Here is a 57,671-nt window from a genome sequence, read left to right as displayed (position 1 = left end):
TTTCTATTAAAATAAAGGTCAATGCCGACACAATGGTGTCGGCACGATTATTTTGCTTTTTAGCTTTTGATTAGATCAACTTCAACACCTAACCCTTTTGCTACACCTGAACCATAATCGGGATGGACTTTATAGAAGTGTTTAAGCTGTCTAATTTGAATATCACGATCGACGTTTTTCATCGAAGTGACAATATTATCAATAAGCAGTTGTTTTTGATCTGGACGCATTAAATTAAATAATGCACGTGGGTGCGAATAGTAATCACCATCAACACGATGATCGTGTTTATCCATTGTGCCGGCAGGGACATGCATCGGTGGCTCAGCATACTGCGGTTGTTGTTTAGGTGCACTATCAACACTATTTGGCTCATAGTTTGGTGCATTATCCGGCGTATAAAAGCGCATAGCTCCGTCACGTTGATAATTGTGTACCGGGCATTTAGGTGCATTGATTGGTAATTGTTGGTAGTTTGTACCGATACGATAACGGTGCGCATCAGCATACGCAAAAATTCGCCCTTGTAACATTTTATCCGGTGATAAGCCAATACCAGGTACAATATTACTTGGTTCAAATGCGGATTGTTCTACTTCAGCAAAATAGTTTTCCGGATTACGGTTAAGCTCCATAACACCGACTTCAATAAGCGGAAACTGTTTTTGCGACCAAACTTTAGTGACATCAAATGGGTTTTCTGGATGGTTATTGGCTTGTTCTTCACTCATCACTTGTATATAAAGTCGCCATTTAGGGTAGTTACCTTGTTCAATGGCATTAAAGAGATCTTCTTGCGCTGAATCAGGGTTGCTACCGTCGAGTTCTGCGGCTTTTTTAGGATGAATATTTTTAATGCCTTGTTCCGTTCTAAAATGCCATTTTACCCAAGTTCGTACATTATCTTTGTTGATTAAACTATAAGTATGGCTACCAAAACCATGCATATGTCGAAATCCGTCTGGAATGCCTCGGTCAGAAAATAGAATTGTTACTTGATGAAGTGATTCTGGCGATAAAGAGAAAAAGTCCCACATCATTTGCGGATCTTTTAAGTTGGTCTTAGGATCGCGTTTTTGGGTGTGGATAAAGTCCGGGAATTTGATTGCATCACGAATAAAAAATACTGGCGTGTTATTACCGACGATATCCCAGTTACCTTGATCTGTGTAAAATTTTACTGAAAATCCACGTGGATCACGTGCCGTGTCTGATGAACCACGTTCACCGCCAACAGTTGAAAATCGAGCAAAAACGGGAGTTTGTTTGCCAACTTCGGCAAAAATGCTGGCATAGCTATATTGAGTAATATCATTGGTGACGGTAAATGTTCCGTGTGCGCCAGAGCCTTTGGCATGGACTCGTCTTTCCGGGATATTTTCACGGTTAAACTGAGCGAGTTTTTCGATTAATTGATAGTCGTCAATCAATACCGGTCCACGAGGGCCAGCAGTGCGAGAGTTTTGATTGTCGGCAATAGGGGCACCATTATTGGTGGTGAGTTCTTTTTTTTCTGACATTGCAATACTCCTTATTAGATTGTAACTTTATAGTTAAAGAGTTGTGATTGATTTTATTGAAAAACTAATTTACTAAGGAATAAGATAAAGACGGTGATGCGTGTAAAAAAAGATATTGCTCGATTTATTATATAACTAAATTGGCTATTAATTGTAGAAAAACAAATTTATTATTTTTTAATCTAGTAATGAGCGATAGTGAATATAAAAATGGGTCCTTAACCAGATTAAGCATAAATGATTTCCGGTAATTTAACATCCCAATGCTGATTATCAACATGATCAACTTTTTGGCAGGCAAATGCTAGCCCAATAGGATAAATTTGCTGTTGTTGGTAGTTTTCAAGAAAGCGATCATAATAGCCACCGCCCATACCAATACGAAATCCTCGGTCATCAAAAGCCACAAGTGGCGTAAAGATGATATCAAGTTGTTCAATATCTATGATTTTAGTTTTATCGATCACTGGTTCTAAGATACCAAAGCTATTTTTTACTAGTGGTGTATTTGGGGTGTAATTTAAGAAGATTAGTTTATGTTCAGCAATTGGGACAGGTAAATAGACCGATTTATTTTGTTGCCATAGATATTCAATAATCGGTTTAGTATCGACTTCTCCATCAAATGATAAGAATATTGCAATATGTTGTGCTTGGCTGACGGCTGGATGGTCTTTTATTTTTTGGTAGATTATGGCTTGTGCGCTATCGCGTTGTGCCTGAGATAATTCACGTCTTTTTTGACGTATAGTTTGCCGAATGTCCATAAGTTTTTATTTGAAAGAGAGAAGGAATAAAGACTCCAAGATGCCGTTAGGGGCGTAACCCTTGAACCCGAGGTTCAAGGTGAATAGCATGTTTTAATTTTTAGGTTTCCTAAGTTAATTAGGCATACACACCAATTAAAAATCACACCATTCTAAATTAAAGATTATCGGCTCAGGGGACTAACCCATATCGCGAACATCTCAGAGATGTTTACTATGATACAAAATTTAGAAAATCATACAATAGTCTTTGTGGTTTATTTACATTTCATCTAACTAATTGCTAGTATTTAATGCGGAATCAAGTAATTGCTGTAGCATTTTTAGTCGATTTGCAAATTCATCGCTTTTTTCTTTTTCTTTCGTTAGTTCGTAAGAGATATTTAATGCAGCAGTCATGATAAGTTGATCGCTTCCAACTTGGGGGGATTTTTCTCGTAAATTTGTTAATCGCGCATCTAAATCTTTAGCGGCATTTGTAAGTGCGTCAACTTCATCGACTGGACAATTAAATTTTAACGTTCGCCCAAAAATCTGAACGGTGACAGCTTGATTTTCCATATTTAACCTATAGTTTGATAAATTTATTAATTTTGTCGATTATATGTTTAGCGTTTAATCCGACTTCATCGCGCATTTCTTGCTGTGAGCCTTGCGGGATAAAAATATCAGGCAATCCGATATTTAAAATATCACATTTTATTTTTTTCGATAACAAAAATTCATTAACAGCGCTTCCTGCTCCACCTTTGATGCTGTTTTCTTCGATGGTGACCAGTATATTATGGCTTTGGCTAATGTGCAAAAGGACTTTTTCATCAAGTGGTTTTACAAAACGCATATCTATCACTGTAGCATTTATTTGTTCGGCTACTTGTAAAACTTCAGGTAATAGTGTGCCAAAATTGAGTAAAGCGATCTCTTCGCCCTGCCGGCAGCATTTTGATTGCCCTAGTGGTATTGTTTTTAGTGGCTCTAAATGTGCGCCAGTGCCTTCGCCTCGAGGGTAGCGTACTAATGCTGGTCCATCATGTAAATAGCCTGTATAGAGCATTTGTCGGCATTCGTTTTCGTCACTTGGGGTCATGATGACTAAGTTTGGAATACAGCGTAAAAAGCTTAGATCAAACGCACCTTGGTGGGTTTCACCATCAGCCCCCACAATGCCCGCGCGGTCTATCGCAAATAAAACCGGTAAGTTTTGGATGGCAATATCATGAATGACTTGATCGTAAGCTCGTTGCAAGAAGGTTGAGTAGATAGCAACCACTGGTTTTAATTCGCTAATAGCAAAGCCGGCAGCTAATGTGACTGCATGTTGTTCAGCAATGGCGACATCAAAGAATTGATCTGGAAATCGTTTAGCAAATTCAGTCATGCCAGAACCTTCGCTCATGGCTGGCGTGATTGCCATTAGGCGTTTGTCTTGCTCTGCTATTTCACATAGCCAGTCACCAAAGATTTTGGAATAAGTTGGGGTAATTTTATTTGTGCTAGGTAATATTCCTTCATTTGGATTAAATTTAGGAACGCCGTGCCATAAGGTTGGGTTTTGCTCGGCTGGAGCATAACCTTTTCCTTTCTGGGTGATAATATGCAGTAATTGTGGGCCTTTTAGTTGTCTGACTTTTTGTAAGGTGGCAACTAATGTTTCAATATCATGTCCATCAACAGGACCAATATAGTTAAAACCTAATTCCTCAAATAAAATAGCCGGAGTGACTAAGCCTTTTAGGTGCTCTTCCGTTTTTTTGAATAGTTCTTTTAATGGTGGAATATTGGAAAGCACTTTTTTGCCACTTTCACGAAGTGAGGTGTAGGCTTTGCTTGATAATATTTGTGCCAAGTGTTGATTAAGTGCACCTGTGTTTTCTGAAATGGACATATCGTTGTCATTAACGATAACTAGCATATCTGGTTTTATGTGCCCAGCATGGTTCATCGCTTCAAATGCCATACCAGCAGTTAAGGCCCCATCACCAATAATAGCGGCGACTTTTTTACCTGACTGTTTTTTTTGCTCTGCGATGGCAATACCCAGCGCTGCACTTATTGAGGTTGATGAATGTCCTGTTGTTAATACATCATATTCACTTTCATTTCGGTGAGGAAACGGGTGTAATCCCCCTTTTTGGCGAATAGTTAGCATCTGATCGCGTCGACCCGTTAGAATTTTATGTGGATAAGCTTGATGACCTACGTCCCATATAATTTTGTCAAATGGTGTCTGATAGACGTAATGCAACGCGACTGTTAATTCGACCACACCAAGACCTGAAGCTAAATGACCACTAGATTGGCTGACACTGTCTAATAAAAATTGTCGCAGTTCCTGACTAATTGCTGGCAATTGTGCGAGCGGATATCGCCTAAGATCCGCAGGTGAATTGATTTGCTTTAATAGAGGATATTTGTCTAAATTCATTTTTATCATCTAGTTATTTAGTTAACTATTTCGATTAATAATAAAACCAGCAAGGTCTTGTAATGGTTGGCTATTATAAGGTATTTGCGTCAGACTATCGATAGCTTGTTGATATAACTTGTGTGTCATTTCGATTGCATTTTGTAAACCCATCAATGCTGGATAAGTGCTTTTTTCCAACTTAAGATCAGAGCCTTGTGGTTTACCCATCAGCTCTTGTTCACCAATGACGTCTAATATGTCATCTTGTATCTGGAATGCTAGTCCAATTGCTTTAGCATAGTTGTCTAACATTGGGTAATAGGGTTGAGCTACCTCATCGCATGAATAAGCACCGAGCCTTACTGCCGCTTGAATTAAGGCGCCAGTTTTATAGTTATGGATAGTTTGTAAATGTTCCAACGTGACTGTTTGGTGTTCTGCTTGTAAATCCAGTGATTGACCTAAACACATTCCAGCAAGGCCACTTGCACTTGCTAGTTCAGCAATCATTTTTATTTTACTTTGGTTGCTGATTTGTTGGTTTTCGGATAATAGGCTGAATGCTAGTGATTGTAGTGCATCACCAGCGAGGATGGCTTGTGCTTGGCCAAATTTTATGTGGCAGGTTGGTTTTCCTCGCCTTAGATTATCATCATCCATTGCGGGTAAGTCATCATGAATTAATGAGTAGGTATGCATCGATTCAATGGCAGCAGCAACTGAATCGAGTTTGGTTAGCGGACAATTAAACATTTGTCCGGTTAAATAGACCAGAATAGGGCGTATTCGCTTGCCACCAGCAAGCAGGCTGTAACTCATCGCTTGTTGCAAATTAGATGGTGCAAACTGCGAAATATATGTTGTTAGATAGTTATCAATACGTTCTTGTAATGGTTTTAGGCTATTCATTATTATCAATGGAAAATTCAGATAATTGTGCATCACTATTTTCAGATAATAAAATTTGGATGCGTTGCTCAGCTTCATTAAGTTGTTTTTGACCAGAACGAGCTAGTTTGATGCCTTTTTCGAATTCATTTAGTGCTTCATCTAATGGTAAATCGCCATTTTCAAGTTGAGTGACAATTGCTTCAAGTTGCTTGATGGTTTCTTCGAAACTGACTTCATTATTGTTTGACATATCGTACTCCTTCTTATACCAAATGAGTATACACGTATTTTTTATGATGGTGAATTAAGATGTTTTAGTTAACAATTTAACTAAGCTGTTCTTTTTCATTTTCAAGTTCATCAACTGATAGTTGAGCTATATCTGGATTAATTGGTTTTTTTACTTCAATCCCTAATTCCCTAAATCGTTCTATTTGACCAATCACGTTACCACGCCCTTTCGAGAGTTTGTTCATTGAGTTTTGATAGGTTTGTTGGGCTTTATCCAAACAGTTGCCTAGATTTTCCATATCTTCGATAAATCCACGTACTTTGTCATATAGTTTGCTGGCTCTATCAGCAATAAGCTCGGCATTACGATTTTGGTATTCAAAACGCCATAAATTATGAATAGTTCGCAAGGCAACCAATAGGGTAGTTGGGCTAACAATCATGATGTTACTTTTTAATGCATCATTGATTAATGATGGATCTTGATCGATGGCGGATAAAAATGCCGGTTCGACAGGAATGAACATTAGAATGTAGTCTAATGATTGAATGCCATTTAGTTTATGGTAATCTTTTTGACTAAGTTGTTTTAAGTGATTACGCACAGCAATTAAATGATCAGCAATGGCTCTAGTTTTTGTCTCTTCGTCATCACTATTAAAATAACGTTCATAGGCAACTAAGGTGACTTTGGAATCGATGACTACATCACCGCCTTGGGGTAAGTGAACAATTACATCTGGTTGTAGACGTCGGTTATCTTCATTAGTTAAATTAACTTGAGTGTGATACTCGTAACCTTGACGCAATCCGGAATTATCCAATATTTGACTAAGAATAAATTCACCCCAATTACCTTGGGTTTTGTTATTGCCTTTTAACGCATTGGTTAAATTGGTGGCTTCTTTCGTCATGAGTTCGTTAAGCTGTTGTAAGTTGCGAATTTCGTGAGTTAAGGTATGGCGCTCTTTGGCTTCATGACCAAAGCTATCTTGAACTTGCTTTTTAAAGCCTTCTAATTGTTGTTTAAGTGGTGAGAGTAAAAACTCTAAGCTTTGTTTATTTTGTTGCTCAATTTTTTTGCCACTGTGCTCAAAAATTCGATTGGCTAAGTTTTCAAATTGCGTGGTTAATCGTTGCTCGCTTTGTTCTAAAACGGTCTGTTTTTCATGTGCTGCATTGATAATCTCTTCTAAGCGCGTTTTTAATTCACTAATTTTGATATTTTGAGCAACATTTTGTTGTTGGTATTGGCTCAACTCTTGTTCTAATTGAGTGATATTTGCCATTAATGACTGATTTTCTTTATTTCTTTGATTAAGTTGTAAATCATATATGGCATGTAGGTTATTCGCTTTAAATTGCGCTTTTAGCATGGCAATTAGTAAGGCGATAATGGCAATAATTACAATAATGACTACTGCCCATTCACTTAAGCCTAAACTTCCTAACATGATTAAGCCCTTTCAAACGTGAATGAAATCACATCATCTAAATTCATTGCATCAAGTGCCAACATAATCAAGCGGTCAAGCCCAACGGCAACACCAGCACAATCGGGTAAACCTGCTTCCATAGCCGCGATTAATTCAATATCGATGTTTTGTGGTGGTAAGTTTTGATTTGCTCGATCAATATTATTTTGTTCAAAACGCATCTTTTGTTCTTGCGGATTGGTGAGTTCTTTAAATCCATTAGCTAGTTCAACCCCTTTGTAATAAAATTCAAAACGGCTTGCTACACGATGATCTTCTGAACTGATCGCTGCTAAAGCTGCCTGTGAGGCAGGGAAGTTATAAACAGCGATAGGTTTTTCTTGTCCAATATGCGGTTCAACGCCAAAACTAAATAAACATTGTAATAAGGTGTCGCGATCATAATCATCAGTATTGAGTTCAATATTTAGTTGTTTGATAGCTTCAACTAAAGTTGCGTGATCAGCTTCTAGTGGGTCAATATTAAGATGACGTTGGAATGCCTTTTGGTAAGAGATTCGTTCCGCAGGTTCACAATCTAGGATGCTTTGCAGTAGATCATCGACTTCGTTGATCATTTGCATCATATCAAATTGAATACGATACCATTCGAGCATTGTAAATTCAGGGTTATGATAACGGCTTACTTCTTCATGATTGCGAAAACATTTACAGATTTGATAAATCGGTCCACTGCCAGCAGCTAATAACCGTTTCATATGATATTCAGGGCTGGTGATTAATGACATTTTTCGCCCTTGTTGTTCATCGTTTTCACCAGGTTTTAAAAATAAGGTATGAAATGAACTAAGATGTACATCGGTTACCGCATATTGACTTAGGGTCGGGGTTTCCACTTCCAAAATACAGCGGTCAGCAAAAAACTGTCTTACTTTAGATACAATTTTAGCGCGCTTAAGTAAATTATTAATAGATGCAGTAGGTTGCCAAGTCATAAAAAATATCCATGCATATTGATTAATTTCTAAAAGACGAAATAGGGCATTAAGCCCTATTTCTTATTGCTGGCATTCATTTTGCCACAATGTGAACAAATTGTCGTATTTTTCTTGTTGATGCCAGATATGGCGATGAAGTGCAGAAAGAATAATTGGATCTTCTAAGATCGCTAATTGTTGTTCTTTACTAATTTTTTCTAAATCCACTTGTTGATAATACTCAATAAGTTGTTTTCGCAACTGCTGATTTTTTGAGTTAGGTAAATGACGAGAAGTCGATAATGCACAGGCTAACGCATTATAAATTGGATCGACAAGCGCCATAATAAAGCCATGTTCAATAAAAGCAGCTTCGGTTTGGACTAAATAGTCACCAGTTAGTTTTACTGCTCGGGACGGATGGGTTTCTTCCGGTGTTAAGAATAACCCTGCTTTTTTGGCTTTCATACCAATACTTGATAAGCCAGAAATACGAACAACTAATGGTGAAATGGTTAATGGAATTAATATCGCTATATACCAATAAGTAAATTGAGGATTTAACCAAATAATCACACATAACCAAACTATGCCTAGTAGCGATAATGGCCAACAGAAGTAGAATGATTCGCCCCAAGTTAAGGCATCATCGTTTCTTGCTGGTGATTTCCATTGAATTTTGCTACCCAGCCATGCTTTAACCACAAACTTGCTGTGGAAGATCATGCGGATTGGTGCAAGGATCATCGACCATACCATTTCAATTAAAATCGATAATGATAATTTGAATATTCCACCCACATCTTTTGCACCTGTTCGAGCAATAATAATGCCATAACTAAACAGTTTAGGTGCAAATAGCAATACCATTGTGGTTGAAAGTAATTGAATAGCTAATTGTTCATCCCACTTTGGCCACGTTGGATAAAATTGGTTAGGTTGGAAGAAGTATTGTGGTTCAGATATATTGAACACTAATAATAAGAGAGTAGAGAAGATCAAGAAGATTAACCACAATAGTGACGAGATGTAAGCCATACCACTGGTTAAAAACATTACACGGTGAGTTAAAGTAATTCCACTTTTGAAGATTAATCGCAAATTAATCAAATTACCCATGCACCAGCGATTATCGCGTTTGAGATCTTCTATCATGTTTCCTGGTAGCTCTTCATAACTACCATTCATATCATACGCAATCCATACGCCATAACCTGCACGACGCATTAACGTCGCTTCAACTAAATCGTGCGATAAGATATGAATAGGGCCTTTACGTTTTTGTAATGGCGATAAAATACAGTGCTCAATAAATGGTTTTAGGCGAATCATAGCATTGTGACCCCAATATTGGGCTTCACTTAATTGCCAGAAGTGAGTACCTGAGCAAAAAATATCACTGTATATTTGATTGGCAAATTGTTGAATACGACCATATAAGGTTGTCATTCTGACCGATTTAGGCGGAGACTGTAAAATACCTGCTTTTGGATTCATTTCCATCATTGCGATCATTTTTAAGATACAATCACCGGTCATAATACTATCGGCATCAAGAATCATCATGTATTCATATTGGTGCCCCCAACGACGGCAGAAGTCATCGATGTTACCACTTTTACGTTTTACGCGACGCTTACGGTGGCGATAAAAGATATTACAACCATTGTCAGCTTTTTTAGCGTTAAATTCAGCCCATGCTTTTAATTCATTGACATAGAGATCGGGATCATTGGTGTCGCTTAGAATATAAAAATCACAACATTGCGCATGTCCTGTCTCAACTAGCGATTCATAAGTTGCTTCTAGCCCTGCAAATACCCGTGAAACATCTTCATTACAAATTGGCATGACTAATGCAGTACGATGTTTGGCGTCAATGTGGTTAGCGGGATCATTGGGGATGGCAATAGTGTAGCGATCTTTTTTGATCACCGCCAAAATAAGCCCCATGATGCTAGTCCAAAATCCTATTGAAATCCAACAAAATAGGATAGCAAATAAGGCAATGATAAAACCTTGTATGATATAAGGAATGATGCTGTAAATGGCAAGTTCTGGGTTGATATCCCAATTTGCCATAAAATTGATTTGTTGCCAGCTTTGGTAAGGTAATAAGGTTGATAAGTAAGTTGTGCCGTAATAAGTTTGTATGGCAATAAGCACAAACATAATTAAACGACGAATAAGTGCGATGATATTCAGACCAGGTTTGGATTGAGGACTATAACGTTCATTCCAAATTTGTGGTTGAACGGAAACACGCTCAACTTTTGGATAAGTTGGTTGTTGTTTTCTTTCATCATTAAAATGATCAGTTTTGCCAACTTGATTGAGTCGATATTTTAGAAATTCGAGTTTATCGTTTGGCAAGTCTTCCGATTTCTGACGCCAATATTCGGCGTCAGATAGGTTTTCGAAATAATCTTTTTTCATGTTATGTGCTTATTATTAAGATCATTGAGCCGGAAATTGTCCGCTCCAAGTTTCGGACACGATCGTATGTGATTTTTTCGACGATAATTGAAGGCGAATGTCAGTTGGTTTTTTGTTATCTTCAACGTTGAATCGCACTAGTACTCGCCAACCTTTTGTTACAGAGTTGTATTGTGTATCACAGCTAACTATTGAACCATTATTAATACTTGAAATAACGTCAACTGGGTCTTGCTCTGATAAGTTTGGACCAACAAAATCCACAACATAAGCATTAGAACCATCAAGTTTACGTATTAAGTTTGCTTGTTTTATATCACCTAATGATAAGCGCGTACTTTCTGCTCTAGCTTCATTTTTTGGATAACGTTGTTGTTCGTTGAGTGAATAATGTAATCGATATTTAACATCTAACACATCACCAGCTTTATATTGTTTTTCGGGTACCCAGTAGGTAACGATGTTGTCGTTGGTTTCATCTGCGGTAGGGATTTCAACCAATTCAACTCGACCTTTATGCCAATCATTCAATATTTCAACCCATACACTTGGACGAAGTTCGTAATGGTCGTCGAGATCTTGATAGTCATCAAAACCTTTGTCACGTTGAATTAAACCAAATGCTTTAGGGCTTTCTAAACTATATGATGAAAAAGATAAGCGTTTAGGATTATTTAATGGACGCCAAATCCACTCATTTTTGGCCTGAATTGAAAGTCCATTAGAATCGTGCATTGCTGGACGATAGTTTAATAGTGGTGATGGTTGGTTAGGGCCAAATAAGAACATACTAGTCAGTGGTGCCACACCAAGTTTTTTAACTGAATCACGGAAGAATACTTTGGCTTCTACAGTAATAGTAGTATCAACACTTGGGATTAAGGTAATTTTGTAAGCCCCTGTTACACTTTTAGAATCAAGTAGGGCATAAATGACTAAGTGTTTTTGATTTGGTTCTGGGCGTTCAATCCAATACTCTTTAAAACGTGGAAACTCTTCGCCAGACATTTCGCCTGTATCAATCGCAAGTCCACGAGCTGAAAGACCATAATGCTGATTTTTACCAACAGCACGAAAATAGCTACCACCTAGTGCGGTAAATATTTCATCGTCGGTTTTTGCTGGGTTATTGATTGGATAGTGCACTTTAAATCCAGCAAAGCCTAGTTTTTTAGTATCTAACTTATCTAAATTAATAGGACTTAAATCGAAGTAATCTGGGCTAAATTTAATTTCATTAACTTGATTGTTTACAATCTCATTAATTTTGACAGGTACATCAAAATACATGCCTTCATGATAAAATTCGAGTTTGAAACGACTTTTGCGATCGCTCCAATATGCTTTATCATGCTTAAAATAAATCTTTTGATAATCGGCAAATTGTAGTGACGATAATTCACTAGGAATATTTTTAGATGGTTGGACATAAGCTTTTTTTGATAGTTTTTCTGCTTGTGTCACAACATCGTTAAATGTAAAAGCCCATGAAGAAAAACTTAAACAAGATAAAGATGCGATACAAACTATCTTGCAAGTTAATGTTTTACTAAATCGACTAATAGGTAATAAATTGTACATAAAAAGACTCACTTGAGTATTATCTAAAAATATTGTTGTAATTGATAATATTGTCTTTAGGGCTACTTAAGCATTTTTCCATAAAGTCGCTTCTCATCTCTTGAAGAATACTTGGGTTTTCATCAATCAAAAAGTGAGAGTAGTTATCTTTGAGAATTTTAGCTTTTAAAGCGGCCAAATCTTGCACTGACATCTTAAATAAAGTTTGATAACTTTGGATTATATTATTGGTATCATTAGTATAAACTGCTTCAATAAAATCTGCTGACCATTGACAGTAATTTTTAACATTACTATCAGTTGGTGTGATTTTTTTCAACTCAAGATTATGTTCAGCTTGGTTTTCCTCGACGACTCTTTTAAGTTGAATGTCATATTTTAGCTTGTAGAATTCTTTGAGATAAAAATTTAGCACACAGGCAGATTGGTTGCTGTCACCTTTACAGTTTAAAATACCGTGTTTGGTTATATAGCTGTCAAAGTGTTTGTCTCCAACGAGTTGAAGTAATTGTTTTTTTGCGTCCACAACAAACGAATTATTTTGTTCAGATTGTTGCTTTAAAATCGCTAACTGATCAACTTTAGTTTTACCATCAGTTGAAGACGTATTGTTTTTTACACAGCCTGCGGCAAGAATAGAGACAATGGCGCATGTAAGGATATTACTTATTTTCATATATCAAATTCCACGAATATATTCTTGAGTTGTAATTTCAGGATGAGCAACTTACACTTTTTAGTGGAGCCGTAGCGCGAAATTATATACTCTTATTCTTTTAAAAACACTAGATGATTACATTAAATTTATAAAAACGCATTTATTATTCTTTTGTAAGTTTTTATTAATGTCGACATATTTTTCGAACATCGACGGTAAATTGTGAATCATCAATTGAAGCCGGCTTAAATTTTCCTTTTGCTTTTAAAAAGGCAATAAGTTGCTCGGCATTCATATCGGAGTTGGAACAGGTATGAAATTTAGCCTCGGTACCGAATTTTTTGTGTATGGCTTCAAGTAAAGATGATTCAGTATAATCATTCCCATCCATCATTTGTAACACTTCGTGGCCGTGAATTGACATCTTTTTTCCTCTCCATATAGCAGTTTAAACTAGCTTTATTTTTTATTTTTTTGAGCGGTGAAAGATAGCAGATATTATTATTAAAAAAAAGAGGATAAATGTTAAAAATATTATTAATATTTTTTAGCTTAACCCTGATAATTATCAGGGTTATTAATCATAGTTTGTAACTGATTAAATTGACTAGGAAATTTAAGAGTTAGATTCATTGAGTTTTACAATAACCGATAGATTTTCCATTTTAATTTCATGAATTTTAACAGTGATCAAATCAGCAATTTTGTATGCAGTTTCGCCTTTAATTTTAATTAGCCCTTCATCCGGACTAGTTGATATTTCATCGCGTACGGCATGAATCATTGACAGTGGTAAAAATGCTAATGCGCCAATATCATTTAAACGAACTCTTGCACCGCCACGGTTGATATCTAATATTTCCGCTGCGAACTCTTGTCCTATTTTGTTAGATAAATATTGGCAATAAAGGTTTTCGGCAATATCACGCTCAGCTAAACGTAATTTTTTACGTCTATCAGCCATGCTCTCTAATTGTTCGTTTGATGGAGCTGTTAAGGCTTCTGCTTTAAGCGAGGCTTTAAGTATACGATGGTTTATCATATCACCATATTTTCGAATTGGTGAAGTCCATGTTGCATAAGCATCAAATCCTAAACCAAAGTGAGGTTCTGGTTTTATAGAGAAATCAGCAGGTGTTTGGAACTTTCTTAATCGTGTTGATAAGAAGTCATTATCATCACTTAATCGGCGGAATTTAACATAGCCTTCAAATGAAGTAAGTGATTCTTTATCAAAATCTGTAATGCCATTGTCTGCTAATATTTTTAATATTTGTTCAATGTATTTGGTATCAAAGCCTGAATGAGTGTTAAATACGCCAGTACCTACGTTTTCTTTCAAATACATGGTGAGCGCTAAATTAGCGATAATCATCACTTCTTCAACAATATTATTGCCGATGCCACGTGATTCTTTAATGATTGTTTTTACTTGACGATTATTATCAAGGATAAATCGATAATCATTGTTCACTTTGAAAACTAACGCATTTTGTTGGCGCCAATTTATCCGTGTTTTTGCCAATTCTGATAATAATTTTAGTTGGTTTTTTATTGCCGCGTCATCGATATTTAAATCACCACGATTTTCTAAAAATTCAGACACATTGTGGTAAGAAAGCTTAGCTTTCGATTCAATCCATGCGGGTAAAAAACTGATATCATCATTCGTAAATTCGCCATTTTTATCAATTTTAATTTTACAAACCATAGCTGGACGTTTTTGATTAGCTTTTAATGAACAAAGATCGTCCGCTAACTGTTTTGGTAACATTGGAATATTAAAGTCGGGCAGATAGGTGGTAAAGTTTCGGTTTTTTGCGATATTGTCGATTTCACTATCTAGCTCAATATATGCGGTTGGATCAGCGATGGCGATCATTAGGTTATAATTACCCATATCATCTTGTGAAATGGTAATCGCATCGTCCATATCTTCGGTATTTTCACTGTCAATTGTAAAAAATTGAATATCCGTTAAATCTTGACGATTTTCTTTTTCAGTCTCTGAAATTGTTAAAGATTCAGCTTGTGGAGCTTTGTCTTCTAAATTATAACGAGCTAAAGTTTTAAGCCATAGTTGATAAATTGAATCAGCACTGGCAATAAATTTTGTTATTTCAGCAAGAAAATGATTTTTATTTTTTTCTAATGGATGAGATTGTAAGGTGGCAACAACCCAATCACCTTCTTTTAATTTTTGCTTTACTTCAGGATTAACTTTACAGCGAATGGCAAAATTGACAGGTATATTTTCGGGATAAATGACCATCGCATTATCTAAAAAACCAATTTTGCCAATAAATTTTTGTAAACTACTTTCAATTAATACTTCAGCTTCAAATGATGTTTTATCGTTAATGGTGGAAATAGTGCCAGAAACTTTATCACCATGACAAACCATTTTCATTTTCGAAACAGCAATAAAGTAGTCAGTTTTGTTGTCAACATTTAGAAAGCCAAAACCTTTTTCATGCGCTCGGACGATACCTTCAACACGAGGTTTTTGTTCATATAATTCTTTTTTTAGTTGGGCTAGTAAAGGGTTATTTTGAAACATAGTTTTTAATATTAATTGAAAAATTTGAACTAAATTCTATCATAGTTATGCTTTTGGGGTTATTGAATTGTTTATTAGTGATGACGAAACAGTCTTAATTACAATAAATTGTAGAGTGGCATAATGAAATTAAACTATAAAATACAGGGTGATAATCAACCAATTTTATTGATGCATGGTTTATTTGGAAGCCTAGATAATTTAAATATGTTAGCTAAAGATCTGTCTAGTCATTACCAAACTATTCAGGTTGATTTGCGCAATCATGGTCAATCTCCATGGTCAAATGTCATGAATTATGAAGTGATGGCTGAAGATGTTGCTGAGTTATGTCATGATTTGCAGTTACAAAATATTATATTAATCGGCCATTCAATGGGAGGAAAAGTTGCCATGCAATTAAGCCAACTTATTCCTGTTTCTAAAATCTGTGTCATTGATATTGCGCCAGTTAAATATACTCAAACGGCAAATGCACCTGTTCTTAACGCTTTAGAAAAATGTATTAATCAACAATTAACTGATAAAAAGCAGATTATTGAACTTATGCATGATTTAAGTGCCCCGACCATTTCATTTTTACTTAAATCTTTTAAACATCAGCATTGGTTGTTTAATGCTCAAGTCATTATTGATCAATATGACAATATATGCGATTGGCACACAATTTCACCTTGTAACGTACCGACATTATTCATCCGAGGTGGAAATTCAAACTATATTACTGATAAGGATTATCCAGCAATATTTAGCCAATTTCCAAATGCTCAAATTGAAATAGTAGAAGGTGCGGGTCATAATGTTCATGCAGAAAAAACTCAGCAAGTTTTACAACTTTTACATACAAAAAGCTTCATCTAATCGATTGTGGTTGATGCATTGTTTAAAATGAGCTTATGGTCGTCATCCAACACAATAATGCTATCATTTATCACGTTAACTTTTGAAAAGTCTGGGATCGCAGTTTGTGCTCCGTGTTTGATAAGCTCAGCATCGCCTATTCCAACACAATAGGCGCCAGCTTCAACTGCTGAAGTCACGCCACTTATTGAGTCTTCAAATACTAACGTTTCAGCGGGTGGTAGCATAAGGCGTTTAGCGCCAAGAAGATAAGGATCGGGGTAGGGTTTTCCACGAGCCACATCGTTTCGTTCCACTATCACAGAAATACATTCCTGAATATTCAGCATTGCCATTATTCGATCTATTTTTTCGCGCCAACCACTGGTTACAATCCCCACCCTAATTTTGGCTTTCGCTAAGGCATGTATTAATTGTGCAACACCTGGTATTGGATCATAATCAGCAGTATTTTCAGCGTGCATGATATAGTCTTGAACACTTTTTTGCGCTTCAGTTGATAGATGCCCAAACAGTGCTTTAATCGTATGTGGCCCGGGTTGGCCATGAATATGTTTAATAATATCGTCATCCTTGACGGTTATTCCATATAACTTGCCAGCCTCAATCCACGCTTTTTCAATAACGGTATTTGAATCAATTAGAACCCCATCCATATCAAATAAAACCGCAGAAATTTTTTTTATTGCCTTACTCATAAGTTTTTTACCCCGTACGTTAACCTTAGCCGAGAATTTAACTATTTACATTGAATCTTTGGACTTATAGAAGAGCGTCCATTTAACAATAAACATCTTAATTTTATTCATAACTAATTGTACTTATTGAAATTAATATAAATAGTAAAAGTAATTATGTATAATGAAAAAAATGACTGATTTGATAACAATTAGGAATGGATATGGACATTGAAATGAAGTTGCTACGAGCTTTCGTCGCACTTGTTGAGGTAGGGAATTACCGTGTCGCTTCTGAGCAATTATTTATAACACAACCCGCGTTAACTAAACAAATTCAAGCATTTGAACGAGCAATTGATCGAAGACTGTTTATTCGTGGTCGGAATGGCGCAAAGTTAACTGAAGTTGGGAAGGCGCTATATCCTGAAGTTAAAAAGCTATTACAACAGAATAAGAAATTTTTACTCTTTGCTAATAATATTAAAAAAAACATGAATGGAGTTCTTTCAATCGGTTTTGGCATATCTTGTTTTCAACATGTTCCTAAATGGATTCGAACTTTTTCTGAAAGAAATCCGCAATGCCATGTTTCAGCAAAACAACTTCCCTCAAACGAGCAAATTACTCTGCTAATGCAGGGGGAATTAGATATTGGTTTTGTCCGTATGCCTGTGCCAGAGTCATTGAGTTCAATTATGTTATTTAAAGAGTATATCGTGCTAGCAGTTCCAAATAATCTAAAAGTCAGTAGGAACAATCTTAAAGATGTACTAGAAACGCATCCCTTATTACATATAAATCCCTGCTTGGCGCCTTGTTTGACCGAGCAAACAAAATTATTACTTGAGGCTATAAACGCTATACCAAAACAGGGTGGGGCGACGAATGATCTTCCCTCTCTTTTGGCTTTAATTGCTGCCAAAAATGGCATTGCTTTTGTGCCCGCTAGTGTTTGTCATTTTCTACCTAAAGGTGTAAAACTTGTTACGCTTGAATTAGCTCAAACAGGATGGGATATTGCGGTTGCATGGAATGAAAAAATTGAAAATAAACAGCGTAATTTATTTTTAGAAATGAACATCAATCACATAACAAACGTTGTTGTTTAATCGTTTTATGATTCGGTGGGGTAATATCAATAAAAACCATTTTACAAGGTGCACTATAAGGTTGGCTGTAAACTTGATATTGCCACTCTTTTGGTATGATTTTATCTACCGTATGAGGGTAACTATCAAGTAAAGCAAACGCCATTTGCTGTGCTTTGAAATGTTGATGAAAATAGTGGTGTTGATGAATAATTGAGGTTAAATAACGAATAAAACCCAGCATGATGATGGCAAACATTAAACATGACAACATAACTTCAATTAAACTAAAGCCAGCTGTTTTTTTATTACTTATATTTTTACTATTCACAATCAATCATCTTCTTTTCAGGGCAATAATCTAACCAATGACCTTTTTCAACAATAAGTTGGTTATCTTCAAAATGCGTTAAGATATAAAGGTAATAATCATCATTAGCCTGTCCACGTACTAGGGTGTAGTTATCCACTTTTAATCGCGATTTTTTTATACATGCTTTTAATTGATATTGAGTATCAGATAAGCATTGCCACTCTTCAGTTGGCGGTTGCCAAATTTGTTTGGTTGCCCAATTTAAACTGGAACTAGCTTGATTAAACTGACGATAATATTGGATTTCAATCAAATAGCTCCTTTTTATCGAATCAATGGTAATTTGAAACCCCGTTAGTAAAAGAAGTCCAACAATGGTCAATATGATCACCATCAAAAGCGTGCTAAAGCCATCATATTGAGTTACTGAACGATTAAAAGGGATTTTCATTTTTAATAATGGTTGTTGTTTGATATTTAATTTTTTTGTTTTTCTTCAATTGAGCACTAATATCTATCTCAAAATGATTATTTTGTTTTTTGATTGAAAATTGAGTGATTTTAATGTCGTGAGGATCGAAAATTTTCTCCCAATTGACACCTTCGCAATTGATTGTTCCAACCTTATATTCCAAATTATTATTATAAAGCCGATACGCAAAGATATCTGATTTGGTTGGAATAGTCGTATTATGAACCCAATCATTGCGGATCTCGCTATCGTAACGGAAGATATAGCAATTTTTTGCTAGATTGATTTCAATTGGTTGCTGACTCATCTTTTCTGGTTTATTGGCGATAAACCCAGCACGTTTCAAATCTTTGGAAATACTAACAATACCTTGATGAATATTCCTTTGTAGATGAGTATTAAGATTTTGCTGAAGTATAATCGATTGTAATTTACTATAAAAAGCTGTAATGCCAATAAAAATTAAGCTAGAAAAGGTGATGCTTAACATCATTTCAAATAACGAAAATCCATCTTGCTTTAACATCGCGGCAGCCCTGGTAAATAACTATTTTTCTTACAAAACCGAATCCGCCCTCGATATGAAATAATAATTTGTGTGGTGCCAATGGCATTATGCAATTCGAATGTACCGGTTTGAGCCATATTTTTTCGCCCCCAAAAAGAGATGGTTTTTTTATCGGCTAAATCATTTAATTCAACAGAATTGTTAGGTTTAATAAAATAGCTAGAGCCTTCTTGGCAAGTCGCTGGTTTTTCGCCTTTGCTGATGCTTAAGCACCAAGGCGTCAAAAAATAATAGATGTGGACATTTTCGTTAGCGTTATAAGCTTTGGCTTGGACTTCCTCCAGAAAATAGGCTAGCTGTTTTGTGGTAGTAGTAAGTTCGTTACGGAGCTGTAATTCCTTCCAATGTTGCACGCCTATTGAAGCCAAAATAGCACCAATACAGATAACAAATAAAAGTTCTACTAAAGAAAATCCATCGTTTTGCATTATTTTTTGTTACAAGATTTAATGAGGATTCAACTTTATATTCAAAGAAAACAACTGTATTAAATATTGTTCAGATTTTGTGAAAGGTATTCCAAATAATTTATCCTTTTTGAGAAATCTCAATGATACGATAAACCACTTAAAAATAACTGCATATTATATTATACTGTTTGCCCAATTAAATTTGCTAACGGACTTAAAGTTAAAGGAAACGAGAAATGCAACAATTACAAACTATTATTGAGGCAGCATTTGAACGTCGTGCTGAAATTACACCTTCAAATGTTGATACTGTAACACGTGATGCAATTAATCAATGTATCGCTCTATTAGACAGCGGTAAAATGCGTGTCGCGGAAAAGATTAATGGCGATTGGGTGACTCATCAATGGTTAAAAAAAGCGGTATTGCTCTCTTTCCGTATTAATGAAAATCAACTTATTGATGGTGGCGCAACAAATTATTATGACAAAGTGCCATTAAAATTTGCTGATTATGATGAAGCTCGCTTCCAACAAGAAGGCTTCCGTGTAGTTCCATCAGCAATTGCGCGTAAAGGTGCTTATGTTGCTCGTAATACCGTATTAATGCCATCTTACGTAAATATCGGTGCTTATGTTGATGAAGGCACGATGGTTGATACTTGGGTAACAGTTGGTTCATGTGCACAAATTGGTAAAAATGTTCACTTATCTGGTGGTGTTGGTATTGGTGGTGTGTTAGAACCATTACAAGCAAACCCAACTATTATCGAAGATAACTGTTTCATTGGTGCTCGTAGTGAAATCGTTGAAGGTGTGATTGTTGAAGAAGGCAGTGTGATCTCAATGGGCGTATTTATTGGTCAAAGTACTAAAATTTATGATCGAGCAACTGGTGAAGTTCATTACGGACGTGTTCCAGCTGGTTCGGTTGTGGTATCAGGTAACTTACCAACTAAAGATGGCAAATATAGCCTTTATTGTGCAGTTATTGTGAAAAAAGTCGATGCTAAAACTTTAGGTAAAGTTGGTATCAACGAATTACTTCGTACTATCGATTAATCTTAATAATAATGCCGCCGTAAATATTGTGGCGGCAATTAAAAGAGTTGTTTAAAATAAGTAATATTTATAACGATTAGAAGAGGAAAATTTATGCCTTCTTTTGATATTGTGTCAGAAATTCAAATACCAGAAGTTAAAAACGGTGTCGACAATGCGACTCGTGAACTGACCACTCGTTGGGACTTCAAAAATGTCGAAGCATCTTTCGAGCTCAATGAAAAAAATGAAACCATCAAAGCAACTAGCCAATCCGATTTCCAAGTTCAACAGCTATTGGATATTTTACGTGATAAGTTGGCTAAACGTGGTATTGATGGCGGAGCGCTAGAAATTCCGGAAGAGCTGGAACATAGCGGAAAATTTTATAGTATTACTGTCAAACTAAAACAAGGTATCGATAAAGAGTTAGCTAAAAAAATAGTTAAGCTGATTAAAGACAGTAAACTTAAAGTGCAAGCTCAAGTACAAGGTGAGCAGGTTCGCGTTACAGGTAAGTCTCGTGATGATTTACAAGCAACCATGGCACTAGTCAAAAATGGTGAATTAGGGCAACCTTTCCAATTTACTAATTTCCGCGATTAATAGATCTTCATTCATTATTATTGCCGACTTGATGATTCACTTTTAAAGCATTTTTCGGCAATATTTTTTTATCTATTTCCTTAATAAATCTTAAAAAAAGTTGAGGAACGCACTTTTTGAAGCTTAAATTTTTAAGAATAAATGCTTTTATCTTTATTTTTAGGGATGCTATTTCTAAATAACGAGATTTTTTTAGTTAAATACGTTATGCTATCCGCTTGTCTATCCTCTTAAATTTAAAAATACTTATTATTATGAAAAAATTCGTATTATTTCTCGTTTTTTTTATTTTTTCATCTCCTTTATTTGCTCAAAATCCCAATAGTGAAGAAAAGAAAGCGTTTATTGATGATTTGATGTCAAAGATGACGATTAAAGAGAAAGTAGGGCAACTGCGATTAATCAGTGTGGGTGGCGATCTTACACTAGACAAAGTCCTTGACCAAATTGAAGCGGGTGAAATTGGTGGTATTTTTAATACTGTAGTTGAGCCCGATCTATCACAAATGCAAGAAAGAGCATTAAAATCGCCGAATAAAATCCCTGTTTATTTTGGTTTTGACATTATTCATGGTCATCGTACGGTATTTCCTATTAATTTAGGGATTGCTGCAACTTGGGATCGTGATGCGATAGGTAAAGTTGCTGAAGTATCGTCTGATGAAGCAACTTCTGATGGGCTTAATGTAACTTGGGCGCCAATGGTCGATATTACGCGAGATCCAAGGTGGGGCCGAGTGTCAGAAGGATTTGGTGAAGATCCTTATTTAGCGTCGGAAGCAGGACGTATTTTTGTCGAAAAAATGCAAAAACAGTCTCTTGAGGATAAAAAATCATTAGTGACAACCGTTAAGCATTTTGCGCTATATGGTGCGGTTGAAGCTGGTCGTGAATATAATAGTACGGATATGAGTGAACGAAAAATGTTCCAAGAATATCTTGTACCATATAAAGCGGCTGTAGATGCAGGCAGCCGAGCGGTTATGGTTGCACTTGTTAGTGTAAACGGTATTCCTGCTACCTCTAATCATTGGTTATTAACCGAGGTGCTGCGTGATCAATGGCATTTTGATGGTGTAGTGGTTAGTGATCATGGTGCTATTCGTGAATTAATTAATCACGGTGTGGCAAAAGACGCTAAAGATGCAGTTAGAATTGCGATCCTAGCTGGTATTGATATCAGTATGAATGATGAGTATTTTTTACAGTTTATACCAGAACTAGTTAATGAAGGTGCAATCTCTCAAGAGCAGATTAACCAAGCGTGTCGTCATGTATTAGAACTGAAATATGATATGGGATTATTTAAAAATCCTCATCGAAATTTAGATCCTAATTTTGATATTGAAACCATGTTCGCCAACGATCGTTTACATCGTGCAGAAGCAAGGGATGTTGCGCGTCGTAGTATTGTATTGTTAAAAAATGAAAACAATGTTTTACCGTTGAGCAAAAATAAAAAAATTGCGGTGATTGGACCGTTAGCAGATTCAAAACGCGATATTTTGGGTAGTTGGTCTGGTGCTGGGCGAGCTAATTTAGCCGTAACCCCTTTGGAAGGGATTAAGAATGCTGTGGTTAATCCAAAATTAGTGAGTTATGCATGGGGTGCCAATATTTCGGATGATCCAAATCTTTATAAATTCTTAAATTTATATGAAGAGATCACTAAATTTGATAAAAGACCTGCTGATAAAATGATTGCCGAAGCGGTTGCTCAAGCTAAAAGATCAGATGCTGTTGTTTTATTTGTTGGCGAAGCCGAAGGGATGGCGCATGAATCATCAAGCCGAACTGACCTCAATTTACAAGCAAGCCAAAAACGTTTAATTACAGCATTAAAAGCAACAGGTAAACCACTAATTATTGCATTGATGAATGGGCGCCCACTTACCGTGAAAGAAGAATATGAACAAGCCGATGCGATGCTTGAAACTTGGTTTTTAGGTACTGAAGGTGGTAATGCTGTAGCTGATGTTCTCTTTGGTGATTATAACCCATCAGGTAAATTACCGATGTCTTTCCCAGATAATGTTGGTCAAATTCCTGTTTATTATGGTCAATTAAATACTGGTCGACCTCATGGTACGGTCAATATGGGTAAATACACCACTTCTTATTTTGATAGTCCAAACGAACCGTTATTTCCATTTGGTTATGGTTTGAGTTATACCAATTTTACGATTGATTTTTCACTATCAAAAACTGAAATGTCGCCAAATGGTGAAATCGAAGTGATAGCCAATGTAGAAAATACTGGTGATAGAGAGGGGACGCAAGTTGTCCAATTATACTTACAAGATGTGACTGCTTCAGTTAGCCGTCCTGTCAAAGAGTTAGTTGGATTTGAGAAAATAGCACTTAAACCTCACGAAAAAGGCCAAGTAAAATTTGTTATCAAATATGACATGTTAAAATTCTGGAATGACAAAATGCAATATGTTGCAGAACCAGGTAAATTTAATGTGTTTGTAGGCTCAGATTCGACAACCAAACAAAAGCAAACATTCACTTTACTTGATAAATAAACACAAAAACCGTCGGTTTTAATCGACGGTTTAGTTCTTTTATTCAATCTTTCAATCTTTCAACCTTTAAGACTAATATATAAGATTATTTACTGGTATCGTTTACGTTTTTAAGGTAAAAAAATACGAGTCAATGACTCGTATTTAATCCATTTATTATTACAATTATCTATTGAGTGCTTTTACTTTCAGAACTAATCCATCAACAGCAATCACTTCAACAGGTTGTCCAACTTCTAGATCTTGGTTACATTTTGCTGACCATGTGCCATCTTTTATTTTTACCCGACCCGAACCATTAATTATAGCCTCGGTAACGATGGTTTTGATTCCGATTAATTCTTGTTGGGGTTGATTGATTTCACTTTTACCAGATTTATCTTTACCATGTTTTTTTAACCACACCCACCAAAGATAAGCCGATACCAAAGTAAAAATAGCAAATAAAATCCATAGAATCGGCCAAGATAAAGGGACAACCCAAGCTATTAAACCAACAACAATGGCTGCAATCCCACTCCAAAGCCCATATCCGGAAGTTCCCAATAGCTCAAGGATCAGTAAAATACCACCTAAAGCAATAAATACCCAGTGAGGATAATCATAAATAACCGTTAAAAAATCAGTCATTGATTGTTACCTAATTTATTGAAATATAATATCTTCCTAATTAGATTAGGAAGAATTGTTTCACTAAAGCAAATTATTTAGAGTTTTTAATTAATTCTGCAATACCGCCAATGCTACCCATTAAGCTAGAAGCATCGAGTGGCATCATCACTACTTTACTGTTATCTGAAGCACCGATTTGTTGTAAAGCTTCAGTATATTTTTGAGCAACGAAGTAGTTGATCGCATTAATGTTACCAGCAGCAATCGCTTCTGAAACCATTTGTGTAGCTTTTGCTTCGGCTTCGGCAGCACGTTCACGCGCTTCTGCTTGTAAAAATGCAGCTTGTTTTTCACCTTCTGCTTTTAATATTTCTGACTGTTTTTCACCTTCAGAGCGTAAAATAGCCGCTTGGCGGATACCTTCTGCTTCAAGGATCTCAGCACGTTTGTTACGTTCAGCTTTCATTTGCGCGTTCATGGCTGCAATAAGTTCTGCTGGTGGGCGAACGTCACGAATTTCGATACGGGTAATTTTAATTCCCCAAGGGCTAGTTGCATCATCAACAATGCTAAGAAGTTTTGAGTTGATGTGATCACGTTGTGATAACATTTCATCAAGTTCCATACTACCAAGTACAGTACGAATGTTTGTCATCATCAGATTAATAACCGCACGCTCAAGTTGATTAACTTGGTAAGCAGCTCTTGCAGCTTCTTGTACTTGAATAAAGCAAACCGCATCAATTTGTACATTCGCATTATCTTTAGAAATAACTTCTTGAGATGGGATATCAAGAACTTGTTCCATCATATTAATTTTGCGACCCACACCATCCATAAATGGGATAATGATGTTTAAGCCAGGCTCAAGCGTATGAGTGTATTTACCAAAACGCTCGATGGTATATTGGTATCCTTGTGGAACAATGGTAATAGCTTTAAAAACGGTTACGATAGCTAATAAAACTATTATCGCAATAAGAATATAAAATATAGGCATATATCAAAATCTCTAAATTTTATTAATGTATTGATTATTCTAATTGGTATTAGAATATTTGACAAACTATTAGTTTTTAACCATTTGAAATCAAAACAACCTAATAGATCATTTGTTAAATACGGCAACGTAGAAAATTATCTTGAAAAGATCAACCTAGCTCCTCGATTTTAATTTCATCATTAAGTTATTGAGCACTGCTTTATTCGCTGGTCTGAAATCATATAGGTTAAAATCGTTCAATCATCAATGTCATTAATTTAAAAAATGAGTCTAAATAAACCTATTTTTTATAAAGGCTAATTTTATTTATTGAATATAAAATATTCGCTTGACAACACACTAATGAACTAGTTTAATAGTACAACATCTTTTTTAAGCAGATATAATAATGATAAATCATCAAAATCCTATAACTCACTATAAAAAAACTACTGTTTTGAGTTGGTGGCGCATCACTTTCTGCGGGTGATGTGATGATGTCCTTTTTTCACAAGACCCGCTAAATGCGGGTTTTTTAGTTTAAAAAAAAGATAAAAAATAATTTTATATAAAGAGAGTCAACAATGAATAAGCCTACATTAACACAAATAATCAAAACCATTGGTTATTATCAGGATCCGACTCAGGTATTTTATCAACTTTGTGATAATAAACCGGCAACATTGTTGCTTGAATCTGCCGAAATTGATAATAAACAGGGGATTAAAAGTGTAATGATCATTGATAGCGCTTTAACTATTTCGGCCCTAAACAACGAAGTGACTTTTCAAGCTTTAACCAGCAACGGGCAAAAATTATTACCTTTGTTAGAGCAAGCATTTCCTGATAACGTCACTAAAACAAAAATAGATGAACATAATCTTAAGTTAGTGTTTCCACCTATTGATGGTTTGCAAGATGAAGATTCTCGCTTGAAGTCATTATCGATTTTTGATGCATTAAGAACATTATTAAATATCGTTAATATTCCCGAAAAAGCGAGTTCAGATGCCGTTTTTGTCGGTGGATTATTTGCGTATGATTTAGTGACAAATTTTGAACATTTACCAATATTACCAACTGAACAACGTTGCCAAGATTTTCGTTTTTATTTAGCTGAAACTTTATTGGAAATTAATCACAAAGATCGCGTTTCATTATTAAAAGCAACGGCCTTTACTTCTTGTCCTGATGAAGTTACACGCTTAAATCAACGATTAGATGAATTACAAAATAAACTCAATCAACCAATGAGCACAATTAAAAGGCAATCGTTGGCTGAAATGGATGTCACTTGTAATAAGAGTGATGATGATTTCAATACCATTGTTAAGAAAATGCAAGATGCGATTCAACAAGGTGAAATCTTCCAAGCTGTTCCATCTAGACGTTTTTCATTACCTTGTCCTCAACCATTATCTGCATATCAAGTCTTAAAAAATAATAATCCAAGCCCTTATATGTTTTATATGCAAGACGAGGATTTTGTTTTATTTGGTGCCTCACCTGAAAGTGCACTCAAATATAATAAAGCCAATAATCAAGTTGAAATTTATCCAATTGCTGGTACTCGCCCACGTGGTTTAAACACTAATGGCGAGATTGATTACGATTTGGATAGTCGATTAGAGTTGGAAATGCGCACCGATAAAAAAGAGTTAGCTGAACATTTAATGTTGGTCGATTTAGCACGAAATGATTTAGCTCGAATTTGCCAGCCAGGGACGCGATATACCAAAGAGTTATTAAAAGTTGATCGTTATTCTTATGTTATGCATTTAGTTTCAAGAATTGTTGGTCAACTACGTCAAGATCTTGATGCACTACATGCTTATCAAGCTACCATGAACATGGGAACATTAACTGGAGCGCCAAAAGTTAGGGCAATGCAGTTAATTGCCGAATCGGAAAAAATAAAACGGGATAGTTATGGTGGGGCAGTTGGATATTTTACTGCCAATGGTGATCTTGATACTTGTATCGTTATTCGCAGTGCTTATGTGGAAGATGGTGTTGCAACCGTACAAGCTGGATGTGGCGTGGTTTTAGATTCAGAACCACAAGCAGAATCGGATGAATCACGTAACAAAGCACGTGCTGTTGTTCGCGCGATTATGGCAGCACATAATGTAGAAGGTGTATTCTAATGGCTAATATCTTATTTCTTGATAACGTTGATTCGTTTACTTATAACTTAGTCGATCAGTTACGTCACAATCAACATAACGTGACAATTTATCGCAACACAATTCCAGCTGATGTGATCATCGAAAAATTATCACAAATGCAAAATCCTATCCTAATGTTATCACCAGGACCTGGAGCACCGAGTGAAGCAGGTTCAATGCCTGAATTACTTAAACGTTTAAAAGGTAAATTACCGATCATTGGTATCTGTCTTGGACATCAAGCGATTGTTGAATCTTATGGTGGTATGATTGTCCCTGCGGGCGATATTTTACATGGAAAAGCTTCATTAATTGAACATGATGGGCAAGCGATGTTTAAAGACTTACCCAATCCATTACCGGTTGCGCGCTATCACTCATTAAAAGGTGAAAACATACCGAAAACATTAACCGTCAATGCCATGTGTAATAACATCGTTATGGCAGTACGTAATGACCAAGATCGGGTTTGCGGTTTTCAATTTCATCCTGAATCAATTTTAACGATTCAAGGGGTAAAATTATTAGAACAAACCATTGAATGGGCACTGAATCCACCACAAAAACAGCCAGAAGCAAAACAAGAAGCGATTGTTGATAAGCAAGAATACAATATTCAACCGATTTTAAATAAATTGTACTTAGGGCAAGTATTGTCTCAAGAAGAGAGTAAAATACTGTTTAATTTAATTATTCAAGGTAAAATAGAACCAACGGTACTAGCAACCGCTATCATTAGTATGAAAGTTCGGGGTGAAAAACCTGATGAAATTGCCGGAGCAGCTCAGGCCTTACTTGAAAATGCTGATCCATTTGAAGTGCCTGATTATGATTTTACCGACATCGTTGGGACTGGTGGAGATGGAACTAACAGCATCAATATCTCTACAGCCAGTGCTTTTGTTACTGCGGCATTAGGGTATAAAGTTGCTAAGCATGGTAACCGTGGTGTGTCGAGCAAATCAGGATCATCAGATGTTTTATCCGCTTTAGGTATTAAACTAAACATGTCAGCGGAAGCATCTCGAAAAGCGCTTGATGAATTAGGTGTGTGTTTCTTGTTTGCTCAGCAATATCACTCAGGATTTCGCCATGCTGCACCAGTACGTCAGCAACTTAAAACACGAACGATTTTTAATGTTCTTGGGCCGTTGATTAATCCATCACGACCAAAACGTATTTTACTTGGTGTTTATCATCCTGATTTGATAAAACCGATTGCAGAAACATTAAAAATGTTAAACTATACCCATGCTTATGTGGTACATGGCTCAGGGATGGATGAAGTCGCTATTCATGGCGAAACTCAAGTTGCCGAAGTAAAAAATGGCGAAATTCGCTATTTTACTTTGACACCAGAAGATTTTGGTCTACAGCAATATACTTTGAAAGATATTGAAGGTGGAACACCAGAAATGAATCGTGATTTATTGTTAGCGATTTTACAAGGACATGGTAAACCAGCGCATGAAGCAGCTATTGCTGCAAATGTGGCGATGTTAATTAGCCTATTTGGTGAACCAGACTTAAAACAAAATGCTAAGCGTGCAATAGAATTAATGCGTAGCGGTAAAGCTTATGAGCTATTACAAAAGTTAGCAGCAAGATAATGAGTGGAGAATAAGATGGCAATTGCAGCATTAACTGAAAATGTTGAAATGGCAACGGTCTTAAAAAAGATCATTGAAGATAAACAGCTATGGCTTGCCGAGCAACAAATTAAAAATCCACTGGCTAATTTTAAAAATAAAGTCGTACCTAGTGATCGTGATTTTTACCAAGCGTTAAATCAACCGAAAACGGTATTTATTTTAGAATGTAAAAAAGCATCGCCATCCAAGGGATTAATTCGAGATGATTTTGACCCAGCAAGTATAGCCAAAGTTTACAAAGATTATGCTTCGGCAATCTCAGTTTTAACTGACGAAAAATACTTTCAAGGTCGTTTTGAGTTTTTACCAATAGTACGTAATGAAGTCACCCAACCCGTACTTTGCAAAGACTTTATTATCGATGAATATCAAATTTACTTAGCACGTTATTATCAGGCTGATGCCATCTTGTTAATGTTATCGGTAGTCAATGATGATGAATATCGCTACTTAAGCCAAGTTGCTCACCAACTTAATATGGGGGTACTGACGGAAGCGAGTACCGAACAAGAAGTTGAACGAGCTATCAAACTTGGCGCTAAAGTGATTGGTATTAATAACCGTAATTTACGCGATCTGTCGGTTGATCTCAATCGGGTAAAAACTTTATCAAAAACAATCCCTGATGATCGAATCATTATTAGTGAATCAGGTATTTATACGCACAATCAAGTTAAAGATCTTAGCCATTATGCTAACGGTTTTTTAATTGGTAGTGCACTTATGTCTGAGCCAAACTTAACCTTAGCTATCCGTAAAGTAATGCTAGGTGAAAATAAAGTTTGCGGCTTAACCCAACCACAGGATGCAATAACCGTCTACCAAGCTGGTGCGGTTTATGGTGGATTAATTTTTGTGCCTAAATCACCAAGATATATAACACCGACTAAAGCGCGTAGTGTTATCGCATCGGCACCCTTGAATTGGGTTGGTGTTTTTAAAGATAGTGATATAGATGAAGTATACGAAATAGCTAAACAACTATCACTTTATGCAGTGCAATTGCATGGTCATGAGGATGATAACTATATCAAAACACTTCGCCAAAAATTACCCTCAACCTGTCAGATCTGGAAAGCGTTAAGTATTAGCGATAACATCCCAAATCATGATAACCCACTAGTATCACGTTACATATTTGATAATGGTGCCGGTGGAACAGGTAAAAGTTTTGATTGGTCACTTTTACGTGACAAAGATTTAAGTAATGTCATTTTGGCTGGTGGTATTAACCCACAAAATGTGAGTGAGGCGCTCACTACCGATGTTATTGGTGTTGACCTTAATTCGGGCGTTGAAGTTTCACCAGGAATTAAAGATAAACAAAAAATCAAATTAGTATTTGAACAAATTTAACTGATTACATTAAAGGAATGGTTATGTCTAAATTAAATCCTTATTTTGGCAAATTTGGTGGTCAATATGTGCCACAAATATTGATGCCTGTGCTTGAACAACTTGAGGATGCTTTTATATCGGCGATACACGATCCAAGTTTTCAAAAAGAATTTAACGATCTTTTGGTTAACTACGCTGGTCGCCCGACAGCATTAACACTGTGTAAAAATCTTACCGCAGGGACCAAAACAAAACTATATCTAAAACGTGAAGATTTAGTTCACGGTGGTGCGCATAAAACTAATCAAGTATTAGGCCAAGCATTACTCGCTAAAAGAATGGGTAAAACTGAAATTATTGCCGAAACTGGCGCAGGTCAGCATGGCGTTGCTTCAGCATTGGCGTGTGCATTATTGGGTTTAAAATGCCGAATATATATGGGGGCTAAAGATGTTAAACGCCAAGCTCCGAACGTATTTAGAATGCGACTCATGGGGGCAACAGTTATTCCGGTTGAAACCGGCTCTGCAACCTTAAAAGATGCTTGTAATGAAGCATTGCGAGATTGGTCTGGTAGTTATGAAACCGCTCACTATATGTTAGGTACAGCTGCTGGACCGCACCCATTCCCAACCATAGTGCGTGAATTCCAACAAATAATTAGCCGTGAAGCGAAACAACAAATTTTGGAAAAAGAGGGTCGATTACCTGATGCTGTCATCGCTTGTGTTGGTGGCGGTTCAAACGCAATTGGGATGTTTGCTAATTTTATTGATGATAAGTCAGTAAAATTAATTGGGGTTGAACCAGGAGGCCATGGCATCGAAAGTGGCGAACATGGTGCATCACTTAAACATGGTAAACTCGGTATTTACTTCGGTATGAAAGCCCCAATGATGCAAACCGAAGAAGGCCAAATTGAAGAGTCTTATTCGATTTCTGCCGGCCTTGATTTTCCAGCTGTTGGACCTCAACACGCTTATTTAGATAGTATTGGTCGGGCAGATTATGTCTCTATCACTGATGATGAAGCGCTTGAAGCGTTTCAGGCCTTATCACGCAATGAAGGAATTATTCCGGCTTTAGAGTCATCTCATGCCTTAGCCTATGCACTTAAGATGATTAAAGAAAATCCAAACAAAGAGCAACTATTAATTGTTAATTTATCAGGTCGTGGCGATAAAGATATTTTTACGGTTTACGATGTATTAAAAGCAAAAGGAGAAATAGAATGAGCCGTTATCAAAAACTGTTTGACCGCTTAACAGTCGAAAAACGAGGTGCATTTGTTCCTTTTGTTCCAGTTGGTGACCCTAATCCACAGCTTTCCTATCAAATTATTCAAACAATGATTGATGCAGGGGCTGATGCGTTAGAACTAGGCATTCCTTTTTCTGACCCAATGGCAGATGGTCCAACTATACAAAATGCTAATATTCGTGCTTTTAATGGTGGCATAACCGTTGCAAAATGCTTCGAAATCTTAACCAAAATCAGGGAAAACAATCCTGATATTCCAGTTGGATTATTAATTTATGCCAATTTAGTATTTAAAAATGGTATTGATAACTTCTATGCGAAGTGTGCTAAAGCAGGGGTGGATTCAGTATTAATTGCTGATTTACCTGTAGAGTATGCCGAAGAGTTTACGGGTGCTGCTGAAAAACATAGCATCGCACCAATATTTATCTGTCCACCTAATGCGGACGATGAAGTGATTGAAAATATTGCTAAACGAGGCAAAGGTTATACTTACTTAGTATCACGAGCAGGAGTAACCGGTACAGAAAACCGTGCTAATAAACCACTCACACATTTACTTGAAAAACTAACTGAATTTAAAGCACCACCAGCAATTCAAGGTTTTGGTATTTCAGAACCCGCTCAAGTTAGTGAAGCAATTAAATCGGGTGCAGCGGGAGCTATTGCTGGATCGGCAACGGTTAAAATCATTGAAAACAATCTTAATAATCCAGACAAAATGCTGAGTGAATTATCAACTTTCGTTAAAACCATGAAAGCAGCAACGCAAAAGTAACATTAACCAATGATTAATCCGCTGAATATTAGGCGGATTAATTCACTTGAAAAACGAATAATTATACATATATAAAACCTAACTATAGATTAATCATAATTGTTCACCAGTTAAAAATCATAGCCCCTTAGTTTCAATAACTTTAAGCTTTTTGTGAATTCTGATATGATTTTGGGTTGCAATTTTTACAAAATACAGTATAATCTTCAGCCATCTATCGCGGGGTGGAGCAGCTTGGTAGCTCGTCGGGCTCATAACCCGAAGGTCGTTGGTTCAAATCCAGCCCCCGCAACCACTTAAATTTTCATTCATATTAATCTATCCTATTTTTATTGTCTGAAAGTTCGAATCAAGTGGCTTCATTATATTATGTTTTATATGTAGCCTCGCTTGTCGGGGTTTTTTTATATGATTTAAACGTTAGTTTAAAAGGAATGTTGGGCTTTATGCCCTTTTTTATTTTCTGCAGTGGAGGTTTGTTTGGCTAATTTAGAACAGCAATTGACCGAAATCATCCAAGAGCCTGTTAATGCACTTGGCTTTGAGCTAGTTGGGGTTGAATACATTCGTGGTCGTTACCCAGTTTTGCGCGTATATATTGATAGTGAAAATGGTATTACCGTTGATGATTGTGCTGATGTTAGTCGACAAATTAGTGCGGTACTTGATGTAGAAGACCCTATTAAAGATGCTTACAATCTCGAGGTCTCCTCACCAGGTATGGATCGACCTTTGTTTACGCTTGAACATTACCAACGTTTTATTGGTGAAGAAGTCACAATAAGTTTGCGTATTCCTGTTGCCAATCGCCGCAAGTGGAAAGGAAAGATTAAATCCATTGATAATGAAATGATTACATTAATCGTGGATGAAAATGATGAAGTGTTTGCTTTTAGTAATATACAAAAGGCGAATATTGTACCTAATTTTAACCTTAAATAGAGTACGGGTGTAAAGGATGAATAAAGAAATTTTAGCTGTTGTTGAAGCGGTATCTAATGAAAAGGCACTTACACGTGACAAAATTTTCGAAGCGCTAGAAACCGCGTTAGCAACGGCCACTAAAAAGAAACATACTGTTGATATAGATGTTGTCGTAAAAATTGACCACAAAACGGGTGATTATGATACGTTCCGCCGTTGGTTAGTGGTTAATGAAGTGACTCAACCTACTAAAGAAATCACATTGGAAGCAGCTCAATTTGAAGATCCTAATGTAAAAGTAGGTGACTATGTTGAAGAACAAATTGAATCAGTCGCATTCGACCGCATTACAACACAAACAGCTAAACAAGTCATCGTTCAAAAAGTACGCGAAGCTGAGCGTGCTATGGTTATTGACATGTTTAGAAACCGAATTGGTGATATCGTAACGGGTATTGTTAAAAAGACCAACCGTGATAGTGTTATCCTTGATTTAGGTAATAACGCTGATGCAATGATGTCTCGCCATGATATGTTACCACGTGAAAACTTCCGAATTGGTGACCGTGTTCGAGGTATTTTATATCTTGTAGAACAAGATAATAAACCAGCACAACTCTGTGTTAGTCGTTCAAATCCTGAAATGATGGAAGAACTATTCCGTATAGAAGTACCTGAAATTGGCGAAGAGATGATCGACATCAAAGGTGTTGCTCGTGATCCAGGTTCTCGCGCTAAAATTGCTGTTAGCAGTAATGACCGCCGTATTGACCCTGTTGGTGCATGTGTTGGTATGCGAGGTGCTCGCGTTCAAGCTGTTTCGAATGAATTTGGTGGTGAACGTATTGATATTGTTTTATGGGATGATAACCCAGCTCAATATGTTATTAATGCTATGGCACCAGCCGATGTAGTATCTATCGTAGTTGATGAAGACAAACACACTATGGATGTTGCTGTTAATGCCGATACCTTACCGCAAGCTATCGGCCGTAATGGACAAAATATCCGTTTAGCATCACAACTTACTGGTTGGACGTTAAACGTCATGAGTACTGAAGATCTTCAAGAAAAACACCAAGCAGAATCTTTCGCAGCAATCAATAACCTAATGAAACATTTAGATATTGAAGAAGATCTTGCACAACTTTTAGTTGAAGAAGGATTTACTTCACTTGAAGAGCTTGCTTATGTACCAGTAGATGAGTTACTTGAAATTGAAGAACTTGATGAAGAACTGGTTGATGCATTAAGAAATCGAGCAAAAGATGCCTTAACGACTATCGCACTTGCTCACAGTGGTGATAAACGACCTGCACAAGATCTATTAGATCTACCAGGTATGACACAAGAATTAGCCTATCAATTAGCACAACAAGATATTGTGACTCTAGAAGATTTAGCTGAACAAGGTACAGATGATCTTACAGACATTGAAGGTTTAACAAGCAAACAAGCTGGCGATTTTATTATGGCTGCCCGTAATATTTGTTGGTTTGCAAATGAATAATTGAGGGAAAGTTATACATGACCAAAGTATCAATCGAAACACTGGCTCAAGAAATAAATACACCAGTGCAAACACTTTTGCAACAGTTTGCTGATGCCGGAATGAAAAAGACTGCATCAGATACTGTTACTCAAAAGGAAAAAGAAGCTTTGCTTGCGCATTTAAAACCTCAGCAAGGCCCAACAAAATTAACTTTACAACGTAAAACACATTCAACACTAAATGTGTCAAGCGGTGGTGGCAAAAGTAAAGAAATCAAAGTTGAAGTTCGTAAAAAACGCACTATCGTGAAACAAGATCCTGCTGAATTAGAGAAAGCGCGTCTTGAGGCGGAACAAAAAGCGAAACAAGAAGCTGAATTGAAAGCACGTAAAGAGGCTGAAGAAAAAGCTAAACAAGAGGCTCAAGAGCAGAAGAAACGCGAAGAAGCCGAAGCTAAAAAACGCAATCAAGAAGAAAAAGCGAAAGTTGCTCAAGAACAAGCAGCTGATCCAAAAGTGAAAAAAGCGCAAGAAGAAAAAGCTCGCTTAGAAGCCGAAGCAAACGAAATCAAGCGTAAAGCGGAAGAAGAAAACCGTCGTAAACTTGAAGAAGAAGCCAAACGCATGGCGGAAGAAGCGCGCAAACTTGCTGAACAATATAGCGATAGTGATGAAACAGATAACAGTGATGATGATGACTATCATGTCACTACATCTAAATATGCTCGTGCAGCTGAAGATGATACCGACCGTGAAGTTGAAGGTGGTCGTGGTCGTGGACGCGGTAGCAAACAGACTAAACAGAAAAAATCGAGCAAATTATCAGAAGGTAAAGCAGAACGTGAAGAAGCCCGTGCTGTAACGCGTAGTAGCCACAAGAAGAAAGGCAAAAGTACTTTACAACAAAGCTTTACTAAACCAGTACAAGCAATTAACCGCGATGTGGTTATTGGTGAGACCATCACTGTTGCCGAACTTGCTAACAAAATGGCAGTAAAAGGTTCAGAAGTAATCAAAACTATGATGAAAATGGGTGCAATGGCAACCATCAATCAGGTTATTGACCAAGAAACCGCTCAACTTGTTGCTGAAGAAATGGGACACAAAGTGGTACTTCGTCGTGAAAACGAACTTGAAGAATCACTAATGAGCGACCGTGATACTGGTGCAGAAAAAGTTTCTCGCGCACCTGTTGTGACTATCATGGGCCATGTTGACCATGGTAAAACCTCACTACTTGACTATATTCGTAAAGCAAAAGTTGCTTCAGGCGAAGCTGGTGGTATTACTCAGCACATCGGTGCTTACCATGTTAAAACCTCAAGCGGAGAAATCACATTCTTAGATACTCCAGGCCATGCTGCATTTACATCAATGCGTGCTCGTGGTGCTAAAGCAACCGACATCGTGGTATTAGTTGTTGCAGCTGATGATGGTGTGATGCCACAAACAATTGAGGCGATTCAACATGCGAAAGCGGCAAATGTACCAATTGTTGTTGCAGTAAACAAAATTGATAAGCCAGAAGCCGATCCGGAACGTGTCAAAGGTGAACTTGCTCAATATGGCGTGATGTCAGAAGATTGGGGCGGTGATACTCAGTTCGTTCATGTTTCAGCAAAAGCTGGTACGGGAATTGACCAACTACTTGAAGCGATTTTATTACAAGCAGAAGTACTTGAACTTACTGCTTATGAATCAGGTATGGCTAGCGGTGTCGTTATCGAATCATTCCTTGATAAAGGTCGTGGTTCTGTTGCTACAGTACTTGTTCAATCAGGTACCTTACGTAAAGGTGATATCGTATTATGTGGATTTGAATATGGTCGTATTCGTGCAATGCGCAACGAATTAGGTAAAGAAGTTACCGAAGCGGGCCCATCAATTCCGGTTGAGATTTTAGGTCTTTCAGGTGTACCGTCAGCAGGTGATGAAGCAACAGTTGTACGTGATGAAAAGAAAGCTCGTGAAGTTGCCTTATATCGCCAAGGTAAATTCCGTGATGTTAAACTTGCACGTCAACAAAAAGCGAAACTTGAAAACATGTTTACTAACATGACTGAAGGTGACGTATCTGAACTTAATATCGTCCTTAAAGCTGACGTACAAGGTTCGGTTGAAGCAATTTCTGATTCATTACTTAAACTATCAACAGATGAAGTTAAAGTTAAAATCATTGGTTCAGGCGTAGGTGGTATTACCGAAACTGATGCATCACTTGCAGCAGCATCTAATGCTATTATCCTTGGTTTTAATGTTCGTGCCGATGCTTCAGCGCGTAAAGTTGTTGAAGCTGAAAACTTAGATTTACGTTACTATTCAGTTATTTATGACTTAATTGATGAAGTTAAACAAGCCATGAGCGGTATGCTTGCTCCAGAATACAAGCAAGAGATTATTGGTCTTGCTGAAGTGCGTGATGTATTTAAATCACCTAAATTTGGTGCAATCGCTGGTTGTATGGTAACTGAAGGCGTAGTTAAACGTCATAACCCAATTCGTGTATTACGTGATAACGTGGTTATCTATGAAGGCGAACTTGAATCATTACGTCGCTTCAAAGATGACGTTAACGAAGTTCGTAACGGCATGGAGTGTGGTATTGGTGTTCGTAACTACAATGATGTTCGCGTTGGCGATACTATCGAGGTCTTTGAAACTGTCGAAATCCAGCGTACTATTTAGTTAATACGCTAAATAAGCAAGGTTTTTATAAACCTTGCTTATTCACATTTTAAGGAAAATAGATATGGCAAAAGCATTTAATCGATCGTCTCGGGTCGGACACGAATTACAAAAAGAGATTGCGATTATTTTACAGCGTGAAATCAAAGATCCACGTTTAGGCATGGTAACGGTTTCGGGTGTAGATATTTCACGTGATCTCTCTTATGCAAAAGTGTTTGTAACGTTTTTAAACGATGATGATCCACAAGTTATCGAGCAAGGATTGACTGTCTTAAATGATGCTAAAGGGTATATTCGAACACTCATTGGTAAAGCAATGCGTTTACGAATTATTCCTGAAATTAAATTCTTTTATGATGAATCACTTGTTAAAGGTATGCAGATGTCTAGTCTAGTATCTGATGTTATTAAACAAGATAACGAACGTCATAAAGATTAATAATAAAATTGCTCAATATTGTAAAAAATATTGAGGAGTGTGATCCGTTTCAAATAAAATATCGATGATGAATATAAAAAAAACTCGCCGTGATGTTCACGGCGTTTTGTTATTAGACAAACCACAAGGCATGACATCAAATGATGCCTTACAAAAAGTGAAAAGATTATTCAACGCAAAAAAAGCAGGGCATACTGGCGCGCTAGATCCATTAGCCACTGGGATGTTACCTATCTGTTTTGGTGAAGCGACGAAATTTTCACAATACTTATTAGATTCTGACAAACGCTATCGCGTGATCGCCAAATTGGGTGAGCGTACTGACACGTCTGATGCGGATGGTCAAATAATTTCAACTAGATCGGTTAATATTACTCAATCACAAATCGAAGAAGCATTAACTCATTTTCGCGGTGATATTTTACAAGTTCCAACCATGTTTTCGGCTTTAAAATATCAAGGCAAACCACTTTATGAATATGCTCGCCAAGGTATTGTTATAGAGCGAGAAGCTAGGCCCATTACAATTTATGAAAACCAGTTTATCCAATACGATTCAACTAAGCACGAATTAACCTTAGAAATCCATTGTTCAAAAGGGACTTATATTCGTACCATTATTGATGATTTAGGTGAATTACTTGGCTGTGGTGCACATGTAATTTATTTAAGACGTCTACAAGTATCAAATTATCCTATCGATAACATGATCACCCTAGATGAATTGCAAAATGAACCAATGCTTATGCCAGTCGATAGCCCACTACAAGACCGCCCTAAAGTGGTATTAAGTGAAAGCCAAGGTAAAGACATTTTATTAGGTAGAACCGTAATTGTTGAAAACAGTGTAAGTGTTGAAACATTAGTCAGAATTTATCAAGGCCAACAATTTATTGGTGCAGGAACTCAAATCCTTAATAAATTGTCACCTAAAAGATTAATTTCAACATCCTAATTAAAACGTTAATCCATTTAAAATATTAGCAATTAGTAAAAAACATTTCGGTATCAATAGTATGGCATTGTGATAATGATGTCATATTATGTTCAAGAAGATCACATAACAATTGTGCTGATTTACATCCCATTTTGTATAAAGGCTTATTGACTCTACTCAATTGATCTAATTCATTATATTGAAGATCATTGGTATGGCTAATATAAGTAATTGCAAGCGGATGTAGTAATTGTGATTGGCTCTTTTTGACTTGGTGTAATGCGCCAAAAAGTGAACGATAATTCGATATATAATTTTGCGTATGATAACAATCATAACAAGAGAGACTACTCAAGTCCTCAAAAATAACGGCTGTCGGCGGCTTATTGCTTTGAAGTAGTGTCTTAATGGCATCTCGCCCATGTTCATACGTAAGGCAACCTTGAATGACATAATCACTATCGATCGGCATATTGATTCGTTGAAAAGCCTGTTGATAGCCTTGCAAGAAAAATGAGGAGTTAGTATTTTTATCGCTATTAATAAAAATTGCGATCTTATTATGCCCCTGCTCAATTAAATGCTGAGTGGTTTGATATCCAATTGTCAGATGATCGAAATGAACACAGGTAAAATTCTTCTTAAAATGATTAACAAATACAATGGGTGGTAATGAATTTTTATAACTATATAGCTGGGTAAGGTAGGGAGCTTGATTTATAATGATAATGCCAATAAAACAATTTTGCTTAATATATTGAATTAAATAATAGAGATCATTTTTAACCTTATAAGGAAATTGTAAATAAAACAGTTGAAACCCAGCTTCATGTAAAACTTGCTCAATACCAAAATTGATTAAGCTTTTAGAGATAAGCTGATTATCAACAACTAAAATTTTATTGCTTTCATGAACGGGTTGATAATCTTTTAAATTTTTTGATAGATCAACATTTAAAGCCTTCATCGCCTGATAAACAAGAAATTGAGTTTGTGGAGATGTTAGGTTGGGTGTTCTTAATACTCTTGATACAGATGCGATTGAAACCTTTGCCTCTTTCGCTATCATCGATAATGAGATCTTCGCCATAATTATAAATTTAGTTAAATATAAAATTACTTTAACGAGGATTATTAAAATTGTAATCAACTAAAATTCAATTTTTCGAGCAAGATTCCAAAATTTAGAAAATATCTTTTTTCCAAAATCTTTAACAATAAAGTGGTATAATTGCCATTAAATACTTTAATTCGGGTTTATCATATGTCTGCATGGAATATCGCCATTGTTGGTGCGACAGGACAAGTAGGTTCTGCGCTAATTGAGTTATTAAATGACTCAAAAACTATTGAAATTGAAAATCTTTATTTAGTCGGTAGCGATAATAGCGCTGGCGAAGTAATTCGTTTTGCCGGTAAAAATTTAACCGTCATTGATAGCGAGCAAATGGATTGGAGCCAATGCCATTTTGCCTTTTTTGTTGCAGGTACTAAAACTAGCGAAAAATATGCTCAAACAGCTGCTCAAGCAGGCTGTATAGTTATTGATGCGAGCGGATTTTTTGCTGATCAAGACCATATCCCATTAATTGTACCTAAAGTAAATAACAGCGTATTAACCGAATATCGCAATGAAAATATCATTGCTGTTGCAAGCCCAACCGTATCTCAATTATTACGTTGTGTTGCATCACTAACCGATATTCAATTACTGACTAATCTCCATTTAACCAGCTTTATTCCTTCATCATTATATGGCAAGCCAGGTGTGGATGAACTGGCAGGACAAAGCGCTAGATTACTCAATGGAATGCCAGTTGATAACGAGCTATTTGACAATCAACTTGCCTTTAACTTATTACCGCTTTCGCATGAGTCTGATCACCAAAGTTTAGGTGAACACACTCAAATTAACCAAATTCGTAAAGTGATAAGTAATTATGATTTACCTATTTCAATTGAATCCGTAATTGTGCCGGTATTTTATGGACTAGCTCAAGCAGTGAATGTTTCCAGTAGCTTACCCATTGAATTAGACATGGCTCGTTTTAGTGAATTTGGCGTTGAAGTAAAAAGTGAAGATTTACCAACCCCAGTAACCGAAGTCAATACCGAAGGTGAAAAGAACTTAACCATTAAACTCGCTAATTTACGACACAGCTATGGAAATTATGAACAAATTCAATTTTGGTCAGTAGCAGATAATATCCGTTACTTAGGTGGACTAATGTTAATCGAGACACTTGAGATCCTGATTAATGACTACCTCTAAAATTGCATTAGGTATCGAATATGATGGTAGTGGCTATTTTGGTTGGCAACGACAACAGCACGTTGACTCTATCCAAGAAAGGTTAGAATCGGCTTTGTCTGTCATAGCTAACGAGCCAATAGCCGTATTTTGTGCAGGACGAACCGACGCTGGCGTACATGCCACAGGGCAAGTAATTCATTTTGAAACCAACGCTCAGCGCGGTGAAGGGGCATGGACAATGGGCGTAAACTCTCATCTTCCTGACAATATCGCTGTACGGTGGTCAAAAGGTGTGGATGACAGTTTTCATGCTAGATTTAGCGCAACGGCTCGGCGTTACCGATATGTGATTTATAATCATCGTTATCGTCCAGCAATTTTGGCCAAAGGCGTAACGCATTATTATCTACCATTAAATGAAGAACTGATGCACCAAGCGGGGCAATATTTATTAGGTGAAAATGATTTCTCATCATTTAGAGCTGCACAGTGTCAATCGCGAACGCCCTGGCGTAATATTCATCATATTAAAGTTACAAGACAGGGTGAATATGTTATTGTCGATATCAAAGCAAATGCCTTTGTACATCATATGGTACGCAATATTGTCGGAAGTTTGTTAGAGGTTGGTGTAGGTAATCAACCACCGCAGTGGATTGATGAGCTATTAAAAGCGAAAGATCGTACTCAAGCTGCAGCAACTGCGAAACCTGAAGGTTTATATTTGGTTCAGGTAGATTATCCATTAGAATATCAAATTCCTGATTGCGCTTTAGGGCCATTATTTATAAAGTAAGCAAATTAGCTATAGATTAAATTAAATAAAAAGATGAATGCAATGAATACTGATGATTCAAATAAAGAACTCAAAAATCAAGACGCAAAAAAATCAAAAGTACAAAATATAAAATTACCACCTCACTCAATTGAGGCAGAACAAGCTGTGCTTGGTAGCCTAATGCTGGATAATCAGCGTTGGGATGTTGTTGCTGAAATGATTACCGACCGTGATTTTTATTCTCGTCATCACCAACTCATATTTTCAGAAATGCATACCTTAGTCAGTCGTGGTACCCCGATTGACTTAATCACTTTGTCTGAAAGCTTAGAAAGTAAAGACTTACTTGTTGATGTGGGGGGATTTGCTTATTTAGCTGAGTTATCGAAAAACACACCAAGCGCCATTAACGTAGTGGCTTATACCGACATTATTCGCCAGCAAGCGATATTGCGGGAACTGATTAGTGCTTCAAATGAAATTGCTGATAACTGTTACTCAACTGAAGGCCGAGACAGTACCGAAATTTTAGACTTAGCTGAAAGCAAAATCTTCCAAATTGCCGAAAGCCGTACTAAGCAGGGTGAAGGACCGAAAAATATTACCGATGTGCTAGAAGCTACCGTCGCAAAAATTGAAGAGTTATTCCAGCGCCCACATGATGGCGTGACAGGGGTCTCAACCGGCTTCCTTGATTTAGATAAAAAAACCGCAGGATTACAGCGTTCAGACTTAATTATTATTGCCGCTCGTCCATCAATGGGTAAAACCACATTTGCGATGAACCTTTGTGAAAACGCCGCTATGATGCAAGATAAGCCAGTACTAATCTTTAGTTTAGAAATGCCATCAGAACAGATTATGATGCGTATGCTGGCCTCGTTATCACGTGTTGATCAGACTCGTATTCGTACAGGCCAACTACAAGATGATGATTGGGCAAGAATATCGAGCACCATGGGATTACTGCTGGAAAAGAAAAACATCTACATTGATGACTCATCAGGATTAACCCCTATGGAGCTACGCTCTCGAGCAAGACGAATTTACCGTGAACATAAAGGATTAAGTATGATCATGGTCGATTACTTACAGCTGATGCGAGTACCAAACATATCAGAAAACCGAACGCTTGAAATTGCAGAGATCTCACGCTCATTAAAAGCATTAGCCAAAGAGTTACAAATTCCGGTTGTTGCTCTTTCACAGCTAAACCGAAGCTTAGAACAACGCGCCGATAAACGACCTGTTAACTCCGACTTACGTGAATCAGGATCTATCGAACAAGATGCCGATGTAATTATGTTCATCTATCGTGACGAAGTATATAACGAAGCATCAGAACATAAAGGTATTGCAGAAATCATCTTAGGTAAACAGCGAAATGGTCCAATTGGTAAAGTACGCTTAACTTTCCAAGGTCAATTCTCAAGGTTTGATAATTACGCTGATGCGGGTAAATATTTGGATGACGAATAATTGAAGTATCGTAAATGTGAAAAACAATACTTCAATTAACGCCTTATTTTTTTATTAGCGTAAATCCGATAAAACTGGGCAAGAGTAAAAATCACTGCTTGTAAAATCACAATACAAGCACTGGTTGACGCATCTATATGAAAACTGATTAAAGTACCCGTTACTGTCGAAAATACCGATACAATTACTGCAATCACTAACATCTTTTCAAAACGTTTAGTCAATAAAAATGCGGTTATGCCCGGCGCAATTAACATCGCAATTACCAAAATAACACCTGCAGCTTTAAGTGATCCAACAATAGTCAACGCTAAAATACTTAATAAACCGTAATGTAATAATTTAACTGGCAAACCAACTACTCTTGCTTGTACGGGATCAAAACAATACAGCATTAAATCACGGCGTTTAATGATAACTAAAATCGAAACAATGCTTGCAATCGTAATAATTTGGATGAGTTCTTGATAGCTTGTTCCCAACACACTACCAAATAAAATATGATTCAAATGTTGCGACGTTTCCACTTTAGAAAACAGCACTAAACCAAAAGCAAACATTCCCGAAAAAACGATGCCCATCACAGTATCTTCCTTTATTCGACTGTTATCTTTAATGTAACCAGTAGCAACCGAACAAAATAGCCCCGACGCAAATGCACCAATTATTAAAGGGATCCCAGCTAAATAAGCAAGTACAATACCGGGTAATACCGCGTGAGAAATAGCATCGCCCATCAACGACCAGCCTTTTAACACTAAAAAGCATGACAGTAGGGCGCAAACAATACCAGTAGCTAGCGCAGCTAGAATAGCGCGTTGAACAAAAGGAATTGTAAGAGGATGATAGATAAGTTCCCATATCATACTGAACCTCCTTGTCTTGCTTGGCTGATTCGGCGTGAAATCAACCCTTGTCTTGGTGCAAATAAAAATGCTGCCAAAAAGACTAAAGTTTGTAATGTCACAATCACACCACCTGTTTCACCATTAAGGAAATAACTGATCCAAGCGCCAATTGCACTCGTCAGCGCACCGATGATAACTGAAATAATTAACAACCGTGAAAATCTATCGGTAAGTAAGTAAGCCGTCGCGCCAGGGGTTACTACCATCGCTATGACCAAGATTGCACCGACCGTTTGCAGTGCAGCAACAGTACAGGCACTTAAAATAGTAAAAAAAAGAATCTTTAACTGTAATGGTTTTAAGCCAATTGAACGAGCATGAGTTTCATCAAAAAAGACCACTAACAGATCCTTCCAAAAAAACAGTAGCAAAATCAGTGAAACTAAAATAATAATTTGCACTTGCCACATATCACTATCATCAATTCCCAAAATATTACCAAAAATAATAGTTTGCACATTAACAGAAGTTGGATTTAGTGAAATGATTAAAAGACCAATAGCAAAAAAGGTCGAAAAGATAAAACCAATAATGGCATCTTCTTTTAAACGAGTGAAAGCACGTACAATTGTTATTGATAAAGCCGCTAACAAACCGGTAAAAAAAGCGCCCACTGAATAAGGTAAGCCAAGCGCATAAGCACCCGCCACACCGGGCACTACTGAGTGCGAAAGGGCATCTCCCATTAAAGACCAGCCTTTTAACATCAAAAACGCCGACAAAAATGCGCAAGCTGCACCAACAATACTACTTACCCAAATGGCTTTTAACATAAAGCCATAAGTAAAAGGTTCAAGAAGCAGTTCCATTTAGTGTTGCCCTTTAGTTTCAATAACGGTTGGTTCGACTAGAAAATCTTTGTGAGCAGAGTCATCATTGCCTTCACCATAAAATATAGCTGCCCGCTCATCATCAGTTAAAATAGACATTTTACGAGGATCTTCATCTTGGTGTAATTGCTCACCAGACAAGCTTAAATAACGTAGTGCGCCACCAAATGTCATCATCAAATTTTGTGGGGTAAATGTTGTTTTAGTTTCACCAAAAGCCAACACGGTTTGATTAATCAACACTACCTGATCACAAAACTCTGGCACACTACCTAAATTGTGGGTAGAAACTAAAATCAAATGGCCTTCATCACGAAGATCTTTAAGCAGATCGATAATGGCATTTTCGGTTTTCACATCAACGCCCGTAAATGGCTCGTCTAACAATAACACCTTACCTTGTTGAGCCAAAGCTCTAGCTAAAAAGACACGTTTTTTTTGACCGCCAGAAAGTTGACCAATCTGGCGATGCTTAAAATCCAACATATTGACTCGTTCTAGTGCCAGATCGACTTGTCTTTTATCTTCCTTACTTGGTATTCGTAAAAAAGACATATGACCATAACGCCCCATCATCACCACATCCGATACCAAAACCGGAAAATCCCAATCGACTTCTTCAGTTTGAGGAACATAGGCAATAATATTTTGCTTTAATGCTTGTTTTACCGAAATATCATTAAACGTCACTTGTCCTTTAGTGGGTTTTATCATCCCCATAATGCTTTTAAATAGTGTCGATTTCCCACTACCATTAACGCCGACAAGTGCACAGATAGTGCCACCATTCAAACGAAAACTCGCATCATGAATTGCTGTATGACCATTATTATAGGTCACGGTAATATCATCAACATTTAAGCAAATTTGAGTCATTATTTTTCGAATCCTTTAGCGATTGTTTCAACCGTCACTTTTAATAAATCGATATAAGTAGGAACAGGGCCATCTTTAGTAGAAAGTGAATCAACATACAACACACCACCATAAGTAGCGCCAGTTTCTTTACTTACCTGCTTAGCAGGTTTATCAGAAATCGTACTCTCACTAAATAAAACAGGTATATTATTAGCACGCACTAAATCAATAAGATGTTTAACTTGTTTAGGTGTACCTTGTTGCTCGGCATTAATCGGCCAGAGATACGCCTCTTTAAGATTATAATCACGTGCTAAATAACTAAAAGCGCCTTCACTGGTCACTAACCAACGCTGTGATTCAGGGATCTTAGCTAAACGCTCACGAAGTGGGGCATCAAGCGCCTTAATTTTTGCCACATATTCTGCGGCATTCTTATTATATATTTCGGCGTTTTTCGGATCATATTTAACCAAAGCCGCACGAATATTTTCGACATAAGTTAAAGCAAGTGTTGGTGACATCCAAGCATGAGGATTTGGATTACCTTTATAGCTACCTTCTTGAATCGGCATTGGCTCAATGCCTTCTGTTACGACAACTGAAGGCACATCTTTAATATCTTCAAAAAAGCGCTCAAACCAAAGTTCTAAGTTTAAACCATTCCACAACACCAAATCGGCAGACAGTGCTTTATTAATATCTTGTGGTGTAGGATCGTATTCATGAATTTCGGCGCCAACTTTAGTGATAGACTCCACAACCGCGGCATCACCAGCCACGTTTTGGGCAATATCTTGTATAACAGTAAATGTGGTAACTACTTTAAATTTTTTCTCATCAGCTGATGATGAATTGGTCAGACCCGTCAAAACCAGTAGCGATGCTAAAATCGCATTTAATAATGTCTTACGGCTTTTAAAAAAATTGAATTTCATTGATTAATCCTTATTGTATACTATCTGTTCGAACTCAATCAAGTACAGAAAATAAGCTGTAGATAAACGATCAGAAATGTACGAAATCCTTTTCTAGATCACTCCCTATTACTTTAAAAATGCAAAAATGATATTTTAAATGTTAATGAGAATTATTATCATTAATAAAATAAAAGTCAAATTTTTTATTACTCAATATTAAACAAAAATACAAAAAAAGCGTAGCCAGCTACATCTATTAGAACGATAGATAATGTAGTGTTAAACTGGAGATGATATCGCACTCCATCAAAAAAGTAGAATGACAACTTATAAATAACGAGGCTAAATATGAAACTACGTAAAGTAATGATTATTGGTGTAGGAAATGTCGGTTCAACCACCGCTTATACATTAGTCAATCGTGGATTTTGTGAAGAGATCGCACTAGTCGACCTTAATAAAGACTTAGCCTACGGTCACGCACAAGATCTACTCGATGCCGCCGCTTATCGCCAAAACATGATAAAAGTCAGTTTACGTGAATCGACGGACTGTGCTGATATCGATATAGCCATTATTACTGTCACCTCAGGGCTGGCACAAAAAAGCAGGGCAGAAGAGCTGTCAGGCACATCTAAAATCATGGCTAATCTTATTCCCAACATGATGAAAAGCGGATTCAAAGGCATATTCCTAATTGCCACAAACCCGTGTGATGCAATTACTTATCAAGTCTGGAAACTATCTGGTTTACCTCGTCATCGCGTCATTGGTACAGGTGTTTGGCTCGATACAGTTCGCCTGCGACGATTACTCGGCGAACAAATGGATATCGGACCACAAAGTATTGATGCTTTTATTGTGGGAGAGCATGGCGACTCACAATTTCCGGTATGGTCACACTCTTCAATTTATGGCATAAATCTTAATCAACTTGAAAAAAATAAAATTAATTTTGCTGACATTGGTACTAAAGCTAAAAATAAAGGCTTTGAAATCGTCAAATACAAACACTGCACCGAATACGGCATTGCCAGCACGATTGCTGAAATTTGCCAACACATCTTCACCAACAGCCATCGAGCATTAGCATTAAGTTGTATTTTAGATGGTGAATATGGGTATAAAGATGTCGCTATAGGGGTACCGGCAATTTTAGATCAGCATGGTATTAAAAAAGTGATACAACTTGATTTTAACGATCAGGAAAAACAGCTATTTGATACAAGTATTAATATTGTGAAAGGTTATATTCAACATATTAATTAATCTTATTAAAGTTAAAACTTATGTCATACTTTTATCAGCCAATAGCGATAAGCATTTTATCTGATTCTATTTAAAGCCGATTAATAAATCGGCTTCTTGTACAATTTGATTTTTGATGATTGGGTAAATTAACGTCATAAAAATGGTGTATAGTCATTGTTGCAATTAATATGCAATCTTTTCTTACCACATTGAACACACTCAAAGAGATAACCAGTCAATGCGCCATCTTTGGATAATGACGTTCTTACTCCTCAATAATACGAATTGTTTCATGCAATTTTTTTAATTCAGCAGAACTAAGAAAATAACTTCTAGCATTATTAATATATTCAGCGATTTGTTTATATGTTTGCAAATTATCGGATATAGGATAACAGTCAATATAATCACTAAATGCCACGATATCATCAATATCGGCAAACTCTTGCTCGGTAAGTTTATTCAAATATTGCTGTAAATTTACAGTTTGACAGTCTACAGGAGGTTTTTTTAACCAAAACTGATTGTCACGAAACTGATAAGTTAAATCAATCGTTGTTTTATCTTCGTCATCATAAACAGAGTCTAGTTTAATATGAAATAGCTGATCTTTAATCATGGATGAAAAGTAAAATATGTGATCTTCATGTCTATCTTTTCCTGCTACCATTAATTCATCTAGATATTTTCCATTTTTGTCAAAAGCATTAATTAATTTGTTATCTTCGTTGAAACCTTCGCCTAGACTATCAAAAGCAAAAGTATAATCATAAAGTATAAATTTGATATCACCCATTTCAAAGCGACCAATAGCTTTTAGATTTTTTAGCGTATAATATTTGTCGACTTCAACAATTGGTTCATCATAATAGCTATAATCATTATCATCGAAATGAAAAAATTTGCTATCAACATATATTCCATTGGCGGTACTATTGCTATCAATAGGCATGGATAAAACAGGTAAACTTTGATAGAAGTCATCGAAGGAATCAAAATGCTTTCTATGATTAAATGAGTGATCATCCGCAAACACTACATAAGTGTTAAACAGAGTAAAAAATATCGCTAAATACAAAGTTGAAACTATTTTTTTCATTTTCCTATAAAATCCTTTTTATTACTAAATATTTACAATTTTTGCAGTCAGTATATTTCATGAAATAAGTTTTTCTTTCTGCAATGTTACATCTTCATAACTATTTAATCATGTAGATAAATTATGGCATTACTATTAACCAAAAATCCAGATTTATCTGATTGTTGAGACTAAAGCATTTAGTAATGGGATAATTATTGGAAATTATAGAAATAATGGAAAGTGGTGTTGTGATAGCAGCAATTTCGCCAATAAATTTAGGAAAGGTATCAGGTTTAGTTGAATAGAATAGTTAAATTAAACTGACTAGATTGTATTTTATTTGCCATTATATCGTTAACACTAAACGATATAATGGCATTTCTAGATTAAGCTTATTTTATCTATTTTGCCAAAAACTATTTTTTATCTGGTAATGCATAAGCAATAACATAATCGCCACGCACAGGAGATTGTCTTGCGCCACTAGCGGAAATCACAATATATTGTTTACCTGTTTTTGGTGAGATATAGGTTATTGGAGTACCTTGACTACCCACCGGTAATCTCGCTTTCCAAACTTCTTCGCCTGTAACCGAATCAAAGGCTCTTAGGTAAAAATCTTGCGTAGCAGCAAAGAATAATAAACCTGACTTAGTCGCCATTGGTCCACCAATGGTCGGCATACCGATTGGAGCAGGTAAATGCATAGGTATACCTAAAATACCCGTATCCATAACTGTACCTAAAGGTTTTTGCCAAACCACTTGACGTGATTTAAGATCAATAGCTGTCATTGTGCCATACGGTGGTTTTTGACATGGCACGCCAAGAGGTGAGGTAAATCTTAAACGCATTGCACCAAAAGGTGTTCCTTTTTGTGGAACAATACCCATTTCAATCCCGCTTGAATTTTTCGGAATTTGGTCTTGAGGAATCATCCAATTTTTCAAGCCAATACGCATATCATTAACAAACATCAAATTGTTTTGAGGATCAACTGCCACGCTACCCCAGTTCATACCACCCAACGATCCTGGATATTGTAACGTTTTAGTCATACCCGGCGGAGTGAACAGACCATGATATTCAGAACCAACAAAGTCAATACGACAAAGAAGCTGATCATATGGTGTTGCTCCCCACATATCGAACTCAGTTAAGGTTTCATTACCAATTGAAGGCATCCCCACTGAAAATGGTTGAGTCGGAGAATAATATTCACCCGGAACATTACCTTGCGGAACAGGTTTTTCTTGGACTTCTGCAACAGGTTTACCCGTTACGCGATCAAGCATAAAAATTTGACCGGATTTTGTGGTTTGTACAATGACTTTTGTCACGCCACCATTTTCATTTGGAATATCATAAAGTAATGGTTGGGAAGGTAAATCATAATCCCATAAATCATGATGAGCCGTTCTAAATGTCCAACGAATTTGTCCGGTTTTACGTTCTAAAGCCACAATAGACGAATTAAAATCATCATCATAATGAGTTCGGCCACCACCAAAAAAGTCTGGGGTTGCATTACCGGTTGGAGCATAAACAAGATCGAGCTCTGGATCGTAAGCTGTTGTTGCCCAAACGTTAACGGTACCGCGAGTATAAGTTTCATTTGCAGGTGGTACATCGGTGATATTTGGATTACCCGGATCCCACGCCCAAACCAAATTACCGGAATGAACATCAAAAGCTCGAACTACCCCGCCAGGTTCATTGATTGAAAAGTTATCGGCAACCCGTCCACCAACAACAATAACATCTTTGGCAACTAACGGTGCAGCAGTCGGTTCATAATAGCCTGGCGGAATATCACCCATATTTTTCTTAAGATCCACAACGCCTTTATCACCAAAATCTTCACATAATTTACCGGTATTGGCATCGATTGCCATTAAACGGGCGTCAATAGTGTTCATAATGATTCTAGCTGAACAAGTCGCATTACTATTGCTAACATTATCTAAACTATCTTCATAATAAGCTAAGCCTCGACAACGCTCCCAGTTTGGAGTTGATGCTTTAGGATCATAGCGCCATTTTTGTTGACCTGAATCTGCATCTAAAGCAATCACAATATTTGTTGGGGTGCAGAGATAAACATTTTGGCCAATTTGTAATGGCGTATTTTGATCTTCCGGACCTGAACCGCTGTTATAAGGCACATAACCGGTACGATAAGTCCATGCGACTTGAAGATCTTTAACATTCTCTTTGTTAATTTGATCCGCTCCGGAAAAACGCGTCCCTTTAGTGGTATTCGCATATTGTTTCCAATCAAGCAGTTTGTCTGTAGGTTTCAATTGATTGTTGGCTAAAGGTACTGCATTTTTAATTACATTATGTTCTTGGAACATAAACCCGAGCGAAACACAAAGCGCAACAAAAATAAACATACCGACAGCATACCCACCTTTGCCAGCTTTATTATCGCCTGTTTCATGTCTCTTTAATGTTGGATAAGCAAATGCAATAAGCATTGCAAAACCACCAAATACCATTAAACGAGAAAATAACGGCCAGAACTGCAAACCAACTTCATATAATGCCCAAACAATTGTTAAGGCATAAGCTAAAGCATAAAGCCATGCACCTTTAGTGTTTTGCTTAAATAAAAGAAATGAGGAAACGATTTGCACCAACCCCATTAATAAAAAATACCAACTACCACCAACGGCAACAAGTCGCACACCGTTAATGGTCAAAAACAGCCCGCTGATTAATAAAATTGTGGCAACAAGCCATAAATAAAATTTTTTAGCACCATTTATCTTTATCATGAATAATCCTTATACTTAATATTAATCTTACTATTGATTAAATTTCTCAGTTTAACTTGACGTTGTTTAATGAGTAATGGTAGAAAACGACGGGGGTAAAAGATGAGCTCCTTAATTATTTATCATCATCCATCAACAAGGCAAAAACTTGTCTGATAAATATGCAATTAATATGCTCTCAATAATTGAGAAAAACAATAGGGGCATGAAAAATTTTTTTGACTTTTTTGCGACTAAAATTCACGTATTTTAATATCCCAAAATAATAAATTTTATGCTTAAAAATCAAATTATTAGTATAAAGTTAACGCATACTTTTATCACATAAAGCATATTAGTCTGATTGAATGTTTCGCCAGTTTAAACAAACTGAAAGGATTTCTTGCGTTTTTTATAACCAAAAAAAGTTGAGGAGCGGGGTTTTTTAATTCCAAAATAAATAGCTTAATAACCCTTTTTTCTATTAAAAAATAAAATCATTAAAAACCATAGGATTGTAAATCTATTAAAAAAAGGGTTTTTAATTCCCAAAATGTCTTTTGCCTTTGTGCAAATAATGTTTATAGTATGCAGTGTTCTAGATTTATGCCGAGTAGGTAGTTTAGAAACATTCGGCCTTATCTGATTCATATAATCGCCAGATTTATGCCGAGTAGGTAGTTTAGAAATATTGTTGTTCCCGATTCTAATGATGCGAACCGATTTATGCCGAGTAGGTAGTTTAGAAATGACGTCAATATGGGTAAATGTTTTGTAGCGCGATTTATGCCGAGTAGGTAGTTTAGAAATTGGCATAGGGATAGTTACCCGAAGGGCGAAAGATTTATGCCGAGTAGGCAGTTTTCCCCTCCAAAATTTGAGGAACGGTTTTTTTGAAGTCCGAATATTTCGTTCCTTAAATTCACAAAAAAACTAATATCAATCGCGTGTTATTTTTTGTAAACGCTTTTCTTTACGATGACTGGTTGTTAAAAAAATATATTGTCCTTAATTTTTTTAGTCACTATACTTTTTACATTGTTTTATTTAGACGACTAAAATTAAATCGATAAATAATATCAATAAATTTAAAGGACAATTGATAGGGTGGTCGAACATGAGTGATAATTTTCAACCGGTAACCGATAACTTAAATTCGTCAAAGCAAAGCTCAAAATATTTATTTTTCCAGAAAGCTTATTTTTTCTCATACTTAAGCACCATTCAGCTAACTATCGCGTACTTCTTTTGTCGATCCAATTTATTCCAGCAGATTTTTTTTGCGTTTTTATTTTCTCTCTCTTTTTACAGCCACGCACTAAAACCTAAACAGACAAATGTTATTAACGATAGCAAGCCGTATTTAACCTTCAATGGTAATCGTACCTGTACCGTTAATATCGACAACCTGCTCGAAATATCTTTATCAGATGGAACACGATACACGCCTTCAACCAATAACTCATCAATTAATAACCCAATCAAGCTGCCTGGTCGGAGTTTTGCCGATATTAGTATGTTAATCCCAACTAATATCAACTCAGTCGCATTAAGTACCTTTATCGGTTCGAAGTATACTCATTCGGGGGATGATGTGAACACAACCGGCACTTTAAATGTATCTATCGTCGATAAAAATAACCAAGCGGTATCACGCAATACCGTGTTAGATATTTGTAAGGCACCTTATCAGGTTAAATTAAGCAGTACAGCTGGTTCGTTCAATAATGGCGAGTCTACTAGTTGTAATTTCAGTGCCAGTAATGTGACATATTATATTACTCCTAACGAATCATCAGCAGTATGTTTCGCTAGGCCTAATTTAAGATTAGGTAAACTTAATGAGAAAGGTCTTTCTCACGACTACCGTGGTCCGGCTTCAGTGTGGAATCCTGATAAAGGTTTTCTCACTCAATCATCTTACAACTTAAACTTCCCTACTACTGGTGCTCATGGTTTGTACTTTGATTTACTCATTGAAGGTAGTAATAAGCCGTTGTCTTGGTCACCGGTTTCTCATGGTGGTATAACCGCTACCATGACCAATTCTACAGCTACAAGTGTACGCGTAACCTTAACCGGTCCTGTTGCAACTGAATCACAATCGAATTCTAGCAACCCTGGTCTTATTTCTAAGCCTACTTTGCCCCAAACATTTGAGTTAGTCGGTCGCGATAGTAGTGGTAACCCTGTCGTCAAGTATGGATTTGAGTTAAAGCAGTGGTTTATCCATCAAGGTATTAGCACTTATTTAGATACATTATCTTGGTGTAAGAGTATTGGCTATCGACCTACTAAAATTAATGATCTAACAAATGCATCTTGCCGTGGGACTAATCACGGTTCTTGGTGTAAAGATTCAGTCGGCGCTACACCGTCGTCACCTAATAATTTATACCAGCGTCAAATCGGTGCTGGTCTTTTTACGGAGTGGGGCGCAATGGATTACTACTCGGGAGCTGGGTTTTACCTTTATGGGTACTGGGCTAATGACTTGACGACTGACTTAGATATCCTCAATACTCTTGGTCAGTTTTACGTGGCCTCAGGTAGTGGTAGTATCGATAGGATCGACACTACCCATAGCATCTATGGAATTTGTACCTACCCTTAGTCCTTACTTCTAAATCCTTATGACTGGAGCTTTTGGGATAGTAAAAATAGCGTCAAAAAAGGTAGCTGATTCAAAGAGTCAACGGGGTTGTCCTATAAAAAGCGATTTTATAGCATAGATTCGCATAAACTACCTCGACTGAGGTAGTTTAATTTGAGTTTTTTTAAAGCAAAAAAAAGTTGAGGAGTGGGGTTTTTAGGGGGGTAAAATCACGTTTTTACAGCTCTGCATACATCGCTTAACACATTTATTTTTTAGGTGCTTCATAGAAATTTGAAGAGCGGTTTTTTTGGAGGCGTCTAAAATCAAAAAATTACAAATTTTTATGGCTATAAAATGACCAATTTTTAAAGGTATGTAAAGTCGATATTTTTAATTAGGACAATAGTTAACCGATCATTTTTTAGATATTTTCGTGATTCTCTTTACGAATGTTAGCAATTAAGTCTAATCAGAGCTATTGCATCGTATTTTTGCTGTCACTATAATCTTTAACTGTTCTAGCTTTGAGAATTTAACTGCAAAGCATTAATTAAATTCAAAATTTACTTGACAGGAATGTTGTTATGCATTATAATTTTCACCATTCACCATTCACCATTCACCTTGGTCAACCTATAATTTAAATTCGTCTAAATTAAGCTCCCAATTTTCATTTTTCCGAAAAGCTCATTTTTTCATATGTTCAGACAAAATGCTAAGAATTTTGGCGCGATCTTTTCATCGATCCAAATTATTTCGGCTGATCTTTGTCGTACTATTACTTCCTTCTTTTAGCCATGCATTAACCGTTAATACCTCGAATTCTATTCATGGAAATGAGCCATATTTAACTTACGATGGCGGTCGTACTCGTGCGGTTAATAATGAAGGTTTGCTTGGGATTACACTATCTGACGGTACGCAATATACGCCTTCAAACAATCCTTCACCTACAACCCCAATCGTCTTGCCTGCTACAGGTCAAAGCTTTGCTGATATAAGTATGTTTGTACCAATCGGTAGCAATTCAGTTGCGCTCAATACGCTTATTGGTTCGCCATATAATTATTGGGGAGATGATGATGGAGATGGTGATGTTTCTGCGACAGGTAGTTTAAGTTTATCTATCGTGGATAACAGTAATCAAGCTGTAACACGTAATACCGTGCTCGATATTTGTAAAGCACCTTATCAAGTAAAATTAACTAGTACTAATGGCGAATTAACTACGCGTTACGGTCTTCCTCCTAATAGTACTTTCAATGAAAGTAGTGTTACTTATACTGTTAATCCTAAGGCTGTTCCGGTGGTTTGTTTTGCTAAACCAAACTTAAAATATGGTAAGCAAGGCGAGATTGGAAATTCTCACGACTTCTCAGGTCCGTCTTGGATGTGGGACCCAGCTAATGGCTTTATTCCTCAGTCAACTGCCCCATCAGGTTATGGTTTGAACTTTCCTACTACTGCAGCTGACAAACTGTACTTTGATTTAATCATTGGTGGTGTTAATCAGGCTTTGTCTTGGTCTCCAGTTAAGGTTGCAGATATTACTGCGACTATGAGCAATTCTACAGCTACAAGTGTACGCGTAACCTTTACAGGTCCTCTCTCAACCGAGCCTGGTATGAGTACTACTCCTACTCCTATTACCAACCCTAATTTGCCTCAGACTTTTGAGTTAGTTGGTCGTGATAGCAATGGTAATCCTGTGGTTAAATATGGATTTGTATTAAAGCAATGGTTCGTCAATAGTGGACCCGCGGTAAATTATTATCCAAATATAGTACTTTGGTGTAATGGTCTAGGTTATCAAGTGGCTCAGGTAAAAGATTTAAGCAATGCATCTTGTCGTGGTTTGGAGTCAGGTGATTGGTGTACAGGTTTAGTCGGCGCTACGCCTTCTTCACCTAATAATTTGTATCAACGTTACATTGGTGGAGGCTTGAATTCCGAATGGGGGACGATGGGCTACTACCTCGATTCCAGATTTTACGGCCATTTGTACTGGACTGGTACCCTAAACAATGATCGTAATACTTATCTCATAAGTCTGAATAATGGTTCCGTGTATAGGCATAGTAGCAGCGGCAATGCGGTTTGTGTTAATCGTTAAAACTTATTATTGAGGTGGTTCAATAGCAAAAGTAAATCAATTCGTTGAAGAATCGTTAATTTAATGGCTCTGGAATGATATTTTTTATACATTTTTAGCTAAATGACTATAATAAATATTAAATAAATCATGTTATTGATAGTAAAGTCAAATATGTTTTTATAGATTAAAAACGTTAAATTTCTAATAATATCTTTAGCCATCCATCCCTTAATTGGGATGGATTTATTTTTTAGATCTAAATTTTTCCAAAAAAGTTGAGGAGCCGGGTTTTTAGGGGGTAAAATCACGTTTTTACAGCTCCGCATACATCGCTTAACACATTTATTTTTTAGGTGCTTCATAGAAATTTGAAGAGCGGTTTTTTTGGAGGCGTCTAAAATCAAAAAAATTACAAATTTTTATGGCGATAAAGTGACCAATTTTTAAAGGTATGTAAAGTCGATATTTTTAATTAGCACAATAGTTAACCGATCATTTTTTAGATATTTTCGTGATTCTCTTTACGAATGTTAGCAATTAAGTCTAATCAGAGCTATTGCATC

48 protein-coding genes, 1 tRNA gene and 1 other RNA gene are annotated in these 57,671 nt (G+C 36.6%); 22 read left to right on the top strand and 28 right to left on the bottom strand.

The genetic code is table 11. The annotated features are described in order from the left end of the window. Positions 1–59: 59 nt before the first annotated feature. From J3U16_RS09580 to J3U16_RS09515, 14 genes are all read right to left on the bottom strand, one after another. Positions 60–1,520 carry a catalase gene (locus J3U16_RS09580; protein ID WP_065733740.1) on the bottom strand — a complete coding sequence of 487 codons (1,461 nt, stop codon included), beginning with the start codon at positions 1,518–1,520 and terminating at the stop codon, positions 60–62. A gap of 227 nt (positions 1,521–1,747) precedes the next feature. Beyond that, the gene (locus J3U16_RS09575) at positions 1,748–2,287 is read right to left on the bottom strand and encodes a 5-formyltetrahydrofolate cyclo-ligase (protein ID WP_267342957.1); all 540 of its coding nucleotides are present in this window, start codon (positions 2,285–2,287) and stop codon (positions 1,748–1,750) included. 28 nt (positions 2,288–2,315) lie between these two features. Then, positions 2,316–2,498, bottom strand: a non-coding RNA gene (ssrS, locus tag J3U16_RS09570) — 6S RNA. 65 nt (positions 2,499–2,563) lie between these two features. Beyond that, positions 2,564–2,848 carry a cell division protein ZapA gene (zapA, locus tag J3U16_RS09565; protein ID WP_267342956.1) on the bottom strand — a complete coding sequence of 95 codons (285 nt, stop codon included), beginning with the start codon at positions 2,846–2,848 and terminating at the stop codon, positions 2,564–2,566. 7 nt (positions 2,849–2,855) lie between these two features. Next, positions 2,856–4,718, bottom strand: a complete 1,863-nt coding sequence (dxs, locus tag J3U16_RS09560; protein ID WP_370632601.1) for a 1-deoxy-D-xylulose-5-phosphate synthase — start codon at positions 4,716–4,718, stop codon at positions 2,856–2,858. Between the two features lie 15 nt (positions 4,719–4,733). Next, entirely contained in the window at positions 4,734–5,603 is an 870-nt protein-coding gene (gene ispA, locus J3U16_RS09555) for a (2E,6E)-farnesyl diphosphate synthase (protein WP_220225753.1), read from the bottom strand. Then, complete coding sequence (xseB, locus tag J3U16_RS09550; RefSeq protein ID WP_065563353.1) at positions 5,596–5,835, bottom strand: exodeoxyribonuclease VII small subunit; 240 nt, start codon at positions 5,833–5,835, stop codon at positions 5,596–5,598. The genes ispA and xseB overlap by 8 nt, the downstream gene beginning before the upstream one ends. 76 nt (positions 5,836–5,911) lie before the next feature. Then, positions 5,912–7,270, bottom strand: a complete 1,359-nt coding sequence (rmuC, locus tag J3U16_RS09545; RefSeq protein ID WP_267342954.1) for a DNA recombination protein RmuC — start codon at positions 7,268–7,270, stop codon at positions 5,912–5,914. 2 nt (positions 7,271–7,272) lie between these two features. Then, positions 7,273–8,247: an elongation factor P--(R)-beta-lysine ligase gene (gene epmA, locus J3U16_RS09540; protein ID WP_065563355.1), complete on the bottom strand. Its 975-nt coding sequence runs from the start codon at positions 8,245–8,247 to the stop codon at positions 7,273–7,275. 63 nt (positions 8,248–8,310) lie between these two features. Further along, positions 8,311–10,665: a glucans biosynthesis glucosyltransferase MdoH gene (gene mdoH, locus J3U16_RS09535; RefSeq protein WP_267342952.1), complete on the bottom strand. Its 2,355-nt coding sequence runs from the start codon at positions 10,663–10,665 to the stop codon at positions 8,311–8,313. Positions 10,666–10,686: 21 nt separating this feature from the next. Continuing rightward, entirely contained in the window at positions 10,687–12,246 is a 1,560-nt protein-coding gene (locus J3U16_RS09530; protein ID WP_065563357.1) for a glucan biosynthesis protein G, read from the bottom strand. 19 nt (positions 12,247–12,265) lie between these two features. Further along, positions 12,266–12,922, bottom strand: a complete 657-nt coding sequence (locus J3U16_RS09525) for a hypothetical protein (RefSeq protein WP_220225756.1) — start codon at positions 12,920–12,922, stop codon at positions 12,266–12,268. A 166-nt stretch (positions 12,923–13,088) separates the two neighbouring features. Continuing rightward, entirely contained in the window at positions 13,089–13,328 is a 240-nt protein-coding gene (locus J3U16_RS09520) for a YecH family metal-binding protein (protein WP_065563359.1), read from the bottom strand. A 192-nt stretch (positions 13,329–13,520) separates the two neighbouring features. Further along, positions 13,521–15,464: an exoribonuclease II gene (locus J3U16_RS09515; RefSeq protein ID WP_267342950.1), complete on the bottom strand. Its 1,944-nt coding sequence runs from the start codon at positions 15,462–15,464 to the stop codon at positions 13,521–13,523. A gap of 123 nt (positions 15,465–15,587) precedes the next feature. Here J3U16_RS09515 and J3U16_RS09510 point away from each other — a divergent pair, with 123 nt between their 5' ends. Further along, entirely contained in the window at positions 15,588–16,325 is a 738-nt protein-coding gene (locus tag J3U16_RS09510) for an alpha/beta fold hydrolase (RefSeq protein ID WP_220225758.1), read from the top strand. Here J3U16_RS09510 and J3U16_RS09505 read toward each other — a convergent pair. After that, positions 16,322–17,023: an HAD family hydrolase gene (locus J3U16_RS09505; RefSeq protein WP_267342949.1), complete on the bottom strand. Its 702-nt coding sequence runs from the start codon at positions 17,021–17,023 to the stop codon at positions 16,322–16,324. The two genes, J3U16_RS09510 and J3U16_RS09505, sit on opposite strands and share 4 nt — an antisense overlap. A 203-nt stretch (positions 17,024–17,226) precedes the next feature. Here J3U16_RS09505 and J3U16_RS09500 point away from each other — a divergent pair, with 203 nt between their 5' ends. After that, positions 17,227–18,114 (top strand): LysR family transcriptional regulator, encoded by an 888-nt coding sequence (locus J3U16_RS09500; RefSeq protein WP_267342948.1) that lies wholly within the window; start codon positions 17,227–17,229, stop codon positions 18,112–18,114. Here the strand turns inward: J3U16_RS09500 and J3U16_RS09495 are convergent. The 4 genes from J3U16_RS09495 to J3U16_RS09480 are packed head-to-tail and all read right to left on the bottom strand — an operon-like array spanning position 18,086 to position 19,874. Then, positions 18,086–18,424, bottom strand: a complete 339-nt coding sequence (locus tag J3U16_RS09495) for a type IV pilus modification PilV family protein (protein ID WP_267337725.1) — start codon at positions 18,422–18,424, stop codon at positions 18,086–18,088. The two genes, J3U16_RS09500 and J3U16_RS09495, sit on opposite strands and share 29 nt — an antisense overlap. After that, positions 18,417–18,800, bottom strand: coding sequence for a DUF2509 family protein (locus J3U16_RS09490; protein ID WP_267342961.1), 384 nt, complete (start codon positions 18,798–18,800; stop codon positions 18,417–18,419). Before J3U16_RS09490 ends, J3U16_RS09495 begins: the two co-directional genes overlap by 8 nt. 40 nt (positions 18,801–18,840) lie before the next feature. Next, on the bottom strand, positions 18,841–19,404 hold the full coding sequence (locus J3U16_RS09485) for a prepilin peptidase-dependent protein (protein ID WP_267337726.1): 564 nt from the start codon (positions 19,402–19,404) through the stop codon (positions 18,841–18,843). Continuing rightward, complete coding sequence (locus tag J3U16_RS09480) at positions 19,398–19,874, bottom strand: prepilin-type N-terminal cleavage/methylation domain-containing protein (protein WP_267337728.1); 477 nt, start codon at positions 19,872–19,874, stop codon at positions 19,398–19,400. Before J3U16_RS09480 ends, J3U16_RS09485 begins: the two co-directional genes overlap by 7 nt. 218 nt (positions 19,875–20,092) lie before the next feature. Between J3U16_RS09480 and dapD the strand changes: the two genes are divergently transcribed. The 3 genes from dapD to bglX all read left to right on the top strand — a co-directional run bounded on the left by dapD (position 20,093) and on the right by bglX (position 24,030). Continuing rightward, a complete protein-coding gene (gene dapD, locus J3U16_RS09475) occupies positions 20,093–20,917 on the top strand; it encodes a 2,3,4,5-tetrahydropyridine-2,6-dicarboxylate N-succinyltransferase (protein WP_065563367.1) in 825 nt (274 codons plus the stop codon). Positions 20,918–21,010: 93 nt separating this feature from the next. Next, on the top strand, positions 21,011–21,502 hold the full coding sequence (locus tag J3U16_RS09470; protein WP_267342946.1) for a YajQ family cyclic di-GMP-binding protein: 492 nt from the start codon (positions 21,011–21,013) through the stop codon (positions 21,500–21,502). Between the two features lie 254 nt (positions 21,503–21,756). Then, positions 21,757–24,030, top strand: a complete 2,274-nt coding sequence (bglX, locus tag J3U16_RS09465; RefSeq protein ID WP_267342944.1) for a beta-glucosidase BglX — start codon at positions 21,757–21,759, stop codon at positions 24,028–24,030. A 165-nt stretch (positions 24,031–24,195) separates the two neighbouring features. On the opposite strand, the gene J3U16_RS09460 is transcribed toward bglX, so the two are convergent. Then, positions 24,196–24,660, bottom strand: coding sequence for an NfeD family protein (locus J3U16_RS09460; protein WP_065563370.1), 465 nt, complete (start codon positions 24,658–24,660; stop codon positions 24,196–24,198). Between the two features lie 73 nt (positions 24,661–24,733). Next, entirely contained in the window at positions 24,734–25,642 is a 909-nt protein-coding gene (locus J3U16_RS09455; protein ID WP_065563371.1) for an SPFH domain-containing protein, read from the bottom strand. 566 nt (positions 25,643–26,208) lie between these two features. Here J3U16_RS09455 and J3U16_RS09450 point away from each other — a divergent pair. The 11 genes from J3U16_RS09450 to truB all read left to right on the top strand — a co-directional run bounded on the left by J3U16_RS09450 (position 26,209) and on the right by truB (position 39,317). Further along, positions 26,209–27,771 (top strand): anthranilate synthase component 1, encoded by a 1,563-nt coding sequence (locus tag J3U16_RS09450; protein ID WP_267342943.1) that lies wholly within the window; start codon positions 26,209–26,211, stop codon positions 27,769–27,771. Beyond that, positions 27,771–29,402 carry a bifunctional anthranilate synthase glutamate amidotransferase component TrpG/anthranilate phosphoribosyltransferase TrpD gene (trpD, locus tag J3U16_RS09445; protein ID WP_065563373.1) on the top strand — a complete coding sequence of 544 codons (1,632 nt, stop codon included), beginning with the start codon at positions 27,771–27,773 and terminating at the stop codon, positions 29,400–29,402. The genes J3U16_RS09450 and trpD overlap by 1 nt, the downstream gene beginning before the upstream one ends. 15 nt (positions 29,403–29,417) lie before the next feature. After that, on the top strand, positions 29,418–30,800 hold the full coding sequence (gene trpCF, locus J3U16_RS09440) for a bifunctional indole-3-glycerol-phosphate synthase TrpC/phosphoribosylanthranilate isomerase TrpF (protein WP_324169878.1): 1,383 nt from the start codon (positions 29,418–29,420) through the stop codon (positions 30,798–30,800). A gap of 23 nt (positions 30,801–30,823) precedes the next feature. Further along, on the top strand, positions 30,824–32,017 hold the full coding sequence (trpB, locus tag J3U16_RS09435) for a tryptophan synthase subunit beta (RefSeq protein ID WP_065563375.1): 1,194 nt from the start codon (positions 30,824–30,826) through the stop codon (positions 32,015–32,017). Beyond that, on the top strand, positions 32,014–32,820 hold the full coding sequence (trpA, locus tag J3U16_RS09430; RefSeq protein ID WP_267342942.1) for a tryptophan synthase subunit alpha: 807 nt from the start codon (positions 32,014–32,016) through the stop codon (positions 32,818–32,820). The genes trpB and trpA overlap by 4 nt, the downstream gene beginning before the upstream one ends. 218 nt (positions 32,821–33,038) lie before the next feature. Then, positions 33,039–33,115 (top strand) — tRNA-Met (locus J3U16_RS09425). A gap of 185 nt (positions 33,116–33,300) precedes the next feature. After that, the gene (rimP, locus tag J3U16_RS09420; RefSeq protein WP_065563377.1) at positions 33,301–33,762 is read left to right on the top strand and encodes a ribosome maturation factor RimP; all 462 of its coding nucleotides are present in this window, start codon (positions 33,301–33,303) and stop codon (positions 33,760–33,762) included. A gap of 16 nt (positions 33,763–33,778) precedes the next feature. Then, complete coding sequence (gene nusA, locus J3U16_RS09415; RefSeq protein WP_065563378.1) at positions 33,779–35,254, top strand: transcription termination factor NusA; 1,476 nt, start codon at positions 33,779–33,781, stop codon at positions 35,252–35,254. A 17-nt stretch (positions 35,255–35,271) separates the two neighbouring features. Beyond that, on the top strand, positions 35,272–37,920 hold the full coding sequence (infB, locus tag J3U16_RS09410; protein ID WP_065563379.1) for a translation initiation factor IF-2: 2,649 nt from the start codon (positions 35,272–35,274) through the stop codon (positions 37,918–37,920). Positions 37,921–37,984: 64 nt separating this feature from the next. Next, positions 37,985–38,362, top strand: coding sequence for a 30S ribosome-binding factor RbfA (gene rbfA, locus J3U16_RS09405; RefSeq protein WP_065559531.1), 378 nt, complete (start codon positions 37,985–37,987; stop codon positions 38,360–38,362). A gap of 64 nt (positions 38,363–38,426) precedes the next feature. Next, entirely contained in the window at positions 38,427–39,317 is an 891-nt protein-coding gene (gene truB, locus J3U16_RS09400) for a tRNA pseudouridine(55) synthase TruB (protein WP_267331732.1), read from the top strand. A gap of 25 nt (positions 39,318–39,342) precedes the next feature. Here truB and J3U16_RS09395 read toward each other — a convergent pair whose 3' ends face one another. Continuing rightward, positions 39,343–40,389 carry a LacI family DNA-binding transcriptional regulator gene (locus J3U16_RS09395; RefSeq protein WP_267342940.1) on the bottom strand — a complete coding sequence of 349 codons (1,047 nt, stop codon included), beginning with the start codon at positions 40,387–40,389 and terminating at the stop codon, positions 39,343–39,345. Positions 40,390–40,563: 174 nt separating this feature from the next. On the opposite strand from J3U16_RS09395, the gene J3U16_RS09390 reads away from it, so the two are divergent. Genes J3U16_RS09390 through dnaB form a run of 3 tightly spaced genes read left to right on the top strand, consistent with a single transcriptional unit; the run spans position 40,564 to position 43,810 of the window. After that, positions 40,564–41,571, top strand: a complete 1,008-nt coding sequence (locus J3U16_RS09390; protein WP_065563382.1) for an aspartate-semialdehyde dehydrogenase — start codon at positions 40,564–40,566, stop codon at positions 41,569–41,571. Continuing rightward, positions 41,558–42,349 (top strand): tRNA pseudouridine(38-40) synthase TruA, encoded by a 792-nt coding sequence (truA, locus tag J3U16_RS09385; RefSeq protein ID WP_267342939.1) that lies wholly within the window; start codon positions 41,558–41,560, stop codon positions 42,347–42,349. Before J3U16_RS09390 ends, truA begins: the two co-directional genes overlap by 14 nt. Before the next feature lie 33 nt (positions 42,350–42,382). Continuing rightward, positions 42,383–43,810 (top strand): replicative DNA helicase, encoded by a 1,428-nt coding sequence (gene dnaB / locus J3U16_RS09380; protein ID WP_267362479.1) that lies wholly within the window; start codon positions 42,383–42,385, stop codon positions 43,808–43,810. Between the two features lie 35 nt (positions 43,811–43,845). On the opposite strand, the gene J3U16_RS09375 is transcribed toward dnaB, so the two are convergent. From J3U16_RS09375 to J3U16_RS09360, 4 genes are read right to left on the bottom strand one after another with little or no spacing between them, the layout of a single operon-like run. Then, the gene (locus tag J3U16_RS09375; protein ID WP_324169849.1) at positions 43,846–44,676 is read right to left on the bottom strand and encodes a metal ABC transporter permease; all 831 of its coding nucleotides are present in this window, start codon (positions 44,674–44,676) and stop codon (positions 43,846–43,848) included. After that, positions 44,673–45,527 carry a metal ABC transporter permease gene (locus tag J3U16_RS09370; protein WP_220225774.1) on the bottom strand — a complete coding sequence of 285 codons (855 nt, stop codon included), beginning with the start codon at positions 45,525–45,527 and terminating at the stop codon, positions 44,673–44,675. Before J3U16_RS09370 ends, J3U16_RS09375 begins: the two co-directional genes overlap by 4 nt. After that, positions 45,528–46,424 carry a manganese/iron ABC transporter ATP-binding protein gene (locus J3U16_RS09365; RefSeq protein WP_081303320.1) on the bottom strand — a complete coding sequence of 299 codons (897 nt, stop codon included), beginning with the start codon at positions 46,422–46,424 and terminating at the stop codon, positions 45,528–45,530. Continuing rightward, entirely contained in the window at positions 46,424–47,344 is a 921-nt protein-coding gene (locus J3U16_RS09360; RefSeq protein ID WP_065563387.1) for a metal ABC transporter substrate-binding protein, read from the bottom strand. The genes J3U16_RS09365 and J3U16_RS09360 overlap by 1 nt, the downstream gene beginning before the upstream one ends. Before the next feature lie 330 nt (positions 47,345–47,674). On the opposite strand from J3U16_RS09360, the gene J3U16_RS09355 reads away from it, so the two are divergent. Further along, positions 47,675–48,595: an L-lactate dehydrogenase gene (locus J3U16_RS09355; protein ID WP_220225776.1), complete on the top strand. Its 921-nt coding sequence runs from the start codon at positions 47,675–47,677 to the stop codon at positions 48,593–48,595. Between the two features lie 247 nt (positions 48,596–48,842). On the opposite strand, the gene J3U16_RS09350 is transcribed toward J3U16_RS09355, so the two are convergent. Further along, positions 48,843–49,676, bottom strand: coding sequence for a hypothetical protein (locus tag J3U16_RS09350; RefSeq protein ID WP_267338897.1), 834 nt, complete (start codon positions 49,674–49,676; stop codon positions 48,843–48,845). A 398-nt stretch (positions 49,677–50,074) separates the two neighbouring features. After that, positions 50,075–52,438, bottom strand: a complete 2,364-nt coding sequence (locus J3U16_RS09345) for a membrane-bound PQQ-dependent dehydrogenase, glucose/quinate/shikimate family (protein ID WP_267331024.1) — start codon at positions 52,436–52,438, stop codon at positions 50,075–50,077. Positions 52,439–53,534: 1,096 nt separating this feature from the next. On the opposite strand from J3U16_RS09345, the gene J3U16_RS09340 reads away from it, so the two are divergent. Together J3U16_RS09340 and J3U16_RS09335 are read left to right on the top strand one after the other, a co-directional pair. Then, positions 53,535–55,031, top strand: a complete 1,497-nt coding sequence (locus J3U16_RS09340) for a hypothetical protein (RefSeq protein WP_267342938.1) — start codon at positions 53,535–53,537, stop codon at positions 55,029–55,031. Positions 55,032–55,737: 706 nt separating this feature from the next. Next, the gene (locus J3U16_RS09335) at positions 55,738–57,126 is read left to right on the top strand and encodes a hypothetical protein (RefSeq protein WP_267331022.1); all 1,389 of its coding nucleotides are present in this window, start codon (positions 55,738–55,740) and stop codon (positions 57,124–57,126) included. Positions 57,127–57,671: the final 545 nt, after the last annotated feature.

It is taken from the genome of Gilliamella sp. B3023 (genome assembly GCF_026536845.1).
Classification (GTDB): domain Bacteria; phylum Pseudomonadota; class Gammaproteobacteria; order Enterobacterales; family Orbaceae; genus Gilliamella; species Gilliamella apicola_E.
This window is presented reverse-complemented; position numbering and strand designations above follow the sequence as displayed.

Bases quoted from the DNA above. Each gene is read 5' to 3' on its own strand.
- J3U16_RS09580 (WP_065733740.1), bottom strand. From the start codon at position 1,520: ATGTCAGAAAAAAAAGAACTCACCACCAATAATGGTGCCCCTATTGCC.
- J3U16_RS09575 (WP_267342957.1), bottom strand. From the start codon at position 2,287: ATGGACATTCGGCAAACTATACGTCAAAAAAGACGTGAATTATCTCAG.
- zapA (WP_267342956.1), bottom strand. From the start codon at position 2,848: ATGGAAAATCAAGCTGTCACCGTTCAGATTTTTGGGCGAACGTTAAAA.
- ispA (WP_220225753.1), bottom strand. From the start codon at position 5,603: ATGAATAGCCTAAAACCATTACAAGAACGTATTGATAACTATCTAACA.
- xseB (WP_065563353.1), bottom strand. From the start codon at position 5,835: ATGTCAAACAATAATGAAGTCAGTTTCGAAGAAACCATCAAGCAACTT.
- rmuC (WP_267342954.1), bottom strand. From the start codon at position 7,270: ATGTTAGGAAGTTTAGGCTTAAGTGAATGGGCAGTAGTCATTATTGTA.
- epmA (WP_065563355.1), bottom strand. From the start codon at position 8,247: ATGACTTGGCAACCTACTGCATCTATTAATAATTTACTTAAGCGCGCT.
- mdoH (WP_267342952.1), bottom strand. From the start codon at position 10,665: ATGAAAAAAGATTATTTCGAAAACCTATCTGACGCCGAATATTGGCGT.
- J3U16_RS09530 (WP_065563357.1), bottom strand. From the start codon at position 12,246: ATGTACAATTTATTACCTATTAGTCGATTTAGTAAAACATTAACTTGC.
- J3U16_RS09525 (WP_220225756.1), bottom strand. From the start codon at position 12,922: ATGAAAATAAGTAATATCCTTACATGCGCCATTGTCTCTATTCTTGCC.
- J3U16_RS09520 (WP_065563359.1), bottom strand. From the start codon at position 13,328: ATGTCAATTCACGGCCACGAAGTGTTACAAATGATGGATGGGAATGAT.
- J3U16_RS09515 (WP_267342950.1), bottom strand. From the start codon at position 15,464: ATGTTTCAAAATAACCCTTTACTAGCCCAACTAAAAAAAGAATTATAT.
- J3U16_RS09510 (WP_220225758.1), top strand. From the start codon at position 15,588: ATGAAATTAAACTATAAAATACAGGGTGATAATCAACCAATTTTATTG.
- J3U16_RS09505 (WP_267342949.1), bottom strand. From the start codon at position 17,023: ATGAGTAAGGCAATAAAAAAAATTTCTGCGGTTTTATTTGATATGGAT.
- J3U16_RS09500 (WP_267342948.1), top strand. From the start codon at position 17,227: ATGGACATTGAAATGAAGTTGCTACGAGCTTTCGTCGCACTTGTTGAG.
- J3U16_RS09490 (WP_267342961.1), bottom strand. From the start codon at position 18,800: ATGGTGATCATATTGACCATTGTTGGACTTCTTTTACTAACGGGGTTT.
- J3U16_RS09485 (WP_267337726.1), bottom strand. From the start codon at position 19,404: ATGTTAAAGCAAGATGGATTTTCGTTATTTGAAATGATGTTAAGCATC.
- J3U16_RS09480 (WP_267337728.1), bottom strand. From the start codon at position 19,874: ATGCAAAACGATGGATTTTCTTTAGTAGAACTTTTATTTGTTATCTGT.
- dapD (WP_065563367.1), top strand. From the start codon at position 20,093: ATGCAACAATTACAAACTATTATTGAGGCAGCATTTGAACGTCGTGCT.
- J3U16_RS09470 (WP_267342946.1), top strand. From the start codon at position 21,011: ATGCCTTCTTTTGATATTGTGTCAGAAATTCAAATACCAGAAGTTAAA.
- bglX (WP_267342944.1), top strand. From the start codon at position 21,757: ATGAAAAAATTCGTATTATTTCTCGTTTTTTTTATTTTTTCATCTCCT.
- J3U16_RS09460 (WP_065563370.1), bottom strand. From the start codon at position 24,660: ATGACTGATTTTTTAACGGTTATTTATGATTATCCTCACTGGGTATTT.
- J3U16_RS09455 (WP_065563371.1), bottom strand. From the start codon at position 25,642: ATGCCTATATTTTATATTCTTATTGCGATAATAGTTTTATTAGCTATC.
- J3U16_RS09450 (WP_267342943.1), top strand. From the start codon at position 26,209: ATGAATAAGCCTACATTAACACAAATAATCAAAACCATTGGTTATTAT.
- trpD (WP_065563373.1), top strand. From the start codon at position 27,771: ATGGCTAATATCTTATTTCTTGATAACGTTGATTCGTTTACTTATAAC.
- trpCF (WP_324169878.1), top strand. From the start codon at position 29,418: ATGGCAATTGCAGCATTAACTGAAAATGTTGAAATGGCAACGGTCTTA.
- trpB (WP_065563375.1), top strand. From the start codon at position 30,824: ATGTCTAAATTAAATCCTTATTTTGGCAAATTTGGTGGTCAATATGTG.
- trpA (WP_267342942.1), top strand. From the start codon at position 32,014: ATGAGCCGTTATCAAAAACTGTTTGACCGCTTAACAGTCGAAAAACGA.
- nusA (WP_065563378.1), top strand. From the start codon at position 33,779: ATGAATAAAGAAATTTTAGCTGTTGTTGAAGCGGTATCTAATGAAAAG.
- infB (WP_065563379.1), top strand. From the start codon at position 35,272: ATGACCAAAGTATCAATCGAAACACTGGCTCAAGAAATAAATACACCA.
- rbfA (WP_065559531.1), top strand. From the start codon at position 37,985: ATGGCAAAAGCATTTAATCGATCGTCTCGGGTCGGACACGAATTACAA.
- truB (WP_267331732.1), top strand. From the start codon at position 38,427: ATGATGAATATAAAAAAAACTCGCCGTGATGTTCACGGCGTTTTGTTA.
- J3U16_RS09395 (WP_267342940.1), bottom strand. From the start codon at position 40,389: ATGGCGAAGATCTCATTATCGATGATAGCGAAAGAGGCAAAGGTTTCA.
- J3U16_RS09390 (WP_065563382.1), top strand. From the start codon at position 40,564: ATGTCTGCATGGAATATCGCCATTGTTGGTGCGACAGGACAAGTAGGT.
- truA (WP_267342939.1), top strand. From the start codon at position 41,558: ATGACTACCTCTAAAATTGCATTAGGTATCGAATATGATGGTAGTGGC.
- dnaB (WP_267362479.1), top strand. From the start codon at position 42,383: ATGAATGCAATGAATACTGATGATTCAAATAAAGAACTCAAAAATCAA.
- J3U16_RS09375 (WP_324169849.1), bottom strand. From the start codon at position 44,676: ATGATATGGGAACTTATCTATCATCCTCTTACAATTCCTTTTGTTCAA.
- J3U16_RS09370 (WP_220225774.1), bottom strand. From the start codon at position 45,527: ATGGAACTGCTTCTTGAACCTTTTACTTATGGCTTTATGTTAAAAGCC.
- J3U16_RS09365 (WP_081303320.1), bottom strand. From the start codon at position 46,424: ATGACTCAAATTTGCTTAAATGTTGATGATATTACCGTGACCTATAAT.
- J3U16_RS09360 (WP_065563387.1), bottom strand. From the start codon at position 47,344: ATGAAATTCAATTTTTTTAAAAGCCGTAAGACATTATTAAATGCGATT.
- J3U16_RS09355 (WP_220225776.1), top strand. From the start codon at position 47,675: ATGAAACTACGTAAAGTAATGATTATTGGTGTAGGAAATGTCGGTTCA.
- J3U16_RS09350 (WP_267338897.1), bottom strand. From the start codon at position 49,676: ATGAAAAAAATAGTTTCAACTTTGTATTTAGCGATATTTTTTACTCTG.
- J3U16_RS09345 (WP_267331024.1), bottom strand. From the start codon at position 52,438: ATGATAAAGATAAATGGTGCTAAAAAATTTTATTTATGGCTTGTTGCC.
- J3U16_RS09340 (WP_267342938.1), top strand. From the start codon at position 53,535: ATGAGTGATAATTTTCAACCGGTAACCGATAACTTAAATTCGTCAAAG.